Annotated in this window: 53 protein-coding genes and 1 riboswitch (2 of these 54 only partly in view); of the genes, 15 read left to right on the top strand and 38 right to left on the bottom strand. The window is 35.5% G+C overall.

Annotated elements, in window-relative coordinates; translation table 11 throughout:
• On the top strand, positions 1-461 hold the end of the coding sequence (locus KPL75_RS19575) for a helix-turn-helix transcriptional regulator (protein WP_219917423.1). The gene continues 481 nt to the left of window position 1, outside the view; 461 of the gene's 942 nt are visible here — the last part of the coding sequence; its start codon lies beyond the left edge, outside the window; the stop codon is at positions 459-461.
• Between the two features lie 91 nt (positions 462-552).
• Positions 553-1,074 carry a DinB family protein gene (locus tag KPL75_RS19570; RefSeq protein WP_219917422.1) on the top strand — a complete coding sequence of 174 codons (522 nt, stop codon included), beginning with the start codon at positions 553-555 and terminating at the stop codon, positions 1,072-1,074.
• A 106-nt stretch (positions 1,075-1,180) separates the two neighbouring features.
• On the opposite strand, the gene KPL75_RS19565 is transcribed toward KPL75_RS19570, so the two are convergent.
• From KPL75_RS19565 to KPL75_RS19555, 3 genes are read right to left on the bottom strand one after another with little or no spacing between them, the layout of a single operon-like run.
• Positions 1,181-1,858, bottom strand: a complete 678-nt coding sequence (locus KPL75_RS19565; RefSeq protein WP_219917421.1) for a YknW family membrane protein — start codon at positions 1,856-1,858, stop codon at positions 1,181-1,183.
• A 24-nt stretch (positions 1,859-1,882) separates the two neighbouring features.
• Positions 1,883-2,185 carry a DUF2087 domain-containing protein gene (locus tag KPL75_RS19560; RefSeq protein WP_219917420.1) on the bottom strand — a complete coding sequence of 101 codons (303 nt, stop codon included), beginning with the start codon at positions 2,183-2,185 and terminating at the stop codon, positions 1,883-1,885.
• Between the two features lie 29 nt (positions 2,186-2,214).
• Positions 2,215-2,421: a hypothetical protein gene (locus tag KPL75_RS19555; RefSeq protein ID WP_002125823.1), complete on the bottom strand. Its 207-nt coding sequence runs from the start codon at positions 2,419-2,421 to the stop codon at positions 2,215-2,217.
• 242 nt (positions 2,422-2,663) lie between these two features.
• Here KPL75_RS19555 and KPL75_RS19550 point away from each other — a divergent pair, with 242 nt between their 5' ends.
• Together KPL75_RS19550 and KPL75_RS19545 are read left to right on the top strand one after the other, a co-directional pair.
• On the top strand, positions 2,664-3,017 hold the full coding sequence (locus KPL75_RS19550; protein ID WP_219917419.1) for a PH domain-containing protein: 354 nt from the start codon (positions 2,664-2,666) through the stop codon (positions 3,015-3,017).
• Positions 3,018-3,252: 235 nt separating this feature from the next.
• Positions 3,253-4,014, top strand: coding sequence for a hypothetical protein (locus KPL75_RS19545; RefSeq protein WP_219917418.1), 762 nt, complete (start codon positions 3,253-3,255; stop codon positions 4,012-4,014).
• 38 nt (positions 4,015-4,052) lie between these two features.
• Here the strand turns inward: KPL75_RS19545 and KPL75_RS19540 are convergent, their stop codons facing one another.
• From KPL75_RS19540 to KPL75_RS19525, 4 genes are all read right to left on the bottom strand, one after another.
• Positions 4,053-7,178, bottom strand: a complete 3,126-nt coding sequence (locus KPL75_RS19540) for a YhgE/Pip domain-containing protein (protein WP_219917417.1) — start codon at positions 7,176-7,178, stop codon at positions 4,053-4,055.
• A gap of 213 nt (positions 7,179-7,391) precedes the next feature.
• On the bottom strand, positions 7,392-7,964 hold the full coding sequence (locus tag KPL75_RS19535; RefSeq protein WP_002150018.1) for a TetR/AcrR family transcriptional regulator: 573 nt from the start codon (positions 7,962-7,964) through the stop codon (positions 7,392-7,394).
• Positions 7,965-8,237: 273 nt separating this feature from the next.
• Positions 8,238-10,175 (bottom strand): M56 family metallopeptidase, encoded by a 1,938-nt coding sequence (locus KPL75_RS19530; protein ID WP_219917416.1) that lies wholly within the window; start codon positions 10,173-10,175, stop codon positions 8,238-8,240.
• Positions 10,176-10,177: 2 nt separating this feature from the next.
• Positions 10,178-10,579 carry a BlaI/MecI/CopY family transcriptional regulator gene (locus tag KPL75_RS19525; RefSeq protein WP_000184503.1) on the bottom strand — a complete coding sequence of 134 codons (402 nt, stop codon included), beginning with the start codon at positions 10,577-10,579 and terminating at the stop codon, positions 10,178-10,180.
• 230 nt (positions 10,580-10,809) lie between these two features.
• Between KPL75_RS19525 and KPL75_RS19520 the strand changes: the two genes are divergently transcribed.
• Positions 10,810-11,652 (top strand): hypothetical protein, encoded by an 843-nt coding sequence (locus KPL75_RS19520; protein ID WP_219917415.1) that lies wholly within the window; start codon positions 10,810-10,812, stop codon positions 11,650-11,652.
• 249 nt (positions 11,653-11,901) lie between these two features.
• Here the strand turns inward: KPL75_RS19520 and KPL75_RS19515 are convergent, their stop codons facing one another.
• Positions 11,902-12,981 (bottom strand): RNA-guided endonuclease InsQ/TnpB family protein, encoded by a 1,080-nt coding sequence (locus KPL75_RS19515; protein ID WP_219917414.1) that lies wholly within the window; start codon positions 12,979-12,981, stop codon positions 11,902-11,904.
• A 526-nt stretch (positions 12,982-13,507) separates the two neighbouring features.
• Here KPL75_RS19515 and KPL75_RS19510 point away from each other — a divergent pair.
• Positions 13,508-13,801 carry a hypothetical protein gene (locus KPL75_RS19510; protein ID WP_219917413.1) on the top strand — a complete coding sequence of 98 codons (294 nt, stop codon included), beginning with the start codon at positions 13,508-13,510 and terminating at the stop codon, positions 13,799-13,801.
• A gap of 78 nt (positions 13,802-13,879) precedes the next feature.
• On the opposite strand, the gene KPL75_RS19505 is transcribed toward KPL75_RS19510, so the two are convergent.
• On the bottom strand, positions 13,880-16,246 hold the full coding sequence (locus tag KPL75_RS19505; protein ID WP_219917412.1) for a DUF6359 domain-containing protein: 2,367 nt from the start codon (positions 16,244-16,246) through the stop codon (positions 13,880-13,882).
• Positions 16,247-16,491: 245 nt separating this feature from the next.
• Here KPL75_RS19505 and KPL75_RS19500 point away from each other — a divergent pair, with 245 nt between their 5' ends.
• The gene (locus KPL75_RS19500) at positions 16,492-17,841 is read left to right on the top strand and encodes a DUF4026 domain-containing protein (protein WP_219917411.1); all 1,350 of its coding nucleotides are present in this window, start codon (positions 16,492-16,494) and stop codon (positions 17,839-17,841) included.
• A 63-nt stretch (positions 17,842-17,904) separates the two neighbouring features.
• Here KPL75_RS19500 and hemY read toward each other — a convergent pair whose 3' ends face one another.
• The 4 genes from hemY to KPL75_RS19480 form a co-directional block, all read right to left on the bottom strand.
• Complete coding sequence (gene hemY, locus KPL75_RS19495; protein WP_219917410.1) at positions 17,905-19,326, bottom strand: protoporphyrinogen oxidase; 1,422 nt, start codon at positions 19,324-19,326, stop codon at positions 17,905-17,907.
• A 19-nt stretch (positions 19,327-19,345) separates the two neighbouring features.
• Positions 19,346-20,281 (bottom strand): ferrochelatase, encoded by a 936-nt coding sequence (gene hemH / locus KPL75_RS19490; RefSeq protein WP_219917409.1) that lies wholly within the window; start codon positions 20,279-20,281, stop codon positions 19,346-19,348.
• A gap of 14 nt (positions 20,282-20,295) precedes the next feature.
• Positions 20,296-21,342, bottom strand: coding sequence for a uroporphyrinogen decarboxylase (gene hemE / locus KPL75_RS19485; RefSeq protein WP_219917408.1), 1,047 nt, complete (start codon positions 21,340-21,342; stop codon positions 20,296-20,298).
• Between the two features lie 189 nt (positions 21,343-21,531).
• A complete protein-coding gene (locus tag KPL75_RS19480; RefSeq protein WP_219917407.1) occupies positions 21,532-23,649 on the bottom strand; it encodes a transglycosylase domain-containing protein in 2,118 nt (705 codons plus the stop codon).
• A gap of 127 nt (positions 23,650-23,776) precedes the next feature.
• On the opposite strand from KPL75_RS19480, the gene hmoB reads away from it, so the two are divergent.
• Positions 23,777-24,280, top strand: coding sequence for a heme-degrading monooxygenase HmoB (gene hmoB / locus KPL75_RS19475; protein WP_000644084.1), 504 nt, complete (start codon positions 23,777-23,779; stop codon positions 24,278-24,280).
• 99 nt (positions 24,281-24,379) lie between these two features.
• On the opposite strand, the gene KPL75_RS19470 is transcribed toward hmoB, so the two are convergent.
• The 18 genes from KPL75_RS19470 to KPL75_RS19385 all read right to left on the bottom strand — a co-directional run bounded on the left by KPL75_RS19470 (position 24,380) and on the right by KPL75_RS19385 (position 45,114).
• The gene (locus KPL75_RS19470; protein ID WP_219917406.1) at positions 24,380-25,798 is read right to left on the bottom strand and encodes a PH domain-containing protein; all 1,419 of its coding nucleotides are present in this window, start codon (positions 25,796-25,798) and stop codon (positions 24,380-24,382) included.
• Positions 25,791-26,267 carry a PH domain-containing protein gene (locus KPL75_RS19465; RefSeq protein WP_219917405.1) on the bottom strand — a complete coding sequence of 159 codons (477 nt, stop codon included), beginning with the start codon at positions 26,265-26,267 and terminating at the stop codon, positions 25,791-25,793. The genes KPL75_RS19470 and KPL75_RS19465 overlap by 8 nt, the downstream gene beginning before the upstream one ends.
• Positions 26,268-26,341: 74 nt before the next feature.
• On the bottom strand, positions 26,342-26,638 hold the full coding sequence (locus KPL75_RS19460) for a protoporphyrinogen oxidase (protein ID WP_219917404.1): 297 nt from the start codon (positions 26,636-26,638) through the stop codon (positions 26,342-26,344).
• 272 nt (positions 26,639-26,910) lie between these two features.
• Positions 26,911-28,244 (bottom strand): IS3 family transposase gene (locus KPL75_RS19455; RefSeq protein ID WP_258236975.1). Its coding sequence is split into 2 segments (ribosomal slippage): positions 26,911-27,857 and positions 27,857-28,244, totalling 1,335 coding nucleotides; the frame shifts between segments, so codons are not numbered across the junction.
• Between the two features lie 122 nt (positions 28,245-28,366).
• On the bottom strand, positions 28,367-29,308 hold the full coding sequence (locus KPL75_RS19450; protein WP_219917403.1) for a hypothetical protein: 942 nt from the start codon (positions 29,306-29,308) through the stop codon (positions 28,367-28,369).
• A gap of 665 nt (positions 29,309-29,973) precedes the next feature.
• A complete protein-coding gene (locus KPL75_RS19445) occupies positions 29,974-31,128 on the bottom strand; it encodes an ABC transporter permease (protein WP_375141009.1) in 1,155 nt (384 codons plus the stop codon).
• Positions 31,085-31,816 (bottom strand): ABC transporter ATP-binding protein, encoded by a 732-nt coding sequence (locus tag KPL75_RS19440; protein ID WP_309137436.1) that lies wholly within the window; start codon positions 31,814-31,816, stop codon positions 31,085-31,087. Before KPL75_RS19440 ends, KPL75_RS19445 begins: the two co-directional genes overlap by 44 nt.
• A gap of 4 nt (positions 31,817-31,820) precedes the next feature.
• Positions 31,821-33,062: an efflux RND transporter periplasmic adaptor subunit gene (locus tag KPL75_RS19435; protein WP_219917402.1), complete on the bottom strand. Its 1,242-nt coding sequence runs from the start codon at positions 33,060-33,062 to the stop codon at positions 31,821-31,823.
• A gap of 16 nt (positions 33,063-33,078) precedes the next feature.
• Entirely contained in the window at positions 33,079-33,297 is a 219-nt protein-coding gene (locus KPL75_RS19430; RefSeq protein ID WP_219917401.1) for a hypothetical protein, read from the bottom strand.
• 222 nt (positions 33,298-33,519) lie between these two features.
• A complete protein-coding gene (locus tag KPL75_RS19425; RefSeq protein WP_219917400.1) occupies positions 33,520-39,366 on the bottom strand; it encodes a SpaA isopeptide-forming pilin-related protein in 5,847 nt (1,948 codons plus the stop codon).
• A 60-nt stretch (positions 39,367-39,426) separates the two neighbouring features.
• A riboswitch (cyclic di-GMP riboswitch) is annotated at positions 39,427-39,519 on the bottom strand.
• Between the two features lie 170 nt (positions 39,520-39,689).
• Positions 39,690-40,226: a TetR/AcrR family transcriptional regulator gene (locus KPL75_RS19420; RefSeq protein ID WP_219917399.1), complete on the bottom strand. Its 537-nt coding sequence runs from the start codon at positions 40,224-40,226 to the stop codon at positions 39,690-39,692.
• 371 nt (positions 40,227-40,597) lie between these two features.
• Positions 40,598-40,864, bottom strand: coding sequence for a CPCC family cysteine-rich protein (locus KPL75_RS19415; RefSeq protein ID WP_002150054.1), 267 nt, complete (start codon positions 40,862-40,864; stop codon positions 40,598-40,600).
• The gene (locus KPL75_RS19410; RefSeq protein ID WP_219917398.1) at positions 40,861-41,298 is read right to left on the bottom strand and encodes a hypothetical protein; all 438 of its coding nucleotides are present in this window, start codon (positions 41,296-41,298) and stop codon (positions 40,861-40,863) included. The genes KPL75_RS19415 and KPL75_RS19410 overlap by 4 nt, the downstream gene beginning before the upstream one ends.
• Before the next feature lie 193 nt (positions 41,299-41,491).
• Complete coding sequence (locus KPL75_RS19405) at positions 41,492-42,145, bottom strand: DUF975 family protein (RefSeq protein ID WP_219917397.1); 654 nt, start codon at positions 42,143-42,145, stop codon at positions 41,492-41,494.
• Positions 42,146-42,374: 229 nt separating this feature from the next.
• Positions 42,375-43,814: a PH domain-containing protein gene (locus KPL75_RS19400; protein ID WP_219917396.1), complete on the bottom strand. Its 1,440-nt coding sequence runs from the start codon at positions 43,812-43,814 to the stop codon at positions 42,375-42,377.
• Positions 43,807-44,283, bottom strand: coding sequence for a PH domain-containing protein (locus tag KPL75_RS19395; protein ID WP_219917395.1), 477 nt, complete (start codon positions 44,281-44,283; stop codon positions 43,807-43,809). The genes KPL75_RS19400 and KPL75_RS19395 overlap by 8 nt, the downstream gene beginning before the upstream one ends.
• Positions 44,284-44,362: 79 nt before the next feature.
• The gene (locus KPL75_RS19390; protein ID WP_171903096.1) at positions 44,363-44,530 is read right to left on the bottom strand and encodes a hypothetical protein; all 168 of its coding nucleotides are present in this window, start codon (positions 44,528-44,530) and stop codon (positions 44,363-44,365) included.
• A gap of 2 nt (positions 44,531-44,532) precedes the next feature.
• Positions 44,533-45,114: a TetR/AcrR family transcriptional regulator gene (locus tag KPL75_RS19385; protein WP_219917394.1), complete on the bottom strand. Its 582-nt coding sequence runs from the start codon at positions 45,112-45,114 to the stop codon at positions 44,533-44,535.
• Positions 45,115-45,263: 149 nt separating this feature from the next.
• Between KPL75_RS19385 and KPL75_RS19380 the strand changes: the two genes are divergently transcribed.
• Complete coding sequence (locus KPL75_RS19380; RefSeq protein WP_219917393.1) at positions 45,264-45,407, top strand: YjcZ family sporulation protein; 144 nt, start codon at positions 45,264-45,266, stop codon at positions 45,405-45,407.
• 92 nt (positions 45,408-45,499) lie between these two features.
• Here the strand turns inward: KPL75_RS19380 and KPL75_RS19375 are convergent, their stop codons facing one another.
• The 6 genes from KPL75_RS19375 to ecsA form a co-directional block, all read right to left on the bottom strand.
• The gene (locus KPL75_RS19375; protein WP_219917392.1) at positions 45,500-46,201 is read right to left on the bottom strand and encodes a LutC/YkgG family protein; all 702 of its coding nucleotides are present in this window, start codon (positions 46,199-46,201) and stop codon (positions 45,500-45,502) included.
• Entirely contained in the window at positions 46,182-47,612 is a 1,431-nt protein-coding gene (locus tag KPL75_RS19370) for a LutB/LldF family L-lactate oxidation iron-sulfur protein (RefSeq protein WP_219917391.1), read from the bottom strand. Before KPL75_RS19370 ends, KPL75_RS19375 begins: the two co-directional genes overlap by 20 nt.
• Positions 47,613-47,627: 15 nt before the next feature.
• A complete protein-coding gene (locus KPL75_RS19365; protein ID WP_098322975.1) occupies positions 47,628-48,353 on the bottom strand; it encodes a (Fe-S)-binding protein in 726 nt (241 codons plus the stop codon).
• Between the two features lie 136 nt (positions 48,354-48,489).
• Complete coding sequence (ecsC, locus tag KPL75_RS19360) at positions 48,490-49,197, bottom strand: ecs operon protein EcsC (RefSeq protein ID WP_219917390.1); 708 nt, start codon at positions 49,195-49,197, stop codon at positions 48,490-48,492.
• Positions 49,198-49,210: 13 nt separating this feature from the next.
• Positions 49,211-50,422 (bottom strand): ABC transporter permease, encoded by a 1,212-nt coding sequence (locus KPL75_RS19355; protein ID WP_219917389.1) that lies wholly within the window; start codon positions 50,420-50,422, stop codon positions 49,211-49,213.
• Positions 50,415-51,158, bottom strand: coding sequence for an ABC transporter ATP-binding protein EcsA (gene ecsA, locus KPL75_RS19350; protein ID WP_219917388.1), 744 nt, complete (start codon positions 51,156-51,158; stop codon positions 50,415-50,417). The genes KPL75_RS19355 and ecsA overlap by 8 nt, the downstream gene beginning before the upstream one ends.
• A 581-nt stretch (positions 51,159-51,739) precedes the next feature.
• Between ecsA and KPL75_RS19345 the strand changes: the two genes are divergently transcribed.
• From KPL75_RS19345 to KPL75_RS19335, 3 genes are all read left to right on the top strand, one after another.
• Complete coding sequence (locus KPL75_RS19345; protein WP_001016832.1) at positions 51,740-52,174, top strand: HIT family protein; 435 nt, start codon at positions 51,740-51,742, stop codon at positions 52,172-52,174.
• 207 nt (positions 52,175-52,381) lie between these two features.
• Positions 52,382-52,744, top strand: coding sequence for a YtxH domain-containing protein (locus KPL75_RS19340; RefSeq protein ID WP_002011120.1), 363 nt, complete (start codon positions 52,382-52,384; stop codon positions 52,742-52,744).
• 299 nt (positions 52,745-53,043) lie between these two features.
• Complete coding sequence (locus KPL75_RS19335; RefSeq protein ID WP_219917387.1) at positions 53,044-53,601, top strand: HTH-type transcriptional regulator Hpr; 558 nt, start codon at positions 53,044-53,046, stop codon at positions 53,599-53,601.
• Between the two features lie 5 nt (positions 53,602-53,606).
• On the opposite strand, the gene KPL75_RS19330 is transcribed toward KPL75_RS19335, so the two are convergent.
• Entirely contained in the window at positions 53,607-53,942 is a 336-nt protein-coding gene (locus KPL75_RS19330) for a DUF1878 family protein (protein ID WP_219917386.1), read from the bottom strand.
• A 118-nt stretch (positions 53,943-54,060) separates the two neighbouring features.
• On the opposite strand from KPL75_RS19330, the gene KPL75_RS19325 reads away from it, so the two are divergent.
• The 3 genes from KPL75_RS19325 to helD form a co-directional block, all read left to right on the top strand.
• Positions 54,061-54,255 (top strand): hypothetical protein, encoded by a 195-nt coding sequence (locus KPL75_RS19325; protein WP_000172692.1) that lies wholly within the window; start codon positions 54,061-54,063, stop codon positions 54,253-54,255.
• Positions 54,256-54,704: 449 nt separating this feature from the next.
• Positions 54,705-55,574 (top strand): peptidylprolyl isomerase PrsA, encoded by an 870-nt coding sequence (gene prsA / locus KPL75_RS19320; RefSeq protein WP_219917385.1) that lies wholly within the window; start codon positions 54,705-54,707, stop codon positions 55,572-55,574.
• A gap of 292 nt (positions 55,575-55,866) precedes the next feature.
• Positions 55,867-57,671, top strand: the 5' portion of a protein-coding gene (gene helD, locus KPL75_RS19315; RefSeq protein ID WP_219917384.1) for an RNA polymerase recycling motor HelD. The gene runs 526 nt beyond the window's last position; the window shows 1,805 of its 2,331 coding nt (coding positions 1-1,805); its start codon is at positions 55,867-55,869; its stop codon lies beyond the right edge, outside the window.

Here is a 57,671-nt window from a genome sequence, read left to right as displayed (position 1 = left end):
CGTATCGTAAACCGAGAGAAACTACAAAAACAAAACGTACCGTTCATCCTTACGGTTTAGTCAACATTTCAGGAATTTGGTACATCGTTGCTCATTGTTTACTTCGAAAACAAATACGTAATTTTCGCTTAGACCGTATGGATACATTACAGCAAGAACAAGAATTTTTTACAAAACCGAAGGACTTTTCTTTACAAGACTATCAACCTGAAAACAATCGAACTGTTACGATCCATTTATTATTCCCATCCCATATTGCACATAAAATTGTTGAGTCACGATACTTTTTTATAGATTCATACGAGCATAAAGATAATGGTTTTCATGTCTTTTTGAAATCAAGAAGTATAGATGAAGTATTTCAATGGGTATTAAGCTGGGGGAGCCAAGTGCAAGTACTAGAGCCAAAAATTCTTTCTGAGAAAATATATGATGAAGTAAAAAAAATGTTAAAACTTTAATTTTTTATTTTACTACTGACATAATGTTGTCAGCATCCCTCCTTTATTGTAGGTATTAACAAATACATTTTCTTAAAAAGGGGATACCAATATGAACAGTACTGTTATGTTAGAGAAATTCGAAAGTTTAGCAACGTATTATGTGAAGGAATTAGACAAATATACGATTGAACAATTTGGAAAAAAACCTTCTGAAGAAGAATGGTCGCTCGGTCAAATGTATAACCATCTGCTAGCTGCTACATATATGCAATTAGATGCAATCGAGAAATGTAAAACTGAAACACCATCTGTAGCTAACAAAAAAACGGATATGGGTGAAAAAGTATATACAATGGGTGCTTTCCCTCCTATACAAATAAAAGTGCCAAATCGCTCTGGATACACACCTGAAAATCCATCATGCAAAGAAGAGATACAGGAGCGTTTTCTAAAATTAATTACAGCTGTAAAAAACATTGAACCCATGCTTGCTTCTATTCCAAATGATTGTAAAGTGGAGCATCCTGGACTTGGGTACTTAAATGCTCCAGAGTGGTTCCAGCTCATTTCTATGCATTTTTCACATCATCTTCGTCAGAAAGAAAGATTGGATAAAAAAGTTTTAGTGTAAAGAATTATAAAGTGAAACTTTAATCAGTGGGGGTTTTGTTCATCCCCCACTGATTATTAGCCTTCACCAATCGGGCTTTTACGGGCCGTAAGACTCCCACCTATCCTTACGGTTTAGATATCTCCTGCATAAATCCAGCCATGCTCGCTAATAAACTAGTGAACACGAAAAGTACAATAATAAGAGGAATAAGTTTGTCTTTATTTAAATTCGTAATCGTTTTTAAACCTATTCCTAATAAAATGTAATACCAAATATTAAATATATCTATTCTTTGAGCGATTGTATGCAAAACCATATTATCCGTTGCTATTGCACCTAAACTTGTATAAGATATCTCATATCCATTTAGAGACAATGCAATGAATCCATTTAAAATCATCCCTAATCGTAATACAAACGAAGTATAAATAATTATAGGAAAGGTTTCTTTATAGGTAATATCCACCCCGAAAAAAATCATAATATTTTTATAGAATATAGGCGCAAAAAATAAGGCTACGATTCCACTGACTGTGGAAATCCCAAATGTGGTAAAGAAAGTTATGTATTTTGGTACAGTAAATCCCGTTTTATCATGAAACATACTAAGCGCAGGATTGTTTAAAGTATTCCAAGACATTAAAGCACTTGAAATTATAATGAATACTATTAAAAAGGCGAGTGGTAAAAGTATATTTCTTTGATTCTTCATCCTTTTGAATTGTAGTGTTGGCGAAGTAAATATCCCCAAAATTGACGGTTTCCCCGAAATCTCTTCATGTATAAGACTACTAGCTTGCAAGAAAATTCCCCTTCCTCATTACATTTATAGCTCCTCCCACTTCGTCCACACTTCTCTCCCGTTTATATGGTACATATTATCCTCGCGATTCATAAACCCGTGCACAATAAACTCGCGTCTAATCGTACAAAAATCATCATGATATTGTTTTATGAATGTATTCATTTCTTTTTCTGTATATTGATTTTCAGCGTTTAACTTGCTCACTAAATGCTCTAACAATACAAGTTTCTTCTTCTTTTGACCTGGAATCGATTTTAAACGATCCTCTTTATCAAAAAAGTTACGAATGGTTGTATCCCTAAATTTCATTTCACTTTCGGTCATTTTGTTATCCTCCATCAGTTTTTATATTATTAAACTTTACCGTTTTTCTTTATTCTTTTACTTAAAAAATCAATAAAGTAATATCCACCAATTAAAATATAATAGGTTACAATCATTCCCACTATGTCTTTCATACTCGTATATTCTTTTTTATGAAACAAAATCGGAGATAGTGTATAAACTAAGAAGCAGACTAGCGGATATATGATGAAATAGAAGCGAGATTTTTGTCTCATACTATCAACTCCCCTGTAATATGATTCTATTCAAATTGTTGTGATTCCTTTCTTTCGTTTAGGCTAAACATAAAATATAGTAAAATTAAGGAAAAGATGCTCTTTGGAAAGTAAGAACCCTTCTGAATAATATTCGAAAGACCATACACCAAATATGCAATGTTACATATTTGGTGTATAGTCTTTCTTGCTATAATAATATCCATATAGATTGTATTTTAAATAAAAAAGGATTATATGCAATGAATCAAATTTTAGAGGATGCAAAACAACTATTACATCATGAAGAAAATATTTTATCCACTTTAAGATGTTCACTTACTGGCTATATTATTACACAAAATGTCCCTCGTTCCGGAGTGTTACTTGCCACTAATAGGAGGGTTATTTTTTATGGACAATCATTCAAATGTTGTAAAAATGCATTGATTGTGGAATTTGAATATAAAAAAATTCTATCCATAGAGACGAAAAGAACATTCTTTGATAAAAAACTAATATTTTACTATGAAGACGAATATATAACGGTGGGACAAATTTTAAGCTCGAATATTGAGGGTTTTTTAAATGTAATACAGAGAAAAAGAATTCAATAAAGTGAAACTTTAATCAGTGGGGGATTTTGTTCATCCCCCACTAATTATTAGCCTACACCAATTGGGATTTTACGGAATAAAATACTTTTCATCTAAAAGAGAAGTACAGTTCACCTTTCTTACAACTGTATTTCTCTTTCATTTTTATTTCTCTCATCCACACTTCTCTTAATTTACTTATCACTCTCATTCCCGTAACCTATTATTCAAATTGATAAATTGCATATGGGAAATTATGTTACAATTAACTTATACATATTTTGGAGGGAAAATAGTGAAAAAAGCTATTATAGTATTAAGCATCCTATATCTTATTTTAACCGTACATACGGGAGCTGTTCTTTTAGGAAAAGAAGATTATAGAGGTGCTATCAATACATTAAAAGAAACGAAGGAAGTCTCTTCATTTCAATCTGCAAAAGACGGTGTGATTTTATTAAAAGGAACATTAACTACTTCGCAACCTATTACAGAGGAAAAACTTCAAAATAAAGAATTTGCACTTCTTGAAATTAATACGTATAAACGACGAAAAGCAAATTGGAAAAACATTGATACCGAGCAGCATATTGCAAAGCAGCTCTTACTAAACAATGAGGCTCTTCCTGCATTAAAAGAAATCCGTTTTTCGATGGAACCAATTACACTGTCAGGAAAAGATATTTCCACCGAAGATTACTCACTAAAAAAGGACGATACTCAATTAACAATTAAAGGTAAAGGATACCGATATACAGGAATAGAAAACAAATCAGACACTCTTATTTTTGGTATAAAAAAAGGAGATACACTTGAAGGGTATAGTGGTTCTGAAATTCTAATAGGAAAAACAAAAGAGGACATTGCCAGCAACATGAAACTATATACTTTTGCTGAAAGATATGGTCCATTTGTTTGGATTGTAGCTACTATTATCCTTATAAGTATTGTTATATACTTGTTCCGTAAAAATAGAAAAACAAATAAAATTTCTCATCCAATAAAACAAGACCAATAAAAAAGGCACCATTTCGGTGCCTTTTTTATTGGTCTTGTTTATGCTTCAATCGATTGATTTTCAGCAATATTTTTAAATTGTCGTTTGTGCATCCACGTTAATGAAGCAATTGTTCCAAGTGATAATACAACGATAAAGATCATTAATATCCCTATATTTTGCCACATGAAGTTAAAGTCTCCGCTTGATACGACTGCTTTCAATCCTGATACCGAGTATGTCATCGGTAACCAAGCATTAAATGGTTGTAAATACTTCGGAATCAACTCTAGCGGGAATGTCCCAGCACTTGTTGTAAGCTGAATAATTAATGTGATGATGGCGATGAAACGCCCTGCATCACCGAATGCTGTTACTAAACATTGAATTAATGAAATAAACGCTAAACTCGTAACAATACTAAAGAGTATGAAGTATGGAATACTTTGTACTTCTACACCTAACCAGAACAGTAATATGACATCTGCTACTATTGCTTGAATAATACCGACTGATAGTAAAACACCAAACTTACTAATAAACCAGCTGAATCCTGATTTCGGAACGCCAACTGTATCGCGTAATGGGTATACGATAGATAATAGTAATGCCCCAACGAATAAACCGAGTGATAAGAAATATGGTGTGAATCCTGTTCCGTAGTTTGGAACTTCCGCCATTTTCTCCGTCTTCACTTTTACAGGACTTGCAAACATATCATACGTTTTATCCGTCCCTTTCACTTCACCAGTTTTCTCTGCCCCTTCTCCAAGTTTCTCAGCCAGTGTACCTGATCCGTCATTTACTTTCACGAGTCCTTCTGTCACTTTTCCTGAACCGTCTGCTAGTTTATTTACGCCGTCGATTAGCTGGGTTGAGCCAGTGGACATTTTATTTAGGCCACCATTTAGAGTACCTAAGCCAGTTGTTACTTGACTTGAACCGTCCGCTAATTGCGTTATGCCACCTGTCATTTGGCTTGCTCCTACAGATAATGTGCCTAAACCGCCTGTTACTTGACCAGATCCATCTGCTAATTTCGTTACGCCTACAGATAATGTGCCTAAACCACCTGTTACTTGACTTGAGCCATCTGCTAATTTCGTTACGCCTACAGATAATGTGCCTAAACCGCCTGTTACTTGACCAGATCCATCTGCTAATTTCGTTACGCCTACAGATAATGTGCCTAAACCGCCTGTTACTTGACCAGATCCATCTGCTAATTGATTTATTCCACCTGCCATTTGATTTGCTTCTGCAGATAATTGACCTAATCCAACTGTCACTTTTCCAGATCCACTTTGTAATTGCGTTACTCCATCAATTAATTGAACTGATCTATCTTTTAATTTATCGGCACCTATTTTTGCTTTATCTAATCCCTCACCAAATCCATGAAACTTACTAACAAATTCATTTTGTGCGTTCGTTAGTTTCTCAATACCACCTGCTAGAGTTTTCACCCCTTCTGGATTTGGTAATTTGTTTTGCAATCCATTTGTTGTTTGATTGATTTCACCTTTTAATTGTTTTACTTCTTCATTTAATTTATTTGTTCCACTTGCTACTCCGGTAGCTTTTTGCTGGACTGTCGCTGTACTTTTTACAGCACTTGTTATGAATGGTTGTAACTGCTCTTGATATTCTTTTGGTAAACTTTCAATTTTCTTTTGTAAATTCGCTACCTCTTGCGCTGCATTTTTTGCATCTCCTGCTGTTGATTGCGTAAGCTCATTTAACTGATTTATATTTTCTCCAGCTCCATCTATTTTCTGATTTACTGTATTCAATATAGAAGGAACTTTCAACTGCATTTCCTCTAAGCCTGCAGCAGAATTTTGTACGTTACTATTTAAATCCTGCAATCCCTTTTGAATCTCTTGAGACCCTTTTTCTAATTCACTTTGTCTTCCAACAAGTTGTTCCGTACCATTTGATAGTTCAGTTGTTCCTGTTTTTAATTCACCGGATTTACTTACTAATTTGTTCAAGCCATCGGTCACTTTCTCAGATCCATCATGCAATTCGCCAATTCCTTTTTGCATTTCACCCGTTTTGCTATTTAGCGTATTTAAACCGCCTGTTACTTTGCCTGACCCATCTACTAATTTTCCTATACCTGTTTGCATCTCACCTGTTTTACTATTCAACGCATTTAAACCGTTCGTTACTTTCCCAGAGCCGTCTACTAATTTCCCGATACCTGCATTGCTATTTAGTGCATGTAAACCATCTGTTACTTTTCCTGATCCATCCACCAATTTCCCTATACCTGCATTGCTATTTAATACATGTAAACCATCTGTTACTTTTCCTGATCCATCCATCAATTTCCCTATACCTGCATTGCTATTTAATACATGTAAACCATCTGTTACTTTTCCTGATCCATCTTGCAATTTCCCTATACCTATTTGCATTTCACCTGTTTTGCTATTTAGCGTATTTAAACCGTTTGTTACTTTGCCTGACCCATCTACTAATTTATTAGATCCATCTGCTAATTTCTGAACTCCATCTTTCATCTCACCAGACTTCCCTTGAAGTGTATGGAGTCCATCAGTCACTTTACTTGATCCATCATGCAACTCACTAGCTCCGTCATGTAACTTATTTGCTCCGTCCGCTCCATCTGCTAATCCTTTTGAGACATCTTTAATGGAATCAAACATTTTCTCTGCATATGTTTTCGTTAACGTGCTTGATACTTCACTTTTAATTTTTTCAATTGCTGTTCCGCCAATTTGTGAAGATAAGAAGTTTAAACTTTCATTTGGAATGTATTCTAAGTTTAATGGTTTTGGATCGTCTTTTAATAACGTTGTAGCGTTACTTGAGAAGTCATCTGGAATACGTACTAACATGTAATACTTTCTGCCTTCCATTCCCTCTTTCGCTTCTTTTTCACTTACAAATTCCCATTTAAAACTTTTATTATCTTTTAAATTATCAACGAGCCCTTTCCCGACTTCAATCGGTTTCCCATCAAATACTGCACCTTTATCTAAATTGACTACCGCAACTGGTAAGTCATCTAGCTGTTCATACGGATCCCAAAAGGCCCATAAAAACATACCTGCATATAAAATTGGTACGAATAAAACCGCAATAATTGGAATTAATATCTTTTTATTTTTTATAATTTCAATGAACTCTTTACGAAGTAACTGATTTCTTTTCATAATTTCTCCCCCTTTTTAAATGACCAAAACGTTCATTTGGTCATTTTTACCCAAATAAAAAGGCTATACCTGTTCATACATATGCCTTATCCCCGAATTTATACTATGCAACTGTTCCTTAATATGAAATTAATATTTCTATTATCCCTCCTAAATTAAACATATGACCATTTTGTTCATATGGTCATTTTTTATAATAATAAAAGGATTATCTTAATTTGACAATCCTTTTAGTAAATAAAGTTCGAATAATTCTGAGATTTTTTCTTTTTCTAACGGTTCATGATTTTTTTCCCAATCAAAAATAAGCGATACGTATAGGCGAAGCATAATAAACGCTGTAATTTCTGGATCACATTTGCTAATTTCACCTTTTTCAATTGCAATCTCTAAATAAGATTGAATGACAGAAACGATTTCCACATCTACTTGTTGCATCACTTCTTGTACTTCTTTCGTTCCCATATCGCGCTCTTCTTGAATTAATTTAATCATGAGCTGATGTTCTTTTCTAAATTCTAAGATGCTATATAATGCTTTATGTACATTTTCGAAAAATGAAACATCTGAACGAATTGCATTTTTTGCAACTTGCTTCATTTCTGTAATTAAATTAGAAATAATTTCGCCAAATAGTTCTTCTTTATTTTTGAAAAAAGTATAAATTGTTCCTTTTCCTACATTCGCTAACTTCGCAACTTGATCCATCGTCGTTGCTTTATAACCGAACGCTGAAAAAGACTTTGTTGCAGCTTCAATAATAGAACGTTTTCGATCTATCGCCACATCGTCACCTCCAAAAATGACCAATTGGATAATATAGTCAATCAGTACATATTTGATATTACCACACGCTTACATTCTATACAAGCTCTCTTTTTAGTTATTCCCAGTATAAAAACATTCCAGTCAAGTTATACCATACTGTCCATAGTGTATCAAAAATTATACTTGTATGGAAAGCTAGAATATATTCATAATAATTGCTGGCTAGATCACACTAGAAATCTAATTAAATAGACAGCGTTCTTAAAACCAAAAGTTTAAGAACACTGTCTATTATTTGGACATAGAAAGTAATATTTTCTCCATCTCTTTCTTAGTTAGCTTATCGTCGATTATTTCTTTGTATATTCCCGTATCTCTTGTGAAAATATTGTTCACTATCACAATTTGATACTCACTATTCTTTCCTTGTTCAGGAACAAACATCTTTAACCCTTTTAACTTACTATCGTCTCGATGAGATTTGTTAAAAACCATTGTTTTTCCTTCTAAATTATAACTTTCTAGATTCTCTTCTCCAGGTATCATGTAGTGTAGTGGATCCTTATTACCACCTGCATAAACCCTTGATTGATAAATTGTAAAACCATATTCTCCCTTTGTATATTCTGATTTAACAACTAATTCTATATCTCTTCCAAAATATGAATCCGCCCATTCTCTCTTCAACTCATAACCTTCAACCATATAAGACGGGTGCTTAATTTGAAATGGTACATGATCTTTCGCTTCTTCTATAGAATATGTTAAAGACTTCTCCACCTTTTCCGAAAGTGGAATTAATTTCTTCTCAATAGTAGCTAATCTTTCTTGATCAGTTTTATTCAAGCGTTCACGCTTAAATTCCTTTGTATCTCCGTCATAATTCTCAGGTACTTTTTTCTTAACCATTGCTTTTTTATGAATTTCTTTAGCTTCCTTAAATAATTGAACATACTGATCAAATTCTTCTTGTGTAAAATTCTTTTCTGCCAAATACAAAAAATCTGTATCCCTTTTATATGACTTTATTGACATCCCCCATTCGCTACTTGCATTCTCCGGTGTACCTAATACTGTTTCTATCGCTTTTTCAAAAGCCGCTTTAGATTGCTTTTTTTCTACAACCTTTTCTTTCTGTCTTTCATCCCCCTCAGTTATCCTTGCATTTAATAAAAATCCGCCTGCTATAGCAGCTATAGCAATGACCCCAATTAAAGAAAGACGATAAGATTTCTTTTGGAACTTTTTAATCATAACGATTCTCCTTTTTAGTGTTCGTTTATTTCTACTCAAATTTGCTAGGCTGGGTGCTTGATAAGAATAATGTTCTAAAAGGGTAATAATTGTATGACCGTATGCAATTTGCTCCTCTTTATCTATAAAAGTAAGCGCATATGCATCACAGGCTAATTCTTGATCTTCTCGCATACAGAAATAGGCGTACCAAAGAATCGGATTGAACCAATTTAATAGAAGTAAGCTGTACATAATCCAATTTACAGCTACGTCGTTTCTCTTAATATGAGCTAACTCATGGTAAAAGACATATTGTAATTGTTGCTCATTTAATACTTTCATATGTTTTTTTGATAGTAATACTTTCGGACGAAAGAAACTGAAAACAGTTGGGCTCGCAATCTTTCCTGCTAGACGTAATGAAACTGCCTTCTTCATTTTCATAGACTGCTTACAGCGATTAAACACTGTAACGACCTGTTCATCCGTAATATCCGCTTGTTTCTTTATGTAAGAATATAAACGTCTATTTGTAATAAACGTTATGACTGCTAATACGATTACCCCAGCTAGCCAAACATATAGAGCAAATTTGTATAAAGAAAATGTAGTCTGTTGTTCCGCACTCGCGTTTACTTCAGGTTCACCATTTTTTGTCACAGTTTCAGAATTTGATTCCAATTCCACTGTATGATTGGTTTCTATGTTCACTATACTCTCAGTAGACGGCATATTTTTTGGAATAACTTCCGATACACTAGAACTATAGGAAAGTAATGAATAAATACTATAAGAGCTATCTGGTGACCATGGTAAAAGAAGTCTTATCATTAATACGATCCACAGCATATATTGCCATCGGGGCGTTAATTTATTTCTAAATAGAACTTTTATACATAAAATAAATCCAACTAATATGCTAGCCATAAGTGACGTTTCTATAAGCCAATCAAAAAAATGAGGAAGGTATAGATTTATAATCATGTCTATCATTGTTATCTATCCTTCCTCTTATTCTCCTCGGTCTTCTCATCTAAAATGCGTTTCAGTTCGTTAATATCTTCTGAAGACAATTTTTCCTCTTTTAAGAAATTGACAAGTAATGGCTTAAACGCCGCGCCGCAAAAGCGCTTTAGTAAAGATTTCGTTTCAACTTGTAAATAATTATCTTGTGACACTAACGGATAATACGCGTACATGCGCCCTTTATCTTGATGGTAAGAAACGGCTTCCTTTTGTACTAACCGATTAATTAATGTACGGATTGTTTTCGGTTTCCAGTCCATTGCATCTTCTAGTTCTTCTATAATTTCATTTGCTGTTTGTGGAGAGTTAGACCAAAGTACTTTCATAATTTCTAATTCTGCTTCAGATATTTTAGGTAATTGATTTGTCATAGTATATTTCACTCCCTTGTATTACGTTTGTAATCTATAATTAAGATTACAAATGTAATACTCAATTGTCAACCATATTTTAGAAAAATATAATTTCAGTTAAACCTTACTTAGCAACAACAAAATTCCTCTTTTTCTAATAAACAAATAAAAAAACAAGAAAATCCTTACATTTAATAGTAATATAGAAAGTAGACAGATTTATAAAAATAGTGGAGGCTTTTTCAGTCATGATGCGTGCGCTTCGTTTAAATATAAGGCAAGCTTTTTGTAATCGTGTTTCTTTAATTATTATGTTTAGTGGATTAGCTCTTATTTCTATTTATCATTATTATTATGTAATTCGTTATTTAGGAGACGCAGCGAATGGGGCTATAGCAACTGCTTTTAAATGGATCGGGTTTCGTAATAATGAAATGGATGTTTATTTATTATTAATGCCTGTTATTGCAAGTTTACCATTTAGTACGAGTTATAATTCCGATAAATCCGATGGTTTCAAAACTTTTATAAGTAAGGAAATTTCCCTATTCTCGTATTCCTTTACAAAGTATATCGTTACATTTTTCTGCGGGGGATTTCTTTATACTTTACCGTTCATTCTTTCTTTATTACTTTGCAAATTAACAATTCCAAATGGGGATCCAACCGTCGGTACTAGCATGATAAACGGCAACGGAATGTTCGCAGAGTTATATTTCTCTTCTCCGATCACTTATATTTCTCTATATATTGGGATTAATTTTTTATTCGCTGGTTTAATGGCCCTCTTAGGTTTAGCTGCGTCCACATGGTCACAAAAGGATTACATGGCACTTCTATTTCCATTTGCAGTTACTTCCATTCCTTTCGTCCTACTAAATACAATATTCCCTACAATAGGCGGAGCACCTATTCACTTATATGATCCGAAACAACCATTATACGGGATATCACCGTACATTTTAATCAGTACATTTTTCTTCCTTGTCAGCTTATTCATGTACATAAAAGGATTACAACGGGATAAAAAGAGATATATGAGAAGACTTCAAAAACGAGATCGATGTAGAAAAGCTTTTCATCCATTATAAAAACCTAATTTCCTCACGTTATCTTGGAAATTAGGTTTTTTCTATTCATTTACGGCGTACCAGCCAATCCCCACAAAATAACAACAGCCGCAAATTGAGACTCCCACGACTAAAGTCGCAAGCCCGAATCCTTACGGAATTACGGATGGGATTCTTGAATGACTAAGCGTTCGCAGTCCATTTCTGTTTTGAACAGCCTTCAAGATGAGGGCATCTCATTGCCCCTCCTAAACCAGACCATATAGGTGCTTAGGCTGATTTACTGTTACCATCAATCACAGTTGCGTAGCGAATATTCATCGCCCCAACGATATCACGGTGTGTCTCAAACCCACATTGACACTTGTACTTTCTGTCTTGTGCCCTGTTCTTTTCAGCGCATTTCGGACAGCTTTGACTTGTATAAGCTGGATTCACATATTCAACCTGAATATCAGCTAATATCGCTTTATATTCAATAAATTTTGACAAACGATAGAATGACCAAGTGTGTAGGTTTTTTTCGTTTTTACGGCTTGTTCTTGCCGTCTGTCTTATATTCGTTAATTGTTCTAATCGAATGACAGAAATATGATTTGCAATCGCAAAATTAATGATTTCACGACTTATTTTATGATCTTTATCTTGCATCCATCTTTGTTCTTTATCATCCAATCGCCGAATCGCATTCACTTTTTTTGCTTTTCCTAATTTCTTACGAATACACCGAAACTTACGCTTCTTACATTTGTTTTGCCTACCATTTCCAAAAAAACGAACCTTATCATCATCTGTGATTGCTACCGCGGGGGCCTTGAGACCTAAGTCTACTCCTAAAATTTTCGTTCCTGCCCTTTCATTTGTAGGAAGCGTGACAGATATTTGGGCCATCCACTTATTCGATTTCATTGTGATGCGAAGTGTACCTAATTTATGTTTTAACAGATTCAGATTGCGATTGTTTTTATCGCTTAATAAAGCTCGGATTTTTACACGAGTCGATTTTCCATTTCTCTTAAACGGGATTGAAATATAAGTAGAGTCAAATGAATAATTCTGATTGTTCCATACACAAACAGGTCTCTTTAGAATCGGAATGATTTTATAATGGCTTTTCTTTACTTTTGTAGCAAACAAACTTTTCGCGTCTTTAATCGCTTGATTCTTCACCGCACTTGGGATATTTGCTTCAATATCTTTTGTGCTTTTTTTCGTACTTTTCTTTGCTTTAACCATTTCCGATACAAGTGTATTTATAACTTTGATATATTCGTGACTACTTTGTTCTAATAAACGGATTTGTTCTTTTGTTGGAATCAATTTCACTTTCACTGTTAGGGTCTGTGACATACGTTTCATCCCCTTGTTTTTTGATTTTCAGCATCATTCATTTAATACATTTCTAGCAATAGAAACAAAATGAGAACGTGTCCATAAACTTTGCAACTGCATGAGATGAGACGAGAAGATTTTTCTCTCAAACACTTTGAACCGTTCTTCTATAATCATTTATTCTCGTTACAATATATCATTCATTCCCAGAAAATTACAACAAAAAGACCTAGAGAAACTACCTATACTTTGGATACTTAAAGTACCACGAACCTTGCGATTTTTAGTGGTACTCCGTATCCAACCTCACTTTCATCCCATGCCTAAAGGCAATGGGCTTTCTCGTTCGGAAAGGGCTGTAATTAGTTATATTCTATTTTAAATAAAATGATCACTGCTAAAGCCATCGAAAATCAAAAATTATCAACAATTTAAATCGAGTTAAAAATTTACAATATCACAAAAATATTATTTTCCAATTATGGTATATATATATAGATAAATGTAAATAATCCACATTACATTGGAAAGGGGCATTTTGATCATGCAACCTAAATTTCACACTTGGAAAAGTTATACGTTTTTAACCTTTAGCCTATTCAGTAGTATTTTAATGTTTTCACTTGTTCCTGTCTTAGATCGATTTGGTCCCAATACAATTACTCCTATGACGTATGCAATATTAGGCGGAACTATTTTATCTATAATAATGGCTATCATTTCATTTATTAGTCCTTCTGAAAAGAAAATATTGCCTATTATAGCTTTAGTGGTCACTCTTTTGAATATTTTACTTATTAGTTCTGTTCTCTTATTTGGCTACCTTTTTACTAAATAAGCATATAACATTAGCAATTAGAGGTATTTCATTATGCAGCCTAAAAAGAACGCTTAGTTACCTAAGCGTCCTCTCGATTTAAGAAGCCTTCTTCAAATCAATTTGAGCAAGTACTGGATCGTGGTCACTTACACGTCCATGTTCTTTCATAATGTTTGAGTTTAAGTGTACAGGGTCTACAATTGTGTGCGGTGCGATGTTATTTGTTACTAAAATATGATCTAACACTTGTGCGTTACCTTCATGAATGTACGTGTAACGGTTCTCTTTCGGCACTGTGTTTAACATATCTTTTAATATCGTTCCCTCTAGTGCTTCTAAAGGTTTAGAGAATTCAAAGTCATTCATATCACCTAATACTACAACTGGCGCATTCGTATTCTTTTCTTGAATACCTTTTACGAAATGATTCACTTCTTGTGCTAATTGAACTCGTTTTTCTTCACTCTTTAATACGAGCGGCTGCACTTTTCCAAATGGCGTTGCATCTCCTAGTTTTGAGTTTAAGTGATTCGAAATGACAACAACATTTTGTCCTTGGAACGTAAATTCTGCTGCTAACGGTTTACGTGTACTTTCAAATAATGAATTTTCATCTCCAATACGAACTACATTTTTATCTAGTAACTTTGGTACTGCTGCTAATTTCACACGTGATGGATTATAGAAGAAACCGACACGAATGTTCGCCCCTGGTGCTCCTCCATCTTGATTATTGTTCGGAGCAATTTCTACATATTCATATTTCGGTCCACGTATTTCTAATACTGCATCAATTACACGCTTTGCGCCTAAAGAAGCATCTGTTGTACCGTCATTAATTGATCCATTATTATCTTGCATCTCTTGGACGCCGATAATATCAGGCATTTTCAAGTTATATTTAATAGAATAAGCTAACGCTTTTACTTTTTCGTCCGTTGTTTCTTTTTTGTTCGCTGAGAAGTTTTCAATATTGTATGTAGCAACTGTTAACTTATCAAGACGTGGCTGAATATTTGCCCCTACTTGCTTAAATCCACCGTCCACTACAGATGGTAATTCCGTTACTGGCGAAATGCGGAACGCACCATAGTCATATCCTACTACTCCAGTTATATCCCCAGTGAACGTATCGCCTACTTTCGCGACATAATCACGAGGTACCTTAACAGAAAGACGCTCTGGGTTTAATTGCTCTTTATCTAATAGCGGTGTGCCATACTTCGTTATAACTTTATCCCCACCGTTTTTTACTGTTACATATAAGTTACCATTTTTCTGAGGCGCGATAATTTTTGGTGTTGGCATCGTAACGCGCATACCTTCTATACTTTCATAAAAATCAATTGCATCTTCATTTGGATCAAATAAACCGAATGCATCATTATCGATAATTTGATCAGGAATTTTCACACCGTTTTCTCCTAGTACAATCGGTGCTGGTAAAGGTTGATCTTTTGCGATTACAGCAACGCGACTCGCTTTAATTTCTGTCGTCGTTAAGTCCGTTTCAAAACGTTCTGCGTATCCAGGTCCAACATATTCTTCTACTGCTCCATCAACTTGAATAAGATCTCCTACCGCTACATTCGCATCTTTTTTGTATACGTAAATACCTTCTGAAGTAGCTGGATCATTATCCGGCTGATTATCTTCTATATAAAAACCATTTTTATCAAGCGCTGTGACAACGCCTTCCACATTGTTTACTTTCTTCCCGTTGTAAGGAGAAATATGGGATTTCCCTTGAATATCATGAATACGAACTGGTTCATTTGTTACGATTAGAAATGAAAATGTTGAAATCGCTGAAGAAGTAAGCCCTTCTTTTTCTGCGATTGCTTTCACTACACTATTTTCATTCACTATAATCCGTCCGTTATAACGAACGCTTTTATTTGTAGGATTAGAGCCATCTAACGTATAGTAGATTGTTGCTCCTTCTGTATTCGTTGTTAATGTTACCGCTGTTCCTTTCGCAACTTCCCCGCCATTTGGTGAAGCCACTACATCGCTAACACGGTTTTGTTCTTCTCCGTAAAACTTATGAGCTGTTACTGATTTTAAACCTGGGCTACCGAAATATAATTCAAGCGTCCCTGTTAAGCTAACTTTCTTCCCGATATTTTCAGGATGATCTTTCACATTTACAGCCAATCTCACATCGCCTTTTGGCAACTGAACAGGCATGATTTTGTCTGGATTCGTTTCGTTTGGCGAATCGGCAATTGCCACATTTGTGTCGTCAAACTTAGCCGGATCTTTCGTGTATTTAGAAGGACTTTGCGTATACCCAACGATATATCCTTCCACTATTCCCTTCGTTTTCCCTTGCTGCTTAAATACTTGAATTGCTTTTTCTACTGACATAGAAGTAGTTTCTTCCGCCTGCGCTAAAGTTCCAGTAAATGAAAGCAATAGCAAGAATGATATAAAAACACTTAACAATTTCTTCACAGCCATTTTCCTCTCCCTAATTCATATTTTCTCAGCATTTCTATCATACCAAATGATTCGTTATATAGAATGGTATTTTCGACAAATTTTACAAAAAATTTATTTAATTTACAAGCTTTCAAAATATAATACAAAATAATAATTTTACACCTTCTATGAATGCGATTTATACTATTAGAGAGATAAAAGACAGAAAATATCGAAATTTTATTGGCATGTAAAATGGACTCATTTGAATGGGAGTTGATTGGATGGAAGTGCAAACAGAAACATACCGCGCAGCTATGAATGGAACATTAGAACGTCATTTTTCAGATATGATTGCTGTTATACCAACTAGAATTACAATTGATCAGTTAAAACAGCGACTAGAAACTATCTCTACTAAAGTTGATGAGTTGAAAATTGTTTATAGTGATGAGACAAGCCTTATTGTTGAGTTACATATGGATAAAAAGGTCATACCTTATGAACTGCATATTGATGAAACGGATGATCCAGAAGAATATAAAATGTACAATAGACAAGATGCCACAATCGTAGATCGTACTTTTGAAGATGCGGCTTTCGGCACTGAAATTTTCACACGTACACTATTTGCAGGTGATGTACTCAGCTGCTTTTTCCAGCAATTGCAGGTTTTATGGCACCTCGCACCAGACTTGTTATTTGTAATCGATTCTAGTGCGGCTATGAAGGTCATATCTAGAAACTATATTGAATATCACGTTGAGAATGAATTATTGCCTGATATTCCTGACTTATACGTTATTCATTCTGTTTATGAAGACGATAAAGAACGCGAGCCTACACAATATTGGTTTCATACACACGGCCTTTTAAGGGCTGGTGTGACAGAGATAGAATTAATTATTCCAAATCGCATTTCTTCCTACTACGGCATTGGCGATCTTTTTCAAACATTTGCTAATAATGCCGTTGAAAATGGCCATGTTCCAATGAATGAGCCTATCGTTATCGCACATAGTCAGCAAGGTTCCATACATACAGTAGCCGTTCCATGGGAAAAAGGTTTATCTTATATTGGACATAAAACGAGTATGGATCAATTATCTTCAATTGAGGGTGAGGAAGTGATGCTACAGCCAATCGATGAACAAAACGAATTCTTAGGCGGGATGGATGACCGAGATGAATACCATCAATCTCCATCTGTTCTCTTGTTTAAATTTAATACTACAGGAGAATATATAGAAAGCTTTTTCAAAGAACACGAGGAATCTACAGGGCTCATGTTCTATAAAACAAATAGTGAAACGGATCGTATGGCTTACAATGCGAAAAATACTTTCGGGTATTTCAGCAATATTTTTTACATTGAACAATCAAATGAAGATTATCGTTTTCTCGCTAAGTTTGGTGTCTCCTACGAGGAGGGAAAAAGTGAACATATGTGGTTTGAAATGCAAGACATTACGGAAGATATGATTCAAGGAATACTCATTAATGAACCGTATTTTATAGAAGACATGAACGAAGGTAATTCTTATCATTTAGATTTTGAAAACTTAACAGAGTGGATTATATATGCTGGAGATGCAGCTATAAAACCAAATAACTTATATATGTTTATTGGATAGAAGTTATTTTACCTTTAAACAAAACGCCTTCAATATAATTGAAGGCGTTTCATTTGAAATACTTTACTGTGCTACTAATTCAATCTCCATTAATTTCTCTAAATGAGATAATACATGCTTTGCCGCTAATTCGCCTTGATTAATACACGCAGGAAGACCAGAACCAGCGTAAGAACTTCCAGCTAGGTACACACCTGGTAATTCTTTCTCCATAAATGTTGTGAGCTTTTTCATTCGCTCTTTATGGCCTACTGTATATTGAGGCATTGCTTCTTTCCAGCGGCTTACAATTGTAAACTCTGGATCCTCTGTAATATCCATTGTCTTTTGTAAGTCTTCTAATACGAGCTGCACAATTTCTTCGTCCGTTTGTTCTACAACTGCTTCATCACCTGGGCGTCCGACGTAGCAGCGAAGAAGCGTTTTTCCTTCCGGCGTTGTATGTGGCCATTTTTTATGTGTCCACGTACACGCTGTAATCGTGTAATCACTATTTCTTGATACGACAAATCCCGTACCATCAATATCACGCTGAATAGCTGATTTCGGGAAAGCAAGTGCCACGTTTGCAACTGATGTAGACGGAATGTTACGGAAGAAACGAAACTGCTTGTACTGCGTAAACATAGACGGCAATACTTTATGCGGCGTCGCAACTACAATTGCATCTGCTTCCATTTCTTTTCCGTTACTAAGCGTAATCGTATAACTATCACCGAGTTTTATAACTTTTTCAATACGAGTTCCCTTCATTACCATATCATTAGGAATCTTCACTTCAAGAGATTCTACTATAGATTCTAAACCGTTTTTCACAGTTTTAAAGATTCCCTTTTTCATTTCAGCCTTCTCTTGTTTTGGAGCGAGCGTACGCATACCGAGTGAAATACTACGGTGCTCCTGTTCAATTTGATAAATTTGAGGGAATGTTGACATTAAACTCATTTCATCAATATCCCCTGCATAAATACCAGATAATAATGGCTCAATTAAATTTTCAACGACTTCATTTCCAAGACGGTGCCTGAAAAACTGCCCGAGCGATTGGTCAGATACTGGCTTTGATCTAGGCATTAACAGATCAAAACCAGCTCTTAATTTACCAATTGGGGAGAACAAGCCGGAAAATAGAAACGGCTTAATTTGCGTTGGAATTCCCATCATTGAACCGCTCGGCATTTTGTGTAACCGATTGTTTACGAGAACGAACGATTGACCGGCCTTATTATTTACAAGTTCATCGCCAAGTCCTAATTCTTTCACTAATTTAGCTACACTCTCTTTTCTTGCTAAGAAAGAATCGGGACCGCGTTCAATTGTAAATCCATCTTTTTGAACGGTTTGAATTTTCCCGCCAAGTTTACCAGACGCTTCTATAAGTAATGTATCAATCGGCAAGTTTTTTTCACGAATATCTTTTTGTAAATTATACATTGTTGTTAATCCAGTTATGCCACCGCCGACGATCACAACTTTTTTCCTCAAGCAGGCTCCCCCTTTCTGTTTACAATGCAGATTCTTTTTTCTTTAATACAACATCTGTTAAGCAATCAATAAATGCGTCCGATGCGTTTGGCATTTCTGGACGATAATATTTCGCGCCAATTTCATCTGTTACTACTTTACACTCAAAGTCATTGTCATATAAAACTTCTAAATGTTCCGCAACAAATCCAACTGGTGCATATACGAATGAACTGTAGCCGTACTTTTCATTTAATTCTCTCGTTAAATCTTGTACATCTGGACCAATCCAAGGATCTGGTGTATTTCCGGCACTTTGCCAGCCAACTGCATAATTTGCTACTTCAGCACCGCGGGCAATATAGTCAGCTGTTTCATTTAATTGATCTGGATATGGATCGCCGAGTGCGATAATTTTCTCTGGTAAGCTATGAGCAGATACGATTAACACAGCTTTTTCACGTTCTGCTTCTGACATACCGTTATATATACCTTTCACTGCATCAACCCAATACTGAATAAATTTCGGTTCTTTATACCAGCTATCGATGCCATGAATTGTTAAGTTTCCAAGTTTTTCTGCTTCTTCTTGCGCTCGTCCTACATACGATTTCACGCTAAAAGTAGAATAATGTGGGGCAAGAACGAGTGCAATTGCATCTTCTATTCCATCTTTATGCATAGCTTGTACTGCATCTTCAATGAACGGTTCAATATGTTTTAAGCCAAGATACATGTGGTACTCTACTTCATCTTGCACTTCATTTAAACGTTTATCTAACTTTTTAGCTTGCTCTAATGTAATAGTAGCTAAAGGAGAAATACCACCAATTGCACGGTAACGCTCTGTTAAATCTTCTAGCATTTCAGGACTTGGCTTTCTTCCTCTGCGAATATGTGTATAGTAACGTTCAATATCTTCTTCTTTATATGGCGTTCCGTATGCCATTACAAGCAAACCAATTTTCTTTTTCATACAGACAATCTCCTTTACTTCGCTAACTGTTCTTTAGAGTATTCATGAATAAATGTAGTTAAGCGTTTTAATGTATCTGGATTTACTTCTGGGAATACGCCGTGACCTAAGTTAAAGATATAACCTGGCTGCTTCATCCCTTGATCTAAAATACCTTTTACATGTTCTTCAATAACAGACCAAGGTGCTAATAAGAATGAAGGGTCCATATTTCCTTGTACCGCCTTATGAACGCCACGCGTGCGTGCTTCTTCAATTGATAAGCGCCAATCTAAACCTACTACATCAAGCGGTAAGTCATGCCATTCATTCACTAAGTGTCCTGCCCCAACGCCGTGCATAATCATTGGAACACCCATCGTGCGAACTTCTGCAAAAATACGTTCCATTGCTGGTTTAATAAATATGCGGTAATCCGCTACATTTACTGTTCCAACCCAAGAATCAAAAATTTGAACCGCTTTTACTCCTGCATTAATTTGCGCTTTTAAATATGTAATAACCATATCTGCAAGCTTATCCATTAATGCGAACCAAGCTTTCGGCTCTGCATACATAAACGCTTTCGTATTATGATAGTTACGAGAAGGACCGCCTTCAATCATATAGCTCGCTAACGTAAATGGAGCTCCCGAAAAACCGATTAACGGTACATCTAACATTTCTGTCGTTAATAAGCGAATTGTATCTAATATGTAAGGTACATCATCTTCTGGATTGATTTCCCCTAATTTTTCTACGTCTTGTAAAGAACGGATTGGATTATCGATAACTGGACCAATGCCAGATTTAATTTCCACATCAACACCAATTGCAGGTAGTGGTGACATAATATCTTTATAAAGAATTGCTGCGTCTACGTTATATTGATCAACTGGCAACTTTGTAACATAAGCGCACAACTCTGGATTATGTGTAATTTCAAATAAAGAATATTTCTCTTTTATCTTTCTATATTCCGGCTGTGAACGACCTGCTTGTCGCATATACCATGCTGGTACATACTCCGTGCGTTCCCCCTTACATGCTTTTAAAAATGTCTCATTTATAGTTCTTACCAAGACCCTAGCTCCCTTCCTTACCAATGCTTTTTCTTTAAATATGCTCTATTCCGATATTTATCTTTTTTTACTATACAGCTTGTAAAAACAAAATGCATAACATTATGTACGTTGTTCATTAAATTGACACAAACATTCGTAAAACCGCTTACTATTTTCACAACATTCTTATTATAACACAGAGAAAAACTATGGTTTAGCTACTTTTGACTTTTCTCCTTCACGGTTCGTTTGTGTGTTATATGGTACAACGTAAAAACTTGGTTTTGAGAATATATTTATAAACTTTTCCTCATATTTCCCTGTTCCTTTTACTGTTCCAACGTGAGTATGCATTCCTTTTTCAACTTTATAAATTCGATACATAATTCTCTCATCAGGAAGCGGCGTCCAGCTTAGTTTCATTGCAAATAAACCGAAAGGACTAAAAGCTAGTTTTGCTTCCACGTTTTTAATCTTGTCTAAACGAATTGGCAGCCCAATTGTTTCAACACCTTTTGGTCTATGAAAACTCGCTTTATCTTGTATATTTGCTTTCGTTAAAATCTTTTTAAATAACATCGTTGCAGATGCATTTCCATCTTGTAATTGATGCTCTTTATCGGTGCGGTCATAGCCAATCCAAACTGCTCCTACTAAATTCGGTGTATATCCAACAAACCACATATCACGCGCACCATGGTCATCATTCGGCAGTGAAGTTGTGCCTGTTTTTCCAGCTAAAGCTCCATTATATACGCCAGCTTTCGCCGTACCTTCTTTCACAACTCCTTCAAGCATCTTTGTCATATACCATGCCGTTTGCTTCGAAAAGACTTTCGTTTCAGCTTTTGATGATTCTCCAATAACTGCTCCGTGTCTATTTAATACTTTATCGATAACGTGTGGTTCGATAATATTCCCGTTTGCTAAAAAAGATCGGTACATTTTGACAAGATCAAATGGAGAAACACCGTTTTTAAGCCCGCCAAGTGCTGTGCTTAAACCTGAGTCCGCAATATGAACATTCCCTTTCTCTAAATATTGCTTTCCCTCATCTACCCCTAATTCATTTAATAAAGATACAGCTGGTACATTTGCTGATTCTAATACCGCATCGTACATCGTCATCTCTTTCGCATACTCATGATTATAATTTCGAGGTTCATAGCCTTCAAACGAACTTTTTTCATTCGTTAATAAAGAATATGGATTATATTTCTTCGTCTCGAGTGCTGGTCCATATACGATAAGTGGCTTTAAAACAGAACCAGGCTGCCGCTTTGCAAAAACACGATTAAGCCCTCTCGGAACATATTCTCTTCCGCCAATCGCGGCTTTAATTCCGCCAGTCTGGTTATCCATTAATAAAAATGCACCTTGCGCCACGTTTTCTTTACCAGGGAAATTTCTCGCATCTTGAAACTGGTTGTATGCCACCTTTTGAACTTTTTCATCCATCGGTACGACAAATGTATATCCTCCGCGTAGTACTTCTTGATGCGATAAACCATATAAACGCGCTGCTTCATCTATAACCATATCGATATACGGCATATATGCGAGTTCACGTTCATCTGAATTTTTATAAAGAGCGATTGTTTTCCCTTGGTAACGAACACTATCTTCCGCTGTTAAATAGCCTTGTTTATGCATAAGTGACAAAACAAGATCACGGCGTTCCTTACTCTTTTCTGGGGATAAGTACGGCGAATAACCATTTGGCGCTTTCGGAAGCCCTGCAAGCATAGCTCCCTCTTCCACTGTTAAATCCTCTACATTTTTATTAAAATACAATTTAGCCGCCGCTTGAATACCATATGCCCCGTGACCAAAATAAATATGATTCATATACATTTCAAGAATTTGCTGCTTCGTATATTTTTGCTCTAATTGAAGAGAAATTGCGACCTCTTTCAATTTACGCGTAAATGTTTTTTCGCGAGTTAAAAAGACATTTTTAGCTAGTTGCTGCGTAATCGTACTACCGCCTTCTACCTTCTCTCCAGCTAACGCGTCTTTATAAAGCGCCCGAAATATAGAAGGGTAATCAATTCCTTGATGCTCATAAAAACGAGAATCTTCCACCGCAATAAATGCTTGCTGCACATACTTTGGAATTTCTTCGATCGGCACGAGCTCTCTATTTTCTACATATAACTTCGTAATTTCTTTTCCTTTCTGATCAACGATACGTGATGAAGAGTGGAAAACAAGCTGCTTTTCATCCATCATATAGCCACCAGTTAATACAATAAGTTTATAGAGTACAATCGCTACTACAAACGTTGCTACCCCGCCTAATAAAGTCCACTTTGCTTTCTTCATACATCGGCCTTCTTTCCAAATGATGGTACATTTATTATTTGAAAAAGAAGTATCTTTATGTATATAATCTTCGAAGTTTTTCACAAGAGTTGATATAATAGAGACAAACTTTAAAGGGGGCATTAAAATGAAGGCTATTATTTCATACGAAACACCTCTAGAACAAGCACATTTCACTGCAAAAAATAACGAAAAAGATATGTTTTATAAAGAAAATACTGAAGAATCTGTAGAATCTGCACTTCAGTATGACGTATTAGACGCTGTTGGAGAATTTAAAGGACAACCTGGCTACATCGTTTGTAACAACATTTCTGTAACAGACGAAGGTCGCCCTGTATTTGAAAACCGCTTTAAAAACCGAGCAGGTCTTATCGAAAACGAACCAGGCTTCCAAGCAATCCGCGTTCTTCGCCCATTAAGTAATGATACATACGTCATTTTAACGATGTGGGAAACAGAGCAAAACTTTAAAGACTGGACAGAATCACGTTCATTCGAAAACGCTCATAAAAAACGTCCTGCACAAGCAGAAGGACAAGCACAAGCTCAGGCGCATCCACATGCAGAACAGCAAAAAAGCATTTTCTCTCGTCCTTCGTTCGTGACTACTTTTGATGTGTTAGTTTAATTAAAAAGTAGTACAACACCAGCAGTACATGAAATTATATCGGCGATTTTTCAAATATATCGACTTATCGACAAATCACGACATAAAAAGGAAACACCATTATACACCGGTGTTTCCTTTTTCCTTGTACCAATTATATATGCGAAGCGCGTCTTCTTTTCGCATATGCTTCACTTTATACCTATGCCCCGCTACCGATACGGCAGCTGTACATAACTCATCTTTCTTTTGAAAATGCGACTGACTGTATCCTACTGCTTGAACATGCCTTCTTCGCATGATTCCTGTATATTTCGCAAGGCCTCGGTACACCATTACTAACTGATTTTCTCGTATCATATAACCACTACTTGTATACCTAGCATATGCAAGTAACGTAAATACGATAAATAGTGGTATCAGAGTGAACAACGCGATATTTTGTTTAAAATATATACTCGCACCGATGATCGGCAGTGCAAGCACGGCACTTGTAATCCAGCCCATTATTATGTAACGGCACAATGCAGCCTTCGGTAAATGAACGATTTCCTCTTCCATTTCATACGGCAACTGTAAATATGCGAGTAACTGCTGTACATCTTTCTTCTTCATAAAAGGATGTAGCATCACTTCATTCCCTGCCGCTTCTATACTTTGAATGACTTCTACTTCGACAGAGCAATAACCGAAAGGCTGGCGGAGAATTCCTTCTTTTACAGTAATCGCTTGAATGCGATGTAATTTTAACACAAACTCTTTCTTATCAAATAACCCTTGAACGATACGAACTTCATTTCCGTTTCGCTCAATTTTAAAGTTCGCATATTTTAACGCATAGCCAGCTGTTGAAATGACCCACGAAATTGCCATTAAAATCGCTGCCATAACGATTAATTCATATACACCGTTATCCATCACATACGCTTCTACTTTATTGATGAGCCATTCTGGAATAAATTGATTAAACTCTGTGTAAATAAGAAGTAATCCAGAAAACACTAATCCGAATCTACCAGACGTAATGGAAGCTACTAAAATCTCTTTCATCGTTAACTGATAAATCGTCTTACTTTCTTCTGCCATGGGTACTTCTTCACTCGCAGCGCTTCTTTTTTTATTTAATAAGGCAATCAGTTCCTTCGCTTCATCTTCTTTAATACCAGCTAACATCACTTCTGGCTCACTACCGCCGCCCGCTACTTCTATGTTTAATTTTGTAAGTCCGAGCATTTGATAAATGATATTAGAAGATGTACTAATGTTTTGCACACGGTCTTTATTTAAATAACTTTCCTTCTTCACAAAAACACCGTGTTTTATATGTAAAATATTATTTTCAACCCAGTACACTTTGAAATACCATTTTACAGCTGAGAAAATAGCCATAATGAATAATACAAACAAAAGAGCAAGATGTAAGAAATACCATGGTTCTACTTGACCATCTGATCGAAATAAAACAAGAAAAATAAAAGGCAACAAAGTCGCAATTCTAATACCTAATAATATCGTAATCGGATGTTGCCTCTTATACACCCTCATCACTCACTTTCGCAAGCTCTCCAATTTGTCTTTTCAACTGCTCTGCTTCTTCTTTCGTTAAACCAGGAATACTATGAGAAGTTGCCGCTGTTGAAATATGTAATTCTGCTAAATTATACTTTCTCATAATTGGTCCTTGCTCAATCGTCACGTGCTGCACGCGAATCATCGGGATAAGTACGCGCTTTACAACGAACATCCCCTTTTGAATTTCAATCTCTTCTTCATTTAATCTATAACTATAATAGCGCTGACGTAAATTTGGAAACACAAAATAATCAAGTGGGATAAACGTAATAGCGCCCGTTACTAACAATCCAAACAACCAGCCCCACCAGTTAAAGTTAATCATAAAAAAGAAATACGCAATTACGACTGCTAATATAACTGCCGCCCCAATTAAAGCGTGGATTCTCCACACTTTCAGCATATTAGAATGAATTTCCCTTTCTAACGGCTGCATCTCATCACTCCAATTATATGAATTTATTACTTATATATTAGGCTTTATATACATTTTTGTAAATTTATAGTTTTCTACATCGTATCCATTACTTCTTTAAAATTCCCTTCATTAATGGAGTACACTTGAAACTGAATATAATCTATCTCATTCGTATCCGGATTAGCAAATGGTAAAATGTTAAATCTTGCTGCCGATCTTCCTAACATATCTACAATCATAAGAGCAACATCAATATGCTCAAAGCCTACACGGAATGCTACCGCTTCTCCAGTAAACTCATAATCTTTAATCGCATCATAAGACTTATCCGCGCTTATGAGTGTCATTTTTAATAGTTGGTTGAAATTCTCTGGTTTAAAATTAATCATATACGCAGCTCCTTTTTTCAATAAAACACTATGAAAACAGTGTAATATTATAATTTCATAGCTTTACACATCAATTATATAAAAAATAAAGCTAGTTTTTTATAATTTTTTTGATATAATTACATACGGGAAACGGGAAGAATTTTATCTTCCCTTGTGTTTTTATTTGCATCTAGTACTTTTGCTAGATGCCTTTTTTTATGCCAAACAAATTTAAAAAGGTATCCTCAAATACTAATCTGTACCCTTTGTAAAGGACATTTTAAAAAAAGTTAGGCGGCATCAAGAAGATGATTTCTGTATTCAACAGGAGTCATCTTCTTTAAATTCCATTGATATCTATGCTGATTATAGTATTTCATATAGTCTTTAATTTCTTGTTTTAACTGAGGGAAAGACGTACAAGTTTTTATGTGTGCTTCATCTTTAAAGTGCCCGAAAAAAGATTCTTGAGGGGCATTATCCCAACAGTTTCCTCGTCTTGACATAGATTGTCCCAGCTTTAATTTTTTGACTAATTTTTGATAAGTAGGACTTGTGTAATGAGCTCCTTGATCTGAATGAATATAGGCACCTTCCGTTAATCGCACTCTCTTATTCTTCTTTAGTTTGTGAAGAGTCGTCGTTGCGATATCTAGTGTAAGTCGTTCTGAAACATGATACGCCAAAATTTCATTTGTGGACCCGTCTAGAATGGTAGATAAATATCCTTTCTGATTCTTACCATAAAACAGGTATGTGATATCTGTCAGAAGTACCTTTCCAGGTGTACCTTGCCTGAATTCTCGCTTTAATTGATTCGGTACCACGAAGTGTTCTTTCGTCGCTTTCAACATTCTTTTATAGGGATTCGCTTTACGAATGGGACAGATTATCCCATATTTTTTCATGATTCTACGGATACGTTTCAAATTGTAGACAACTTGAAATTGACCCGCCAATGTCATTTTGATTTGACGCGCCCCTTTCTTTCGATTTTTAAATTGAAATGCCTTTAATATGAGTTTCTTCACCACTTCATCTTGATGTATTCTTTCTTCTCGCCTACTTTGAGAAGTGGTGGAAAAATAATTATAGTATCCAGAACGCGAAACACCTGCAATTTTACACAAATATCTCACCATATTTTTTAGGCTATATTTTTCAATAATAGAACGAATTAATAGGTACTTTTGACTAGGTTGTAACGTTATTTTTTTCCCATCCTCCCTTCCATAAATTTGATCTTTTTTAACAGCTCATTTTCAGCTTTTAATAAGTTTCGTTCCGCTTCCAAACGTGCATATTTCTCTTCTAATGTAAGCTCTCTTTCTAGCTTTCTTCCCGAGTTTTCCTTACGTGTATCTCTTAAACCAAACACACCATTTTCCTTATAGGAAGTACGCCATCTATTTCCTGATGACACAGCACGTTGTAGACCGATGATGTCTATATCAAATCCACATTCTTCAAAAATAATACGAGGTGGTTTTCCCTTTTCATTTTCTTCAATAAAGATACGTTTAAATTCATCTGTGTAGGTAATGCCTTTCTCACTTACAGATTTTACGTATGGATTCTTCGATAGGTTTTGTGTTTCCTTTGTGGTGAATAATTTTTTTGTCATTCTGAATGTTCTCCGATTCTAATTTTCTTCTTATTATACAAGAAATACCCTATCGAATAGACTTTTTTAAGTGTCTATTCGATAGGGTACAGTTTATACTTTGAGGATACCTTTTTATCGATTTAGTGTATTTCAACAATTGTACCATCTTCAAATACTTTGAATACGCCAGTAAATCCTGGTCCAGCTGCGCCTTCTATTTTATATGTCGTACGCACTCTAATTTGATAATATTTCTTTCCATTTTCTACTTGCGTATTCTCTAGTGTGTAATCATATTCTTCTTTATATTCATTTTTGATATATTCTTTAGCTTTCTCAAAAGTAAATGCATCTTGATTCTTTCCTGTCTCTACCTTTTTGGGCTTCTCTGCCGTTACCTTTTCATTCTTTTCTGTTTCTACTTTTTGCGACTTCTCTGTCGTTACCTTTTCATTCTTTTCTGCCTCTACCTTTTTGGGCTTCTCTGTCGTTACCTTCTGATTCGTTACTACATTTGTTTTTTGTGCCTTCGCTGCTTCATTCTTTGCATTTTTTTCTTCTTCATCAATTTTCGTGATTAATCCTACAGCTTTTTTATTATATTCTTCAAGGTTCTTGTTATCTTTTGTTTCTGAAACTAGCTTATTTAGTAACTCTTTCGCTTCTGCATAATTTTTCTTATTTATTAACTCTTCACTTTTCACCAGTTGCTCACTATATTTCTTTTTTTGTTCTAAGATAGCTAGTAATGCTGTTCGTTCTTCCTTTGCTTGTTTTATAAGCGCATTACTTCCATCCTTCACGCTCTCTACTTTTTCAAATGACTTGATCGATTCTTCTAACTTTGCTTCGTCTTTTAGCTTCACTGCTTCAATCATTGCTTTCGTTTGTTCTACAAGCACTTTTACATCTGAATCATCTTTTTTCTCATCTAGTGCTTTTTCAAATGATGATAAGGCTGTTTTATATTCTTTATTCGTTAGTGCGGTTTTCCCCTCATCCACCGCTTTTTCAAAATTCCCATTACTACATCCAGCTAGCATTAAAAATGTAAGGCCAATTACCGTTAATAACTTCTTCATTTTCTCTCCCCCTATATATCCCTCAAATAATAACATCATATGTATAAAAGTCTGTGTAGCAATTAGACTGAAAGCAAATATGTACTACATTGTGTGTGGGAAAGGAAGTACACTTCATTTGCTATCATTAGTTAAAACTCCTAAATAGTTGGTAGTTGGTTTTCTTCTTCTTCTTTTAAGACAAAAAGGAATTTTAATAATGTGCGTAAAGCTCTCACCAGGCTCTTTACTACACACACTCTTATACACATAAAAAAAACATTTTTTGTTTATAGTTTGCTATTTCTTCAACATTAAATATTCTCAGTTGATTGGAAATACAAACCATAATTCGTAACATACTGAAAACAACAGAAAACAAGATGTAACATAAGTTACAGTTCGTAACTCTTTTGTAACATAAATGTAACATAAGGTTTTTAAACATACAATAGTTTTTTTACATTATTTTCCCCACTTTCTATATTTTAAAGAGTCAATCAGGTTCCAGTCCTTTGTGTAATAAGCCTTTTTCATAAAAAACCACCTCATTTCCATCAAAGTGACAAATAAAAAGTACCCCAAAAAGAAAAATCTCACATCTTTTTAGCGTACTACTATCCGTATCTACAATACTTGCAGATTAACAAAAAAAACGACCGCAAGACACGATCGCTTTTTTGGCTCTATTCATATCGTAATGCTTGAATTGGATCAAGCTTCGACGCTTTATTCGCCGGGAATACACCGAATATCACTCCAACTAATAAAGAGAAAACAAATGATAATAGCATAACCGGTATGGAGTACACTATTGTTGTACCTGTGGCTATCGTAAATATTTGTGCACTAATTACCCCAATTCCTATTCCAATTATTCCACCGAACGAACTCAATACAACTGCTTCGATGAGAAATTGAAGCAGAATATTTTTACGCTTTGCTCCAATTGCTTTTCTAATACCTATTTCTTTCGTACGTTCTGAAACTGATACGAGCATAATGTTCATAATGCCAATCCCGCCTACAATAAGAGAGATTGCTGCACTTCCGCCTAGCATTAATGTCATCGTATCATTGACAGATGATGCAGTTTCCATTAAATCTTTTGGACTTGATACGCTATAACTATCTGTATCACCTATGATTGAATTCATCGTTCTTTCAATTCGGGTCGATATGAAATTAATCATATCCTCATTTTCTACCTTCACATATGTTGTCCCAACATTCGTAGTAGCAGCTAAACGCTGTCCGGTGCTAAGAGGAACAATAATCGTACTATCTCCGCTTGTTCCTAATGAACTTCCCACTGATTCAAGAACCCCAACAACTTTATAAGATGTTCCGTTTACCTTTACTGATTTACCGATCGGATCTCCTAAACCGAATAATGTTTGTGCAGTGCTTGCACCAAGTACTGCGATTTTCGAATGATTTCCCTGATCTAAGTCTGCAATGAAGCGTCCTGATTGCAGTTTTAAATCACGGACGTCTAAGTACGAAGAAGTTGTTCCAATCATTGATACTTGTGTATTCGTTTTTTCATGTTTCACTGTTACTCTTCCTGATACTGTCGGTGCAATAGCTTTAATACCATCGATATCCTGAATTTGTTTTGCATCTTTTTCTTTAAATGTAGCATCTGAATCCGTAATCGATACCGTTAATACATTTGTACCCAGGTTACCAATTTGATCTTGTACCTCTTTGGTCGATCCTTGCCCTATCGCGACCATGACTATAACAGAAGATACGCCGATAATAATCCCCAGCATTGTTAAGAATGCTCTAATTTTATTCGCTCTTATGCTTTTCAGCGCCATTTTGAATGTTTGCAAACCATTCACCTCCATTCTCATAGAGCTGTCCATCATGAATCCGAACAACGCGGCTTGCTTTCTTTGCAACATCTAAATCATGCGTAATAAGAATAATGGTATGTCCTTGCTCATTTAATGCATTCATAATTCCTAATATTTCTTTACTCGTTTTACTATCGAGTGCTCCAGTCGGTTCATCTGCTAGTAGAATAGGAGGCTGTCCAGCCAACGCACGTGCTATTGCGACACGTTGCTGCTGCCCGCCAGACAATTGAGAAGGCAAATGATTCGCTCGATCTGCCAATCCTACTTTTCGCAATGCTTCTAATGCTGTTTCTCTTCGTTCTCCCGCTTTCATACCTCGATAAATGAGTGGGAGTTCGACATTCTCAACTGCTGTAAGTTTCGCTATCAGGTTGAAATTTTGAAATATAAAACCTATTTTTTCATTTCGAATCGTCGCAAGCTCAGAGCTTTTCATTTTCCCTATTTCTTCATTATCTAGCAAGTATTCACCTGAATCCGGTCGATCTAGGCATCCAATCATGTTCATAAATGTCGATTTCCCAGAGCCTGATGGTCCTATGATAGAGATAAAATCGCCCTTTTGAATATCGAGGGAAACACTTTTTAGAGCCATTACAGTTTCGCCGCCAAGTTCGTAGACTTTCTTCATGTTCTTTATTTGAATAATTGGCTCTACCATAACATTAACGCCCTCCTTGTCCGCCGCCAGCTGGAGCTCCGCCGTTAGATCTTCCTCCAAACTCACCGCCAGGTCTTCCTTGGAAATTTCCGCCACCAAATCCCCCTTGGAAATTACCACCAGGCATCATCATAGATCCTTGAGAAGACTTGCCTTTAGATTGAACTCTCGGTATTTGCACCGTATCTCCTTTCGCTAGCCCTTTTATAATTTCTACATGCGTATCATTTGAAATACCCGTTTCTACTGTCACTTTTTTTGTTGACTGCGTCGCATCGTCTGAAGATGTAGGAACTAGTACATATTTTTCATTTCCGTTTGTATGTACAGCTTCTATTGGAACGTATAGTGCATCTTCTTTACTCTCTATTGAGATACTTGCTTCTGTTGACATACCAATTTTCATATTTTTCGGATCTTCAATTTGTACAGTTACGTCAAATGTAGAAACGCCTTTGTCTGCTGTTCCTTTTGCTGCTACACTTGTTACCTTTCCGCTAAATGTTTCATCTCCGAATGCACTTGCTGTTATTTTTACCGCTTGACCTTCTTTTACTTTCGGTACATCTAATTCATCAACACTAATCGTTGTTTGCAGGGCGTTGTAATTTGTTATGTGTACAATTGGATCCGCAGCCTGTACAGAATCACCGCTTGCAACAGAAAGACTTGCAATTGTCCCCGTTACTGGAGCTTGCAAAATACTTCCATCTGTAAAGGTTACAAGTGTTGCACCTGCCTCTACAACATCACCTTCTTTTACACTAACACTATCGGCTGTCAAACCACTCCCGCCACTTGCTTTATCCGAACTTGCACTATTGTTACCTCTCGTTACAGGTGATGTATATCCATTTGCATCTTTCATACGGAGAAGAATTGTTCCTTGTGACACTTTGCCGCCTTTTTTCACACTAACTGATTGAATTTCTCCGTCATATGGAGCTGTAACAACAGCACCATTTTTAAACGTTACAAGTGTGTCACCCTTTTTCACTGTATCTCCAGCCGCTACACTTATAGTATCCACAATAAGAATTGTATCTTTCGCTGTTACATCTTGATCTGTATTTGCTGTAACCGAACCCGAACCACTAACTGCTACCTCCAGCTTTCCTTGTTGTACTGTCGTTGTTTGAGAAGCTGCCACAACACCTTGCGTTTTATCTGTTTTATGTAAAAAGAACCAAGCGCTTGCTCCCCCTATTACAACAATAATGGTTGAAATAATAATCCACTTTTTCAAATCTCTATTCTCCTTCCTATTCTTGAGTTTGTCCCGATTGTTCTTGATTCGGCTGGAATTGACCATTACCATTACCCGGGAACATCTTACCCTGCCCCCTTGAACCCATCTCTGAAAAATCTGGGCTTTTACTTTGTTTATAAGCTACATAACCTACTCCGATAGCCGCACACGTACTAATCCCCAAATTTACTATGAGTAAAATTTGTATTAACTTTTGTTTCGTTTGTTCCATTTTTATTCCACCTCGTATATTTTTTGGATAAGCCTATTGTGACTTTCGTTCCTTAACTTTTTCTTAAAACTTCAACCTTACATGTATTACGAAAGTTTTTTTGCAACAAAAAAGGTCTACTAATGTGTTTTTTATTTGCATCCAGTTCTTTTGCTAAATGCTTTTTTATGCCAAATAAAAAAAGGTATCCTCAAATACTTTGAGGATACCTTTTCACTTTCATTATCTCTGTTTTTTTCTACCTAATACAAGTAAGCCAAAACTCATCATTACAAGAAGTGCTCCCACATATGGTTCCACAGGCATTTTCTGCCCTGTCTTCGGCAATTCTTTTCCAGGCTTCTCTGGATCCGTTGTTTCCGGTTTTTCTGGATCCGTTGTTTCCGGTTTTTCTGGTTTCGGTGGTTCCGGTTTTTCTGGATCCATTGTTTCCGGTTTTTCTGGACCTGGTGGTGCTAAAGAAATCAATTTGTTTAATACTTCTAATTGAACTGAACTTATCATTCCTTTTGTAATTTCAAATGGAATTGGATTAGTTAATTTTTCATATCCTTTTGGTGCTTCTACTTCTACAAGTGTGTAGTTACCTACAGATAGATCTGAGGCTTTTGCTTTTCCTTCTTTATCTGTTGTTACTTTCGCTACTACTTTACCTGTATTATCATGAACTTCAAACACAGCTCCTGATAATACAGTCTTGCTTCCAGCAGCCACTTTTGTAATTTCTACTGAACCTTTGTCTAACTGCTCATTCTCCACTTTCAACGATAGGACTTCTGTCATACCTTTTTTAATTTCAAATGATACTGGTTCTGTTAATTTTTTGTAGCCTGGTAAGTTTTCTTTCTCTACTAATTTGTACTTTCCTACTGATAAATCTGAAATTGTTGCTTTTCCTTCTTTATCCGTCGTTACTTCAGTTACTACTTTGCCTGCTTGATCTTGTACTTCAAAGACTACGCCTTCTAATACTTTTTGGCTGTCTTTATCTACTTTTGTAATTTCTACTGAACCTTTGTCTACTAGTTCATTCTCTACTTTCACCGATAGGACTGTCGTCATACCTTTTGTAATTTCGAATGATACTGGTTCTGCTAATTTTTTGTAGCCTGGTAAGTTTTCTTTCTCTACTAATTTGTACTTACCTACAGATAAATCTGAGATTTTTGCTTTTCCTTCTTTATCTGTTTTTACTTCTTTCACTACTTTTCCTTGCTCATCTTGCACTTCAAAGACTACGCCTTCTAATGCTTTTTGGCTCTCTTTATCTACTTTTGTAATTTCTACTGAACCTTTATCTAAAAGTTCGTTCTCTACTTTCAATGATAAAACTTTCGTCATACCTTTTTTAATTTCGAACGATACTGGTTCTGTTAGTTTTTTGTAGCCTGGTAAGCCTGCTTTTTCTACTAATTTGTAATTTCCTACTGATAAGTCTGAGACTTTTGCTTTTCCGTCTTTATCTGTCGTTACTTCAGTTACTACTTTTCCTGCTTGATCTTGTACTTCAAAGACTACGCCTTCTAATACTTTTTGGCTGTCTTTATCTACTTTTGTAATTTCTACTGAACCTTTGTCTACTAGTTCATTCTCTACTTTCACCGATAGGACTGTCGTCATACCTTTTGTAATTTCGAATGATACTGGTTCTGCTAATTTTTTGTAGCCTGGTAAGTTTTCTTTCTCTACTAATTTGTACTTTCCTACTGATAAATCTGAAATTGTTGCTTTTCCTTCTTTATCCGTCGTTACTTCAGTTACTACTTTTCCTTGCTCATCTTGCACTTCGAAGACTACGCCTGCTAACGCTTTTTGGCTTTCTTTATCTACTTTTGTAATTTCTACTGAACCTTTATCTAATAATTCGTTCTCTACTTTTATTGATAAAACTTCTGTCATACCTTTTTTAATTTCGAATGATACTGGTTCTGTTAATTTTTTGTATCCTGGTAAGCTTTCTTTCTCTACTAACTTATATTTTCCTACGGATAAATCTGGAATCGTTACCTTTCCTTCTTCTCCCGTAGTTACTTTTGTTACTACTTTTCCTTTTTCATCTTGCACTTCAAAGGTTACGCCCGCTAATGCCGCGCCACTTTCTTTGTCCACTTTTGTAATTTCTACTGAACCTTTGTCTAACTGCTCATTCTCCACTTTCATTGATAAGACTTTCGTCATACCTTTTTTGATTTCGAATGATACTGGTTCTGTTAATTTTTTGTAGCCTGGTAAGCTTTCTTTCTCTACTAATTTATACTTTCCTACTGATAAGTCAGTAACATTTGCTTTACCTTCTTTATCTGTTTTTACTTCTGTTACTACTTTGCCTGCTTCATCTTGTACTTCGAAGACTACGCCTGCTAATGCTTTTTGGCTGTCTTTATCTACTTTTATAATTTCTACATTTCCCTTGTCTAACATTTCGTTTTCTACTGTTAAAGCAAGAGATTTTGTCATGCCTTTTTCAATTTTGAAAGTAATAGGATCTACTAATTGCTTATATCCTTTTGGTGCTTGTACCTCTACCAACTTGTATGTTCCAACTGATAAATTAGTAACTTGTGCGTGTCCTTTTTTATCTGTCGCCATTTTAGCAACTACTTGTCCTGCTTCATCTTGAATCTCAAATACCGCATCAGCTAAAGCATCTTTATTTTCTTTGTTTACTTTTGTAATTTCTACATTTCCTGTATCCACTAATTCGTTTTCGACAGTTAATTGTAATGCTGTTACTCTACCTTTTTCAATTTCAAATGAAATTGGTTTTTCTAGCGGTTTGTATCCTGCTGGTGTTTCTACTTCTACCAGCTCATATTTCCCAATAGATAAATCTGAAACGTTTGCTTTTCCATCTTTATCCGTTTTTACTTTAGTAACTACTTTCCCTTTTGAATCACGTACTTCAAATACAACACCTTCTAATGGTGCTTTACTATCTTTGTCTATCTTTGTTATTTCTACATTACCTGTATCTACCATTTCGTTTTTTACAGTGAATGTTAAAGACTTCGTCATACCTTTTTTAATTTCAAATGATACTGGTTTTTCTAGTTTTTTATAACCTGGTAAACTTTCTACCTCTACTAATTCATACTTTCCTACAGGTAAATCTGAAACATTTGCTTTTCCATCTTTATCTGTCGTTACTTTTTTCACCTCATTGCCCTTTTCATCTTGGACAACAAACGTTACTCCCGCTAACGGTGCCTTATTATCTTTATCTATCTTTGTGATCTCTACATTTCCCGTATCTACCATTTCATTTTCTATTTTTAATGATAGGACCTCAGTCATACCTTTTTTAATTTCAAACGATAATGGCTCTGTTAGTTTCTTATAACCTGGTAAACTTTCTTTCTCTACTAATTTGTACTTTCCTACTAATAAATCAGAGATTTTTGCTTTACCATCTTTATCTGTTTTTACTTCCTTTACTACTGTTCCAGCTTCATCTTGCACTTCGAAAACTACACCTTCTAATGCTTTTTGGCTGTCTTTATCTACTTTTGTAATTTCTACTGCACCTTTGTCTAACTGCTCATTTTCTACTTTCAATGATAAGACTTCTGTCATACCTTTTTTAATTTCGAATGATACTGGCTCTGTTAGTTTTTTGTAACCTGGTAAGCTTTCCGTCTCTACTAATTTGTATTTTCCTACTGATAAGTCTGAGACATGCGCTTTTCCATCTTTATCTGTCGTTACTTTTTTCACCACTTTGCCTTTTTCATCTTGCACTTCGAAGACTACGCCTGCTAATGCTTTTTGGCTGTCTTTATCTACTTTTGTAATTTCTACTGAACCTTTGTCTAACTGCTCATTCTCTACTTTCAATGATAGGACTGTCGTCATACCTTTTGTAATCTCAAATGATACTGGTTCTGTTAGTTTCTTGTAACCTGGTAAGCTTTTCGTCTCTACTAATTTGTACTTTCCTACTGATAGATCTGAAACGTTTGCTTTTCCATCTTTATCCGTTGTTACTTTTCTTACTACTTCACTTTTCTCATTTTGGACTTCAAATTCGACACCCGCTAATACTGCACCGTTTTCTTTGTCCATTTTTGTAATTTCTACATTACCCTTGTCTACCATTGTATTTTCTACTTTTATTGGGAATCTGCCGTCCCCTGTTACATTTACTTCGAACTCTTTTTCTTTTAATTGGTATCCTTCAGGCGCTTTCGTTTCTTTTAAAATATATTTTCCTGGTGCTAACGGTTTAGAGATTGCCTTACCATCTTTATCTGTAACAATATGTTCAACTACTACACCGTCTTTTACTATATCAAACTCTGCATTTGCTAATGGTTTTTCACCATTTTCCGAATCAATTTTCTTTAATTCAATTTGACCCTTTTGCATAGTATTTTTAATTTCAATTGTTTTTGTTTCTCCAGCTTGAAGTGTAACTTCTAATGGACTTTTTAATTTTTGATATCCTTCTGGTGCTACTGTTTCATAAACTTTATACGTCCCAGGAGCTAAAGTTTGAGGTACCGAAAAACCGTTTTCGTCCGTTTTCAGTACTGCAACAACCTTATCCGCACTATTTCGAACTTCAAATTCTGCACCTGTTAACCCTTTATTCGGATTCTCAGCATCTATTTTATGAATAGCTACTGTACCGTCTTTTGGAGGTTCAGGCGGCGTAACCGTTACTTCATTCGATGTTAATTTATTATCATCATAATGTAACTCTGCTTTATTAGGAATCTTCTTATCTACGTAAGAAGATAAGTCTGCATCAGCTTTAATTTTCGCCTTAATATTCAAGTTAATTATCTGGTCTTCATATGACTTATAGTCAAAACTCTCACCGAACGTAAATGTTACTTCACTTTTTTGTTTATCTATCGTTAGTGTTCCTTTAGAAGTAATATCTTGGCCATTTTGATCATATACTTTTGCCTCTAATACTTCTAAAACATCTTCTAAATCATCACTAATTACCATTGATGTATACTTAGGCGGATCTTTCGGTATATGCGTACCAACTTGGTATTGAATAGGTTGATCCATTTGTGTTAACTGCTGATTCTCTACAAGCTTACCATTCTCATCAACTATATTTTTTTCAATACTAGGTGGATTATCGTCACCTGAACCGGTTCCTCCCCCACCACTTACGAATACTTGTCCTACTTTTTCTTCAGTTTCAATATTTTTACCTTCTAATTTCACTGTATTTTTATGAGGCTTTGCAGCGGGATTTGTAATCTTTGTTTTATATCTTAAAATATAACCTTTTGAACTGTCTGGAAATTCAATTGTAAATCCAGTTTTCGCTGCATTGATTTTAATTTCAGATAAATCTGCTGGCTTAATATTTGTTGCTGCATAACCATCTTCAAATACAGCCTCTTCTAATACTACGCTGTCTGTAATTAACTCATGCCCAGGTCCTAATGTGTCTGTTAATTTAAGATCTTGCATTTCTGTTCCAGTTGCATTTACATATACAAGCCAATCAGCAATAGACGGATCTTCTTGATTATAAGAACCCCATTTCAATAGATTATCTGTATTGGGCTGTGGCTTCGGTCTCTCTGTCGTATTATTTACACTTACTTCTTTATTTACGATTTGACCATCAACGTTAAATTCTAATGGGATTTTTTTGACACCATCATATGCTTCTAGACCAAAGTAGAATTCTACAAATAAAGAACCTTTAACGTTATTCTTTCCTTCTACATAATCACCCATAGTACACGTTAATAGACCCTTTTTCATCTCACATGTACCAACTGTTTTTCCTTCAGCATCTTTTAAAGGAAAACTCATATTCATAAGGTCTTTTCTAAATTCTTTTGGCATATCAATTGTGAATTGATCTCCAGCTTTTATTTGCTCTTTAGCTGACCACTTCACTTCTACTTTCATACCGTCTGAGGCCTGATATGGTTCAGATGTTGTGCCATCAGTACGGGAAATATTAATCTCGTCCACTGGATTTTTTATCACAGCGGCTTGAATAACTGGAGCCCATACATTCAGCACTGAAAATAATACTAGAAAAACTAATGAAACCATTGAAATGTGCCTTTTAGTACTTTTCTTTTGCATAATTTCCTCCTGATTTTTTATATTTATATAACAAAAAAAGACCGTCTGGTTGCATCAAAAATGTGCAACCAGACGATCTTAGTAACCAATAAATATTACCGTAGACTCTAAGCTTTGCGGCCTATCCTTTCGAATAGTGTGCTAAAAATATTTTTTATTCTTTTTTTGTTTCATTTTCCTCTTAAACCAAATATTACTATACCGTCTGGACGGTTATAATTCAACACCCTATAAAATTGTTCTATTATTCTAATAAAAAAATAATTCACCATCGGATTAAATAGCCAACGGTGAATTATTTTATATTATATAGTTTGTATATTCTATTTATAAGAAGATTTAACAAGAGCTCGAATCACTTTTTCTCTTAATTCGGGGCTTAGTCTTCCAACCCCTAAACATTCCGAATACCATAACCCATCTGCTGCTAATCTAATAATTGTTGCACAAACTGAATCCATTTCATCATTTTCTATATTATTTTGCAGTTGCTGAAATGATTGTTGTAACGGTTCAAGTAGTTCAGGTTTTAGCATTAATGCTGCCATCATACTACTAGACAACTCTTCTGTTCTTCTCTCATTACTTAATCTTTCCTCTACAAAAGAGCGCACCCATCTGCCTTTCCTCTCTGGGTCTTCCTCTACTTTATTGTGAATAGCCCCCTCATAATCCACTACGCCTTTAAGTATCATACCTTCTATTAAAGCTTCTTTATTTGAAAAATGATACAACAGTCCACCTTTACTTACACCCGCTTCTTTTGCTACTGCTTCTAAAGTTAACTTAGCTACTCCTTTAAATTGAACAATTTGAGAAGCGGCGGCTAAAATTTTTTGCCGTGTTATGCTTATACTCATTCCTTTTTAAAACCCCATTTCTACTAAAATTATATAAATGCGTATCTTATTTTTAATATTGTTGAGGACTACTAAGTATTTTCTTTATACAACAAAGGCTTCACTACCTTTAAATTGTTAGTTGCTTCTTCTATTAAAAATTTCCATATCACAATATGATAACATCAAATACACAACGTTGACTATACATCTATACTTTTATATTCATTCCTAATATATCCATGAATAGGATTTACTAGTTTAGCTTTTCCTATTATTTTATCATCTTTATTGATTTTCCTTATTAGACAACTGTAATTCTTTCAGTACTAAATAAAAAATGTTATTCCTCCTGTTGAATGGAGTAATAACATTTTTTATTTATAAGCTGCTTAACAAATTTGCTTCCAACTAACATCCTTCACATCTTCACTAGTCGGCTTTCTAACTAATCCCACACAACATTCCTCGCAAGCGCCAAACGCAATGAAATTTTTCTGTGCTTGTCTTAGCGAAGCTTCATTTGCCCCACCTTCATAGTCATGATCGTTAAACTGAACCTCATCATCTTCCCAATAACATATACTGCAAATTTCATATGTACCTGGCGATTCTTCTTCTAATGTTTTATATCCGCAACATGGACACGTGTATTTCATTTTCCCATTCCATTACTAACTTGTTTTTTCTCACATATATCCCGACCCACAAAGAATGTAACAGCGCAAATCATAGTTATTCCCATGAAAAAAGTACTACGATTTTCATATGCAGTTGGAATCCCTACCGTTACGAAAACAATACTAAAAGCTAAAAGTAGATATAATAATAAAGATGTAATATAGCTTAGTTTAAATCGTAAAATGATACCTCTAAACAATAGCTCACCAAGAAGACATCCACCTAAAATGATAGGTACTCCGAAATACAATGTAAGGACTCCCATTTGCGCAGTAGATTGAATTACCTTTCCAAGTATGGTCGGCGAAGTCATCTCATTAGTTTTTCCCATCCTATCATATAAATCAAGTACCGTTACTGAAATAAAGAAACTTAATACAGAAAAGGAATACGGAATTAAAAATTTACTCAATCTCATTCACCTCACTTTTTTCTTCCATATATATTATTCATTATTTCCTATCATTTTTATATAAAAAAATAACCCTCTATGATAAAACATAGAGGGAAGAGTTTTGAAGTGAACCCCAAAAACAGAATACATATCAAAACATCTAAACCATCCGCTCCCTATATTCTTTAGGGGAGGTGGTTTAGATGCTTTATTAGAAAGTAGTACCTTCTGTTTTATAATATTCTTTTGAAATCTCTTCATAAAATGCTGCCGATGTCGAGTAGAAATAAGGTGCTAACCATAAAAAACCGATTCCTACAGTAAGAATACTTAAAATGAACCAGCCAAGGAAACTTAAGCATAGTAAAAAGTAATCCATTTTATGCCCGTTCATCATACGGCGACTTTCGGTAATTGCTTGATTCGCTGTATATTCTGGATGATCATTCAAAATAAAATACGTCATAGAATAAGAAAATGATTTAATAATACCCGGAATAATAAGAAGTAATGTCCATAGAATTACGTATACATACATTAGTAAATATGTTAAAAATGCCTTCATAAACTTACTTCCATCGCTAAACCATCTAAATAAATGACCGATACTAGCATTAGTCCCACGAATTACATTTAAAACAAGGTAATAGGCACCCGTTGTTAACGGGCCGATAATAAGCATTGCAATAATACTTACTGCAAGCGAATCACTTGCTTCTTGCCAACCCCAAAACATTGAGAAAACACCTGTGGTTAGAAGTTCAACAGCTCCAATAAGGATTCCAAGTAATAAGGTTGCCCCTACCGCTAATCCCCATTTTCCTTTTAATGCATCAAGTGCTTCTCTTTTCAACTGACTTATCATATATAACCTCCTAATACTATTTCTATTTTAGTATACCATTTATATCAAAAATTCCACAAAATTTCTAGAAATAGAAGCGTACTACCTTTTTTCTAATACATATTAATAAATGTGCACTGTAGTTGTACGAATATATGGATTAAACTAAAGAAAACCTAGTCCGATTACAAGCTACTTATTTCTCTATAACAAAGAAGCCTGCCTTTCATAATAGGCAAGCCTTTTCAAGTTAATCCCCACATATTCTCTTCTTATACCAATCCTGCATTCTCTCTGCATCTTCTACTCTTATATGCTCTAGTTTATAATTCGATGATGCACTAGAAAACTTGTAAGTACATAAACCCGCTCGGCGCTGGAAATATGACTGTGTCTTTTCAATTGATTGGACGTGTCTTCTTCTTACAAGCCCTGTATATTTTCCAACACTACGATATACAATTGTAATTTGCTCTCCATTTACACTGTAACCATTTGTTTTAAATGTTGCGTATCCAAGTGTAAAGATAAGGATAGCGAGCGGTAATAAAGCCCACATAATGAAATACTTTTCAAAGTATATGCTTATTCCTGTAATCGGAATTGCCAGCATAGCAAAGAGTAAAAAACTATCTATTAAATAACGGCGCAATGCTGCTTTTGGTAATGAAATAATGTTTGTATTCAGTTCGTATGGTAATTGTAAATGTACAAGTAAATCTTGCACACGATCCTTTCGAATAATCGGATGCAGTGTAACTTTGTCCTTCTCTTCTCCCATTCCCTTACTTTGAATGACTTCTACTTGTACAGCACAATAACCGAACATCTGACGTAAAATACCTTCTTTTATCGTAATACCTTGAATACGGTGTAACTTTAGTACAAGCTCTTTCCTTTCAAGCAAACCTTGAGAAATACGCACTTCATCATTTTTTCGATTCACCGTGAAATTCCCATGTTTTAATGCGTAGCCAATTGTAGATATAATCCAAGAAAGGACAAGTAAAATAGCTACCATATAAATCCAACCATATATATCATGGTCCATAACATAAGACTCTACTCTATGTTTGATCCATTTCGGAATATACTCATCTACTTGATGATACACAAAAAATATTAAGGAAAATAATAATCCAAATTGACCAGATGTAACAGATGCTAATAAAATTTCTTTCAAAGTTAATTTGTACTCTGTCGCTTGCTTTTCCTCTGTGATGACTTCTTTTTCTACTACTTCGTCTAACGTTTCTTCTGCTTTCACTTCTGGAGTTGGCTCATTTAGTAAGGAAATAAGCTCCTTCGCCTCATCTTCCGTAATACCAGCTAGGCTTACTTCTGCATCATCGCCTCCGCCAGCTGTTTCGATTTGAATTTTCTTTAAACCGAGCATTTGATATAACACGTTAGAACTTGTATTAATCGTTTGAACACGTTCTTTATTTAAGTAGCTCTCCTTCTTCACAAAGAGCCCTTGTTTAACATGTAATACGTTATTTTCAACCCAATATGTTGTGTAATACCATTTCTCAAATGCTGAAAAGACGGTGAGTAAACCGAATCCAGCGGGAATTAAATACCAAAATGGAAACTTTCCATTTAAACTAAACATGAAAATAAGTAATGGTATAAAGTCTGTTATTTTTAATTCTAATAACATCGTAATGGGATGCTGCCTCTTATACATCCTCATCACTCACTTTCGCTAATTCTGCGATTCTCGTTTTTAACATTTCCGCTTCATACATCGTTAAGCCTGGAATACTATGAGAAGTTGCCGCTGTTGAAATATGTAATTCTGCTAATCCATGTTTTCTCATAATTGGCCCTTGTTCAATCGTTACGTGCTGTACACGAATCATCGGTACTAATACGCGCTTTACAACGAAAAGACCGTGCTGAATTTCAAGTTCTTCTTCATTTAGTTGGTAGCTATAATAACGCTGACGAAGTTTTGGGAATACGAAGTACTCAAATGGTGCAAGTGCAACTGTTAACCCGATCAGCACATACAAAATCCACGCCCACCAGTCAAACTTTATCATGAGGAAAAGGTATACTAGGATGACGAGAATACCTATCCCTTCTTCAATTACAGCACGAATTTTCCACACCTTAACCATGTCAGGATGAATTTCATTTTTCAATGGATCCATGTAACCACTCCAAATCTATTAATCTAATATATGAATACTCTCAAGTTTTATTTTACATAACTTTACAGAAAATTGAAATTCAATTATCTTTCTTCTCAGGAATAAAATATCCGAACCAAAGTAACCACACGAAACCGATTAATGCAAACCAACCTTTATCCGCTTGAAAAGCTTCAATCATACCTGGGATTTTATACACTCCCACAAATCCAAGAAAACCAAGCCACCAGTTTTTTTGCATTTTCATCTTTAGTCCTCCTTCATTACGTTTTTCACATTTCGAATCCAAATTTCTTTATACTTTAACTGGAATCCTATTAATATGTAATTACTCATATTATCAATAACGAGCGCTAACGTATGCGCGTTTTCTTCTGTTCCATTTTCTGACACAACACCAAGTTCCACACCTTGCTTCAATAAATCGTGGAATCCATTTAAGAAATTTTCTTGTATTTCAAATAAGCGCTTCTGATACTTTTCATTTCGCGTCGCACTTACGATGAATTCATTTATAACGCGTAATATACCTTCTTGACCTCTATACTCCGACAACATATGTAAACCATCTGCAATTAATTTTTCTGCAAAGTTTTCTTTCGTATATTGGTCTTTATCGAAGTAACCCACGAATTGATATCCAGAAAAAATTTCTTCAAATAAAAAATCAATTAATGCTTCTTTAGATGGAAAATGATAATAAATAGCTGGCTTTGATATGCCAACTTCTTTTGCAATCATTGAAAGACTCATCTTCTCGATGCCGTGCTCTGCCATTAATTTAAATGATGCCTCTACAATGTTCTGCGATGTTTGTAAATTCTTTGTCATACTGTACCTCACTCATTTTTACTTACCGGTCGGTAAATAAATTGTAAAATAAAAAGGAACGATTTGCAAGTTAATTAGAGTTTTAAAAGGAACTTCTTGATGCATCTAGAAAAGTATAAACAATATATAGCAATAAGGAGGACATTCATATGGGATTTGGCGGTAAAGGTGGTAGCGGCGGCGGTGAAGCTGGACAAGATGGTAAGGGCGTTAGTAGCGGCTATATATTACTCATTGTGCTCTTTATCATATTAGTCATAGTTGGAGTCAGCTACAGTGGACTTGGTCTTTAACTTTCACAAGGGTACGCAAAATAGAAAGCACTGGCCGTTAATACAGCCAGTGCTTTCTATTTTCAGCATTCTTATACATCATGTGTGTTTCATTATTGATCATCCACAATAATATACGCTGTCCGGATCGGCCCATGTACACCTACGACAAGGTTCATTTCAATATCCGCGCTATTTGATGGACCAGAAACGAAGTTCACACAAGCCGGCAGGTTTTCTCCCGCTTTACTTTGATCATGAATCAGTTTTGTAGCTTGGGTTAACCTTGGTACGATCGTACTTTTAGGAACGATTGCAATATATGACTCTGGAAGCAAACTAACATGCCTTCCTTTTAACCCGTCATTAAAAAGCACAACGGTTCCCGATTCTGCCAGGGTCATATCGCTGAACGTAATACCAAGGTCAGCAGCTTTCGCAAATGCTATGTCCTCTTCTTTATCATCTAATCCCCATGCACGAAAATGTGTTGTGCCTTCATTGTTGAAAAGTGGAGTAAGACCATACTCGTTAAAGCGCTCATCATTCGCATACATAGCAGATTTGATATTCCAATCTGTTATAAAAGACCCCAATGTTTCAACAAGATTTTCCTTTGTTGTTCGCTTCACTTCTGTATGAATTACTTCACAGTGCTCCATTAACTGTAATACAAGTTCGTCTTGCGAAAGTCCGTCAAAAACATTCCACTGCGGGGAAACAGACCAGTTTGGTTTTTTCACTGCCTCTGGACGTTTCCTACCAAGCTTTTCTGATAATTGGAGTAAAAATTCCTCACGATTTTGGATTGCCATCATCGTTCTCCTTTACGTGTTTTTCAAACCACTCTCGAAACGGTTGTTTTTTCGGAACTGGAAAATCTCTCGCATCCGTCCAAGCTTTTAACGGCCCAATGCCGCGCTCGATCTTATCTCCTTTTGCAAGAGGTTTTAATGCATACGGAGCGCTCTTCGCTGCAAAAGAAAATAGTCTAGGACTCTTCACCGCTTTTTCAAAACCTTTCATAGCCACGTTCCAAGCTACGGGTGATTGTTTTTCTTCTACAATGCGGCTGCGATGTTTAATTAATAAGTCGTGTAACGGGATTTTCACTGGACACGCTTCTGTACAAGCACCACAAAGGCTAGATGCATAAGGTAAATCCTTATATTCATCATATCCCCCTAAAAGCGGTGTCAACACAGCTCCAATTGGTCCTGGATAAATAGAGCCATATGCATGTCCACCAATATGCCTGTATACAGGACACACATTAATGCATGCCGCGCAACGAATGCACTGAAGGACACTTTGGAATTCTGTTCCTACAATATCAGAACGGCCATTATCAACAATGACTAAATGAAATTCCTCAGGTCCATCTGTCCCGCCCGGCTCAGTTAACCCTGTAATATAACTTGTTAACTTTTGTCCTACAGAACTTCGGCATAGCAGTGTTACTAAAACATCAAGCTCTTCCCACGTCGGAACGATACGTTCCATCCCCATAACTGTAATTAACGTTTTCGGAAGTGTCGTCGTAAGTCTTGCATTTCCTTCGTTTGCTACGATAGAAATTGACCCAGACTCTGCAACAGCAAAGTTACATCCAGTCACCCCTATATCCGCTGCAAAAAAATCATCACGTAAATAATCTCTTACAAACCTCGCCATTTCCGTAGGGTCAGATGTTCCAGTGTAATTTAACTTTGTTTTAAATATTTCACAAATGTGTTCTTTATCTTTGTGAAGACACGGAACAACAATATGCGAGGGAGGATCGTGGTCGTTCACTTGTAGAATAAATTCAGCAAGATCTGTTTCTAACACTTCCGCTCCAGCTTCTTCAATCGCTTCGTTTAAACTAATCTCTTCCGTTACCATAGATTTTGATTTCACAATTTTTTTCGCATTTTTCTTTTTTACAATCTCTTTTACATATTCCCTTGCATCTTCTGCAGTCTTTGCAAAATAAACAAAACCACCGTTTTTCTCAATATTTTCACTCAGCTCATATAAATAATAATCAAGGTTTTCTAATGTATGCTTTCGAATTTCTTCTCCTAAAGCTCGCCATTCCTCCCAATTCCCAAGACTCTCAGTAGCTTTTAATTTCTTGATTCTAAGACCATCTTGCGCTTTCCTGACAGCCTGTCGCATAAATTGATCTCCAATGCCTGTTTCAGTACGCTTATGAAAGGGATCGTTCCCAATTTTCATTCCCATCTCTATATCCCCCTCTTATTTTCGATCTTCATTTAATACTTGAGCAATATGTTTTACATCAATTGGATAACCATTACGTGTTAAACGTCCTTTTATATTCATTAAGCAGCTACAATCCATCCCAATTAACAATTCCGCACCGGTTTCCATAATATGCTTTACTTTTTCCTCAACCATTTGCTCAGATATTTCTGGCATTTTCACTGAGAATGTCCCTCCAAATCCGCAGCAATCATAATTATGCGGCAGTGAAACAACTTCCAGTCCCTTTACACATTTTAATAATTTTTGCGGCGGTTCCTTAATCCCCATTAATCGGCTCATATGACAAGATGTATGAACAGTTGCTTTTTTATGAAGCTCCGCACCTAAGTCTTCTTTTCCTAATACTTCAACAAGAAATTGTGTGAATTCATATGTTTTATTTCCAAGTTCAGTAGCTTTTTTCTTCCACTCTGCTTCACTTTCAGAAAATAAGCTAGAAAACTCGTGAACCATCATAGCGCAAGACCCCGATGGTGCCACAACATATTCTGAACTAGCAAAGGCTTCAATCATATGTTTTGCAGCTGTTTTTGTTTCTTTCACATACCCGCTATTATAAGCAGGTTGTCCGCAGCAAGTTTGAGTTTTTGGAAAATCAACTTCACACCCTAAATCTTCAAGAATTTCCACAACATCTTTCCCTACTTCTGGATAAAAAACATCTGCAACACAAGTAATAAATATTGATACTTTCATATTTTGCACCCCTAAATACAGTAAAGTAAGCTCAAGTAACTTTATTTGTATATTATTGGTAAAAAAATAAAAAATATGAATAAAAATAAAAAAAGCATCCTAAATGTGTAATTTAGGATGCTTTTTTTAACGCAAATTAATTTCTATTCAGCAATCGCATACGATAACAATTCATCGTCACTTCCCCAAGCCTTTGCAGTAATTGATAGTTCGCATACGCGCCGACCGGGGCACCGATGATCGGGACGAGCTGCAGCATTTTCGCTAAATCAATATAGTCTCGGTACTCTGTTTGGAACTTTTCCCAGTCCATATGATTTTCTTCTTCTGTATCCCACGTTTCGATTGCTTTCCATACTTCTTTTCGGTGATCATCACTCGAAAAAGCAAGTTGGAAAACGTGAAGGATAAAAAGGCGCTCTTCTTTTTTACTCGTATCGAATCCGTACAATGTTGCTGCATCGAATAAAAATTTTATTTTAATGGTAAGTAGAAGCGGAAAATCAGCAAGACCGAGGAGAATACCACCTGCTCCCGTTCCAGCCCCTTCTGCCGCTGCGACTTTTTTGTACTCATCCATTTTTTTACGTACTTCATCATCTCGTCTTTGCAGTGACCAGTTCGTTTCTTTTAGCTTCGGTTTTATGAAGTTTGATCCAGCACTAATTGTTTGCACCATCATCCGAATCGTTTCTGTTAGTACCTTTTGCACTTTCGCGGGCACTAGTTGTTGCACTTTCGTCTGCACTTTTTTAGAGAACCGTGTCATCATAGAAGAATCCTTCATGAATGTAGCTTTCCACTGCTCCAATTCTTTTATAACCTTCTCTTCATATGTAATCATAGGTTCATTCCTTTCAGTTTAAACGCTCAATGCGTTTCGCACCGTATTGATAAACGAAACCAATACTAAATAATATGCTTACTACAAATAAAATGCCGGTCATGATGAAATCTTTCGTCGCAAGTGCAAATATAACTGTAAACACAACGCTACCGATGATGAGAATCGCATTTAATAAAGTAAGAAAATCTTTCTTCTTCTCATCTCCCCCTACTGGATATAAATCAAGCCAAATTTTCATGCGGTGATGTTTCCAAAGGGTTAATAGCTGATAGCCGATTAAGTATAAGAAAATAAGACTTACGATAAAGCGTCCATATAAAAATGGGATGAAGTAAAGAATAATCCCGCCAAGAGCGAGCAGGCGCACATATAATCCGAAATAGTTACCTGACCTTAAAAATGTTCTCGTATATAAGTATAAATATGTACGTTTCTCACCAATCATCGAAAGAACGAAATCAAGCCATTTTCGGCGTGATACTCTCTCTTTTAACGCTGGTACATCAACGAACATATTCGCAATGCGGTACAGCAGCATCATTTTTTTACCTTCTTCAGAAATTAAATACTCCCAGTTCAGTGGCTTTCCCTTCACCTTTTGATACATAACAGCAAGGTATAGAACCATTAAAAAGACAATTACACCAGTAAAAATGACTGAAGTACGTTCTACAAGGAAATACACAAATAAGCCGTTTAAAATAAAACGAATGAACCAATCGGCTCTTTGAACGCTTTGATCTGTTAAAAATGATTTTTCCCACGCTACAAATAAATTCCACGCCTTTACAATGACAAACGCGATTACAAGCCATATGTACGCCGCTCCTGTTTGTTTCATTTGCTGGAAATATAACGGGGCAAGCGCAGCTGCTACCATTGCGATTATGTATAACTGAATCATAAACGTAAAGAGAAATGCCTTTGTAAAGTAAGGCTTTAACTTTTCTTCAACTGGCAGTAAATAAACGAGGTCTGCTTCTTTTAATAACGTTTGGATTGATCCAGCTGTTAATACAAGGCCCAGTAAGACTGCCATAACAATCGCTGTCGGGAACGAAGGTGTTAACGTTTGTAACCATTGCTGGTAATAATACGCTCCTGCACCGATGATAAATACGAAAATAAATTTCAAATGATCATTAAATACGTATTTACTATATGTACGAACTTCTTTTAGAAAGTGCCGAAATCGTTCTTTCCATAACGCTGTGCTATTCATAATCTTCTTCCTTTGTTAATGCAATATAAATATCATCTAACGTTGCACCAGGCATATTAAATCCGGATTGAAGTTCTGATAATGTTCCCATCGCTCTCACTTCACCTTGATGCAAAATAATGAATGAATCACAATAGCGCTCTGCCGTCGCTAAAATATGTGTGCTCATTAAGATGCCCGCACCGCTCTTTTTCATTTGATCCATCATTTGAAGGAGTGATTGAATCGCTAACGGATCAAGCCCAACGAAAGGTTCGTCCACAATGTAAAGTGATGGTTCAACTAAAAATGCACTCATAATCATCACTTTTTGTTTCATCCCTTTTGAGAAATGAGACGGAAACCATTTCAAACGATTTTTCATGCGAAACTCTTGTAATAATTGTCCTACGCGTTCTTCATATTGTTTTTCATCTACACCGTACGCCATCGCTGTTAATTTTAAATGCTCTTCTAACGTTAACTCATCATATAATACTGGCGTTTCTGGAATGAAGGAGAAACTAGAACGGTACGCTGTCATATCATCACGAATTGTTTTTCCGTTAATTGTGACAGTTCCTTTTTTCGGCTCCATTAAACCGATGATATGTTTAATTGTCGTACTTTTACCAGCTCCATTTAAACCGATTAAGCCGACAAGTTCGCCTTTATTAACAGAGAACGAAACATTTTGCAGTACAGGTCGTTTCGTATATCCTCCTGTAACACTTTCTACACGCAATAACTCGCTCATACGACACCACTTTCTTCATTTATATTCATTCTCTTTTGTAAGAAATGTATATATTCATCTTACCAAAAATCATGGTGCACTACATAGTATCGATGTCTTTTAAAAAAAATTTAAATTTCTTGGCATATATTTTTACGAAAGCGGACATCATAATTAGTGAAGAAGGAACACATTGAAAAAGCAACCACCAATTGATGAGTACAACAACATAGTGAAGTCATCATGAAATGGGGTGTCCAAGTTGGACAATGAAATTTACACATAACCAGATAATTTGTTTCATTTTCGAAACGGGGTGTCTCCGAAAGAGCATATACTGTTTTAAAAAATAAACAATTTCATTTTAAAAAAAGATTGCAATTCATTTCACTTGAAAATGGGGTGTCTACGGCAGAAACTTTAGCCGATTTACCGTGCATTTCTTATATAAATGAGGTGTCTGCGAACCGTAAATTATAAAAAATGCTTTTTCAATCCCTCTTCAGAAAACAGGAAGCTGAGTCAGCTTCCTGTTTTTCGTGTTTGTTCTCCTATGTAATTATGGTAAAATACGGCTAAGGCTATTTGAAAGGATGAGATCGATGAATCATACAGCGGACAATTGTATTTTTTGTAAAATCATTGATGGGCAAATCCCTTGCTCAAAAGTATACGAAGATGAACATGTACTCGCATTTTTAGATATTAGTCAAGTAACAAAAGGACATACTCTTGTTATTCCGAAAGTACACAAACAAGACATTTTTGCGTTAACGCCAGAAATCGCATCACATATTTTTGCTGTCGTTCCAAAAATCGCAAATGCAATGAAAGCAGAATTTAATCCAGTTGGTTTCAACTTGCTTAACAATAACGGCGAGAAAGCTGGACAAACTGTATTCCACTTCCACCTTCATTTAATTCCACGCTACGGTGAAAACGATGGTTTCGGTGCTGTTTGGAAATCACACCAAAATGAATATACAATGGAAAATTTACAAAACATCGCAAGTACAATTGCAAATAGTGTGAAATAGTGCCACTATAATAAGAAGTAATACATAACAAGCCGATTCCTCTGGCATTTATTGTATGGCTTGTTTCTTCACAAAAAATGCCGGGGTATGTTTTTTTGTGCATAGCATGTACAAGAGAGAAAAGCTCGCTTTTCTTCCCCTTGTCTTAAAGATATGCACACTTTTATACATCATGAATACGAACAAAAAATAAGGAGGTTTCCTTTTATGTCAAAAGCTAAATCCTTTATTACAGGTGTACTTTGCGGCGGAGCAGTTGCTGGTCTAGCCGTTCTTTTCTCAACTCCTTCTTCTGGTAAAGCTATGCGTGGTAAGCTGAAAGAAAAAGGGACTGATATTAAAAAGACATTAGCTGATATTACAGCTGATACAAAGTTATTAAAGCGTCAAATCGTTGAAACTGCTTCAGAAGGTAAAGAAGTATTCCAAGAACTAAAAGACGATATGCATGACACTCTTTCTAACTGGAAACAAGATATTTCTCAAAACAAACGACATATTGAAAAAGAAATTTTAGACATTCAAAAGTCAATTGAGAAACTACAAGAAGCCGTTCCAGAAAAAGCGTAAACATATTCCTGCTTAGTTTTTTGCATATAACAAATATTTTTCATAAGAATTGACCTCAACACGGCATATCACATAGATATGCCGTGTTTTTATGCATTTACAATATATGTTATCCCTTAACATGTAAAGACAACACATGTATTCTTGACTCATAAAACGCTTCCATAGATATGCATGATTTGTATAGAATGTTATTTTTCCGAAAAATTTTCACAATTCTCACAAAAAGACTTTATTAATTTTTATTTTACTGGCATAATAGATAATAATGAAAAAAGAATGTTAAAGTGGGTGAGTAAATGAAAAGTGGAGAAAAAGATTACTCGGTAAAAGAAGCGATGATTTTCAGCCAACGTATTGCTCAATTATCAAAAGCGTTATGGAAATGCGTAGAGAAAGATTGGCAACAATGGATTAAACCTTATGATTTAAACATTAACGAGCATCATATTTTATCAATCGCTTATCATTTAAAAGGGGCTTCTATTTCTGAAATTGCTAAGTTTGGAGTTATGCACGTATCAACGGCGTTTAACTTCTCTAAAAAGTTAGAAGAACGCGGCTATCTTGTATTCTCTAAAAAAGAAGATGATAAACGAAATACGTACATTGAAATTACAGACAAAGGGGAAGAATTACTACTTCGCTTAATGGAGGAGTATGACCCTGAAAATAATTCTGTTTTTAATGGGGCACTTGAACTTCGTAATTTTTACGGTAAGTTCCCAGAAAATATCGAACTTATTGCGATCCTTCGCAATATTTACGGACAGGACTTCATCGATATTTTTGAGAAATCATTAGAGAATATTGAGGAGAACTTTACGGAGACCGATCAAAAATTAGTTAAGAAATAATCTATTTATCCTTTCGCAATCATGCGTAAGAATTCATTCATAAGTGGCACAAATAAACCCTGTTTTGCTAGCGCTTCCGCAGTTTCGTTTACTTCGAGCTGATGTGGAAGCGCTTTTTCAAATTGATCTAACAGCGCATCAAACAATAGAAGGCCTTCTGCTTTCTCCACTACATATTGTTCGTTCAGCTTTTCACAAAGTTTTAGTATACGTTCAATGTCTTTTTTACGAGCTTTTTTCTTTATGATTAAAGAATAAAATGGACACTTTTCTTCATCAATCATTTTAAATAGTAGGTCTACGTAATATTCAGCTTGTTCTAGTCTTCTTACAACGTCCATTTTCTCCCTCGCTTCCTAACACAAAGTCTTCTATTTCTGAATTTTGTAACACGAACAAAATATCGTATGATACAATATATAAAGTATATGTATTTTAGCCAAAAGGAGGTCTCGCCTCATGACTCTTATAACCGTTGTTTTTGTTGCATTCGCACTTCTTGTTATATTTTACACGAATTTCATGACACATACACTGTGTGAGCGAAAACAAATATCTGCGAGCCGCCAGCCCGGTGTCTTTCGAGTTATTAATGTATGTATTACCATTCTATTAATTTCTAGTTATATAGAAATTATATTCCATGGAAAGTGAGGAAGGAAAGCCCCTTCCTCATTTTTTTCCTCTATAAGCAAATTATACCTACTATAACCAATAAAATAAACAGTACAAGTAATAAAATAAGTTGAGAATTCATCCCCCATCCCCTCCTCTTTTCTATATATGCGACATACGCCCAATATGGTACCCTTTCAAAATCTGACACAAACTGGTTAAAATTTCTTTATCAATAGGAAAACCCGTCGAAATATGATATATTAAATTTTGTACATATTGCTTATACTATGAAATAAACGACACGCATCTAAACTTTATCCTAAAGCCTAGGTAAGCCCTGTTAAGCGTGCTTTTACATATAAAAAAAAGCAAAGACATCAGTGAGACTTAATCAGGTTCTTATGAACGAAAATAACCTATCATAAGGCGTTTCTTCATTTGTACGGGATAAATTAAAAATACATAATAGTAGGAGTGTTTATTGAATGAAGAAAGCTATGCTTGCCTTAGCCGCAACAAGTGTAATCGCATTATCAGCATGTGGAACATCATCATCAGACAAAATTGTTACATCTAAAGCTGGTGACATCACTAAAGAAGAGTTCTACAATCAAATGAAGACACAAGCTGGTAAACAAGTACTAAATAACATGGTTATGGAAAAAGTACTTATTAAAAACTACAAAGTCGATGAAAAAGAAGTAGACAAAAAGTTCGATGAAATGAAAAAGCAAGTCGGTGACCAATTCGATACACTAATGAAACAACAAGGTCTTAAAGAAGAAACAGTCAAAAATGGTGTTCGCGCTTCATTAGCTCAAGAACAAGCAATTGAAAAATCGATCACTGATAAAGACTTAAAAGCAAAATATGAAAACTATAAGCAAGAAATTAAAGCAAGCCATATTCTTGTAAAAGATGAAGAGACTGCCAAAAAAGTGAAAGAAGAACTTGCACAAGGTAAATCTTTCGAAGAGTTAGCGAAAAAGTACTCTGAAGATCCAGGTTCAAAAGAAAAAGGTGGCGACTTAGGATTCTTCGGACCAGATAAAATGGTTAAAGAATTCGATGAAGCTGCTCGTAAGCTGAAAAAAGACGAAGTAAGTGAACCAGTAAAAACACAGCATGGTTACCATATCATTAAAGTAACTGATACTCATGCTGACAAAACTTTCGATCAAGCAAAAGCTGACATCAAAAAAGAAGTAGTTCAAGAAAAAACACAAGACGCTCAATTTATGAACGATCTTATGATGAAAGAAATCAAAAAAGCTGACGTAAAAGTTGACGATAAAGATTTGAAAGATCTTTTCGAAGAACCAAAAGCTGACGATAAAAAAGACGCAAAGAAATAATGAAGTGAAAAAAGCTTGGGATATCCCAAGCTTTTTTATTTTGTAGTAGTTTTTTGCCGATAAATCGATATACTCCTCCACCTTACTCCATTCAACACAAAAAACCTCGATTCCATCACACACGGAACCAAGGTTTATCTCATTATCATTGATTAAATTAAAAAACTATGTTAAATTAGTACAGAAACGCATTCTTAAAAAACAAGAGAATGTATTTATCCGTATCTTAATTTTACACCAAAACACATCTTCAGTCAACCTCTATTTTTCACTTTTAAAGGAGTGCTTACGTATGAACAAAAAACTTGATCAAGAGCAAAAACGATTGGATAGCGTAATAGAAACTATTACGGAGCAAATTGATAAACTGGAAAGTGACACTGGCAGACGCCGGGCAGAAGTAATCAACATTCGTAAACACTTCTGGGATGATGTAAAAGTTAACACTGATACTTTTGACGATTATCTTGAAACAGTTATCAACTTAAGACAACAAGCTCAGTCACTAGCCGTAACACAAATCACCCATAAGCACACCTTTAATCGACTTGCCGCACTACGCCGTATGCATAAAGCACCTTACTTCGGACGAATCGATTTCAAAGAAGAAGGAGAATCTGGCGCAGAGCAAATTTATATCGGCGTTGCTACACTTACCGATGCAAGCGGAGAAAATTTTCTTATATACGATTGGCGCGCACCAATTTCAAGTGTTTACTACGATTATCCACCAGGACCGGCTGAGTACAGCACACCGGGAGGCGTAATCCGAGGCAATGTGGAGAAGAAATTACAATATATTATTCAAAATGGCGAGATTGATTCTATGTTCGATACGAGCCTCACAATTGGAGATGAAATCCTGCAACAAGCGCTCGGAAAAGGAACAAACAAACATATGCAAAGTATTGTTGCTACGATTCAGCGCGAGCAAAATGAAATTATCCGTCACGATGAAGGGCGACTACTTATCGTTCAAGGAGCTGCTGGTAGTGGTAAAACGTCAGCTGCCCTGCAACGAATCGCCTATTTACTATATAAATATCGCGAATGGCTAAAAGCAGATCAAATTATTCTCTTCTCCCCTAACTCGATGTTCAATAGTTACGTATCTAACGTACTACCTGAACTCGGCGAAGAAAATATGCAGCAAGTCACATTCCAAGAATATTTAAACCATAGACTAAGTAAGTCATTTGATGTTGAGGATCCTTATGAGCAATTAGAATATATGCTAACTGAAACGAATAGCGCAAATTATAAAACTAGAAATACAAGCATTCGATTTAAAGCATCTACTCAATTTTTTGAGATGATTAGAGCGTACAGACAATCTCTTGAATCTTCAGGCATGCTATTTAGAGGAATGAAATTTAGAGGGAAACTGATTGCCTCTGCTAAAGAAATCACAGAGCAATTTTATAATACTGATTCCTCCCTCCGGTTCCATAATCGAATTGAGAAGTTAACGGATTGGCTAAACAAACAAATAGACGCAATTGAAAAAGCAGAACTGAAAAAGCCTTGGGTAGAAGAAGAAATTGAATTACTTAGTAAAGATGAATATCAAAAAGCTTATAAATATTTACAGAAAAAAGGCGATTTTGACGACAATTCCTTTAATGATTATGAACAAGAAACGAAAGTACTCGGACGTATGATTGTCCGCAAAAAATTGAAGCCGCTTCGTAAAGGCGTTCAAACATTGCGTTTCATCAATTTTACAGGCATATATAAACAACTCTTCACAGATGCATCATGGGTTACTGGGAAAAAACCGAAAGAATGGGATGATATTTGCTCATTAACAGTAAACATGCTAGATGAAGGAAAGCTATATTACGAGGATGCGACTCCATTTTTACTTTTAAAAGAATTAATTGAAGGCTTCCAAACGAACAGGTCCATTAAACATATACTCGTAGACGAAGCACAAGATTATTCTCCATTTCAATTCGAGTTTTTAAAACGCCTCTTCCCTGCCGCAAAAATGACGGTACTCGGCGACTTTAACCAAGCGATATTCGCTCATGCAAGTGAAACAGTGAATTTCAATACACTTACTAGCTTATACGGACCAGATGAAACGAACGGCAT

The organism is Bacillus sp. NP247 (genome assembly GCF_018966865.1).
In the GTDB taxonomy this organism is placed as follows: domain Bacteria; phylum Bacillota; class Bacilli; order Bacillales; family Bacillaceae_G; genus Bacillus_A.
The sequence above is the reverse complement of the archived record's forward strand: the minus strand, read 5'-3'. Positions and strand labels throughout refer to the sequence as shown.

Coding starts and splice junctions, on each gene's coding strand:
- ecsC (WP_219917390.1), bottom strand. CDS start 49,197: ATGATTACATATGAAGAGAAGGTTATAAAAGAATTGGAGCAGTGGAAA.
- KPL75_RS19405 (WP_219917397.1), bottom strand. CDS start 42,145: ATGATAAGTCAGTTGAAAAGAGAAGCACTTGATGCATTAAAAGGAAAA.
- KPL75_RS19450 (WP_219917403.1), bottom strand. CDS start 29,308: ATGAAGAAGTTATTAACGGTAATTGGCCTTACATTTTTAATGCTAGCT.
- KPL75_RS19330 (WP_219917386.1), bottom strand. CDS start 53,942: ATGGACGTTGTAAGAAGACTAGAACAAGCTGAATATTACGTAGACCTA.
- KPL75_RS19380 (WP_219917393.1), top strand. CDS start 45,264: ATGGGATTTGGCGGTAAAGGTGGTAGCGGCGGCGGTGAAGCTGGACAA.
- prsA (WP_219917385.1), top strand. CDS start 54,705: ATGAAGAAAGCTATGCTTGCCTTAGCCGCAACAAGTGTAATCGCATTA.
- KPL75_RS19395 (WP_219917395.1), bottom strand. CDS start 44,283: ATGGATCCATTGAAAAATGAAATTCATCCTGACATGGTTAAGGTGTGG.
- KPL75_RS19385 (WP_219917394.1), bottom strand. CDS start 45,114: ATGACAAAGAATTTACAAACATCGCAGAACATTGTAGAGGCATCATTT.
- KPL75_RS19550 (WP_219917419.1), top strand. CDS start 2,664: ATGAATCAAATTTTAGAGGATGCAAAACAACTATTACATCATGAAGAA.
- KPL75_RS19460 (WP_219917404.1), bottom strand. CDS start 26,638: ATGATTAATTTTAAACCAGAGAATTTCAACCAACTATTAAAAATGACA.
- KPL75_RS19480 (WP_219917407.1), bottom strand. CDS start 23,649: ATGAAGAAAGCAAAGTGGACTTTATTAGGCGGGGTAGCAACGTTTGTA.
- KPL75_RS19500 (WP_219917411.1), top strand. CDS start 16,492: ATGGAAGTGCAAACAGAAACATACCGCGCAGCTATGAATGGAACATTA.
- KPL75_RS19340 (WP_002011120.1), top strand. CDS start 52,382: ATGTCAAAAGCTAAATCCTTTATTACAGGTGTACTTTGCGGCGGAGCA.
- KPL75_RS19440 (WP_309137436.1), bottom strand. CDS start 31,816: ATGGTAGAGCCAATTATTCAAATAAAGAACATGAAGAAAGTCTACGAA.
- KPL75_RS19525 (WP_000184503.1), bottom strand. CDS start 10,579: ATGACAAATCAATTACCTAAAATATCTGAAGCAGAATTAGAAATTATG.
- KPL75_RS19555 (WP_002125823.1), bottom strand. CDS start 2,421: ATGAGACAAAAATCTCGCTTCTATTTCATCATATATCCGCTAGTCTGC.
- KPL75_RS19530 (WP_219917416.1), bottom strand. CDS start 10,175: ATGATAGACATGATTATAAATCTATACCTTCCTCATTTTTTTGATTGG.
- hmoB (WP_000644084.1), top strand. CDS start 23,777: ATGAAGGCTATTATTTCATACGAAACACCTCTAGAACAAGCACATTTC.
- KPL75_RS19345 (WP_001016832.1), top strand. CDS start 51,740: ATGAATCATACAGCGGACAATTGTATTTTTTGTAAAATCATTGATGGG.
- KPL75_RS19390 (WP_171903096.1), bottom strand. CDS start 44,530: ATGAAAATGCAAAAAAACTGGTGGCTTGGTTTTCTTGGATTTGTGGGA.
- KPL75_RS19415 (WP_002150054.1), bottom strand. CDS start 40,864: ATGAAATACACGTGTCCATGTTGCGGATATAAAACATTAGAAGAAGAA.
- KPL75_RS19425 (WP_219917400.1), bottom strand. CDS start 39,366: ATGCAAAAGAAAAGTACTAAAAGGCACATTTCAATGGTTTCATTAGTT.
- KPL75_RS19420 (WP_219917399.1), bottom strand. CDS start 40,226: ATGAGTATAAGCATAACACGGCAAAAAATTTTAGCCGCCGCTTCTCAA.
- KPL75_RS19325 (WP_000172692.1), top strand. CDS start 54,061: ATGACTCTTATAACCGTTGTTTTTGTTGCATTCGCACTTCTTGTTATA.
- KPL75_RS19355 (WP_219917389.1), bottom strand. CDS start 50,422: ATGAATAGCACAGCGTTATGGAAAGAACGATTTCGGCACTTTCTAAAA.
- KPL75_RS19560 (WP_219917420.1), bottom strand. CDS start 2,185: ATGACCGAAAGTGAAATGAAATTTAGGGATACAACCATTCGTAACTTT.
- KPL75_RS19515 (WP_219917414.1), bottom strand. CDS start 12,981: ATGTCACAGACCCTAACAGTGAAAGTGAAATTGATTCCAACAAAAGAA.
- KPL75_RS19505 (WP_219917412.1), bottom strand. CDS start 16,246: ATGGCTGTGAAGAAATTGTTAAGTGTTTTTATATCATTCTTGCTATTG.
- KPL75_RS19570 (WP_219917422.1), top strand. CDS start 553: ATGAACAGTACTGTTATGTTAGAGAAATTCGAAAGTTTAGCAACGTAT.
- KPL75_RS19375 (WP_219917392.1), bottom strand. CDS start 46,201: ATGGCAATCCAAAATCGTGAGGAATTTTTACTCCAATTATCAGAAAAG.
- KPL75_RS19520 (WP_219917415.1), top strand. CDS start 10,810: ATGATGCGTGCGCTTCGTTTAAATATAAGGCAAGCTTTTTGTAATCGT.
- KPL75_RS19545 (WP_219917418.1), top strand. CDS start 3,253: ATGTTACAATTAACTTATACATATTTTGGAGGGAAAATAGTGAAAAAA.
- KPL75_RS19510 (WP_219917413.1), top strand. CDS start 13,508: ATGCAACCTAAATTTCACACTTGGAAAAGTTATACGTTTTTAACCTTT.
- KPL75_RS19335 (WP_219917387.1), top strand. CDS start 53,044: ATGAAAAGTGGAGAAAAAGATTACTCGGTAAAAGAAGCGATGATTTTC.
- ecsA (WP_219917388.1), bottom strand. CDS start 51,158: ATGAGCGAGTTATTGCGTGTAGAAAGTGTTACAGGAGGATATACGAAA.
- hemH (WP_219917409.1), bottom strand. CDS start 20,281: ATGAAAAAGAAAATTGGTTTGCTTGTAATGGCATACGGAACGCCATAT.
- KPL75_RS19365 (WP_098322975.1), bottom strand. CDS start 48,353: ATGAAAGTATCAATATTTATTACTTGTGTTGCAGATGTTTTTTATCCA.
- KPL75_RS19370 (WP_219917391.1), bottom strand. CDS start 47,612: ATGGGAATGAAAATTGGGAACGATCCCTTTCATAAGCGTACTGAAACA.
- KPL75_RS19465 (WP_219917405.1), bottom strand. CDS start 26,267: ATGCAGCCGTTAGAAAGGGAAATTCATTCTAATATGCTGAAAGTGTGG.
- KPL75_RS19540 (WP_219917417.1), bottom strand. CDS start 7,178: ATGAAAAGAAATCAGTTACTTCGTAAAGAGTTCATTGAAATTATAAAA.
- KPL75_RS19400 (WP_219917396.1), bottom strand. CDS start 43,814: ATGTATAAGAGGCAGCATCCCATTACGATGTTATTAGAATTAAAAATA.
- KPL75_RS19430 (WP_219917401.1), bottom strand. CDS start 33,297: ATGGAACAAACGAAACAAAAGTTAATACAAATTTTACTCATAGTAAAT.